The following is a 57,270-nucleotide window of genomic DNA, read 5'->3' on the forward strand; positions in this document are numbered from 1 at the left end:
CGCGGACAATCCAAATTTCTTCCGCTTTGTTCCGGTGGACAAGGGTAATGATATCCCTCATCATATCACCGTAGGGCTGTGAAATATCAGGGAAGACGCTTTTTAAAACAAGGGCGTTCTCAGGCTGAATATTCCCTGCCCGGCAGATGGTCTGTTCAAGCTGTTTCTCCATTCCGATAATCATCAGTATTTTTTTGTTTTCTTCCATGACATTTCACCTCATTCATTTATCGTGTTTGTCCAGTTCTTCCATTTTCCCTCCGGGTTAATAGATGCCAGGTGGATCCATCCGTTCTCCGCCTTTTGCCGGAAGCTGTGATCGCGGTCAAGGAGACGTTCGATAGCATCATCCGGTGCTTCGATCACGATCAGGAGTCTGAGAGGCGCATGATATATTTCGTCATCCGACCGCATGACGGACTGCCACGGGAGACCGGCCAAAAGATCGCTTGCATTTCCTTGCATGACGCCGAGGCCTGAAGTGACGGTTTGAGTTGCCTTATTTCCGCTTCCATAATAATGCGGTGCGACGGTTGACGCGTAATATTGCAGATTGATCCATTGGGCTACTGTTCCAGGCCCTGAAATGATGCCGCTGAGGATGGAGCCGTCCTCGTCATTCCGCCAGTCATAGCTGTGCAGAAAAGCTCTTCCTTCAAGATCAGCTTCGCGTGTAAGCCGGCGTGTGCCGATGATGAATGAAGCATTTCGGGCCAGCCCCCATTCTGGACGGATTTCGCTCCAATCTTCGGCGAAGCGCTCAACTTCATTCCGCGGATTTTGGTAGCCGAGCTGCGGCAGCTCTTCTAAGCGTTCGGCTCCGACAGTACGGCTCACATCAGGAAGCACCGAGTTGATGCGGTCGAACGCTTGTTGAGCTTTAGCCGGAAGCTCAGGTACATAGAGCCACTGCAGTTCATCCAATGTTGTAATGTGCTCTGCGGCGGCGAATACCGTATCTTCCGGAATAAAAATGCCGTCGGAGCGGAGCCTCTGTCTGACGCTCGGAAGGTTGCATAAAGCGGCTAGGACGCGTGCGTTAAAAGCGCCTGATGCGCCTCCGCAGGCGCCGCAGTCCAATGCCGATGCATAAGGGTTATTCGTGCTTCTGCTGGCGTGCCCGCAAATGACAACCAGCGGAGCGAACCGGTCGGTGATCCCCATCATCTTTAATGCCTGTCTGGCATAGGCGGCTTTTTCTTCATCCGTAAATCCGACCGGAATATCGGCATCAGATGTTTCCATACGATCAAGCGAGAGCTTTGCCTGAGGCTTTTTCAGCCATGTTTTCCGCGCATTCCGGAAAGTTTGCCCGGCTGTGCGGGGGACCAGGCTGCGCGCGGCCATTTGCAGGCTCAGCCATGGCCCGCTCACTTCGGGAAGGAGCATACCCGCCAATAGATTCTGTTTCATCTTTTTAAAGGCGGAGCTCAGCGAAGCTGCTGCTTTTTTATGTTCTTGATACGATTTAAAGCTTGATTCATCGGCCGTTTCATTTACTCGATGCTGAGGTTTAAGGATGACCGGCAGAGAGCTGTGAGTGTGCTTAGTGCCAAGTTCACACGTTTCGATTGCCAGATTGAAAAAGCCCGCTGTTCCATACGTTTCAAAAGGGCCTGACTTTTCCAATGCCCGTCGGAACGGCTCTGAACGGACATCAATACAAAATGCAAGCTGGGCCAGCGCCGCTTCACTTTTGGCGGCAGCGGCAGGTTTGTTTGCCGTGATGAGGTTCCTTACCTCAGCAGCGTATGATTGTTCCCATGCTTCCAGCCAGATGCGCCTGCGCGTTAGATCATCAAAGCGGCGGGCGAGTGTTAATCTTGCTTTTTGCTCTGCTGCTGAAAGTTTGAGCCATTCGTCAGGCGTCAGGCCGCCCCAATGCAGCCAGGCCGCAATCAAAGGAACGATCTGCATCTCTTTTTCAGGTTTTGGCTTAGACAGCGGCACATAAGGTTCAATAAGCATCCATTCCATTGAAAGCCGGATGGCCAAATACTCGAGAAGCAGCCCTTGTTCGTCCTGCGATTGCTGGGAACGCCAAAGCATCATCCCGGCCCATCCCGGAAGAGAGAGCAAATGAGCTTCAAGGTATGCCTGAACGTCTCCATCAGAAATATCAAGCGCTCGGAGTGCTCTTTTCATCGCGTCCCGAGGCTCCTCCGGCCACCCTTTCAGTCGTTGGCGTTCCGCTCGCGCCAGGGCGGGATCATGTTCAACAAGCTGCCGCCAAGCGCTGTAAAACCCTTTCTCGCGATGTGGAAGCCGCCATGCCGATTGTGATTCATCGAGAAACAGCTTGCACCATTTAATCACATGATGATCAAGAAGGTGAGCGGTTTTTTGTCCGGCAAAAACGCTGAGCGGTTTGATCAAGCGTGTTTTTTGATCATCGATTGTCCCGCGCGCCGCTTGTTTGGCAAGCTTTTCGACTTGCCGGGATCTCAAGAGCTTTTCAGGGATTTCATCCAGCTTGAGCGCGGCTTTGCAAAACGCTTCCGCTGTTTCCCTCTGCATGCCGGGCTGATGTGAATCGAGCCAATGCGTCAGCTTTTTTTCAAGAATGGCCTCATCGATTTCTCCCCTTTGTTTTGCGGAGCGGAAAATGGAGGACTTTGGGTATATATCAACCTGAAGCTGCTGTTTAAGCTGCCGGGCCGTCTGTTCAAATGTCTGTTCTTCAAGACCCATCCACGGATGGCGCGCGGCAAAGGTTTCAATCGGCCAAAGCGGCGCAATGACTCGTGCTGCTGATTGAACCGATTCATCAATATTAAAGTCCGCTGTCTGATGTTCATATTTGAAGATCAATTGTTTAGACAATGTGGGTGCTGCTTTCATGATTGACGACCTCCTTGAGTAAGATATTGGTCAAGATAATTCGGCCGTTCTTCGACCGATTCAAAATGAGGCTCACCCGTTTTTACAAGACGCAGATAAAGTGCGCCGGACCATGCAAACCGCTGCCGAACGATCAAGGCGCCGGCCGCAGTGCCAGCTAACAAAACGACTACCGTTAAAACGGCCGCCATGACGGGTGGTTGCGCCCCCTGTACAACAGCTTCCTTCAGGAGCCCGTGTAAACCGGAATGAATGATGGCAAACGCGAGTGAAGCCCCCGTTAAAATGAAAAGCCCGGCCATTCGTGTGACGCGACCGTCATTGGCTGTGACAAGCTGTCTCCAAGCAATGAACAATGCCCAGCCTAAAACAAGGGCGCTGATCAATTGATAGCCATCGTCCGCAGCTGAGACCCAGATTCCGATGACGACAGTAAGAGCAAAGGCGCCGCCTATCATGTCCCAGAAAAGAGCCGGTCTGCCCCGTTTAGAGGCGAACGATTCATAACGGCGCACCGCTGATCCGGCTTGCAGGAAAAGGGCGGCTTTGAACAGGCCGTGCAAAATGAGGTGAATAACAGCCGCAATATAGGCTCCTAATGCGCATTGGACGAGCATAAAACCCATCTGCGCGACCGTTGAAGCTGCGAGCTGCCGCTTGTAGTCCGTCTGGACGATCATCATGCCCGTTCCGAGCAAGACGGAAAAGACGGCGGGAACAAGCAGAATAAGCTGCAGACCATCACCGCTGAACATCGGTGCGAAACGGGTCAGCATGACGCCGCCTACATTTACGAGTCCGGCGTGCATGACCGCGGAAACGGGAGTCGGAGCGATTGCCGAATCGAGCAGCCAGCGATGAAACGGCCACTGTGCCGCAGGAATCATCACCGTTAAAATGATAAGGAGGCCAATCCCGGTTTTCTCCCATGAACTGAGCTGTACAAGGCTTTCCTCCGCTATGGCGGATGATAGCTGCCAGTGTCCTGTCGCGAGAGACAGCCAAAGAGCGGCTGCTGCTATCGCCAGCCAGCTGAGTGCAAAGATTCGGCCCGCATACAAAGCGGCATTTTTGGCCGGTTGCCACGCGCTGTTTAAGCCGATTAGCGCGGTCAAGCCGAAAAGCGTGATACCCCAGCATAAGAGGAGCCAGCGAAGATCATCGTTCAGCCAGGCGCATGAAGCGCCTCCTGTTGTAAGCGTCAGCAGCACAAAAAATTTACGGTAGGAGCGGTCGCCGAACAAATACCGGACAGAGTAGCGCTGGACGATGAAGCCGATTGTCAAGACAAACAAGGCGATCAGCCAAGCCAGCGAATCCAAGCGCCAAGGAGCTCCAACTTGCCCGGGATTTGCCGTTATCAATGCTGCCAGCGCGGCAAGCGGCGGCAGGGCGATGATCTTGGCGTGAATCCGTACATATGCCAATGGAACCTTTCGATTCAGGACGAGCAGTGCGCTGAACAAACAAAGCGCAAGCGACGCGAAAAATATTTTCAGCCAAAATAAAGAATCTAGCAGATCAAACATCCGGCATCCCTCCGTCGGGATGATGGAAAAGAACATACTGTTTCATGTCTTGCCTTCCTTTCTGAAAACGTAAAAAAAGCCGGTATATTCAGGATCGGCCCATTTCAGCCAATCTTTCTGAATAATACCGGCTTATCTTTAACTCATGTTCATGCTTTAAAGATCTTCCGTTTTTCTATGCCAATTTTTTTTGCAGGTCGTTTGCCAATTTAAATACCATGATCCGCTCGCCAGTGCGGGTGCTGATATCCGTGTGAAAGCTGATCGTCTCTTCACCGGTCAGCTCCTTCATTATGCGGCTCAGTTGTTCTATACCCGATTCCACCAAACCGGAGCGGGTTCTTTTAATTGACAGCAGGCCTTCTTTTGTACTGCAAAGTTCGTATTCGGCGGGTGTCAAAATACCGTTCAGGGAAATGATGACCATATTTCTGAGAATGTCTGTTTTAACAGACACGGAGCCGCGGCCCAAATAGTCTTTTTCCCATTGGGTTAAGGTTTTGCTGATCTCCGCCTCCAGAGACCCCTTTGTCACTTTCTGTTTTTTCAATGTTATATCCTCCTGAAAAACGGTATATTTCTTTTCCTTATACATGAGTATAGGGAAAATGAAATATACCGTCCTATCAAAATGTTAATGTCATACATGGTAAAGGGTGCTTTTTCACGCGACCATAGGGATTATAGCCGAATGCTAAAGCTCTTTTGCATGAGATTACAATTATTGATTTTACGGAATTACTTTTTAAATATCATATCTTTTAAGATTTATGATGTCAATACCGTTCTTTTATGGATAAAAAAGAGGAATACCGTCTTAGCAGACGAGCATTCCCTTGGCAACTGCATCGGCTTTTTCTTTGCCGTTCAGCAATTCGGCAAGCTTGAGGGCAAATGGAATCGTGGTCGCCGGGCCTCTGGAAGTAATGATGTTTCCATCTACGACAACATTTTCATTTGCAGTGACATCCGCTCCTGTTAAATGTTCTTCAACCCCAGGATAGCAGGTCGCTTTTTTCCCGCTGACAAGCCCCGTTTTTCCGAGCGTCATCGTTGCGGCGCAGATAGCGGCGACATATTTTCCTGCATCCGCCGCTTCTGTCAGCGTCTTGTGCAAAGCTTGGTGTTCCAGCATTTTTTTGCTGCCTACATTTCCGCCCGGAAGAATCAGCATATCCGCTTTTTGAAAATCAGCATCCTCAAACATGACGTCTGCCTCGACGACAATGTCATGCCCGCCTTTCACGCTGCGCGATGGATCAAGCGAGACGGTGACGGTCTCGACTTCAGCTCTCCGTAAAATATCAATCGTTGCTATCGCTTCGATTTCTTCAAATCCGCCGATTAAAAAAACATACGCTTTCTTCATGAAAAAAACCTCCTTCGTCTCTACCGTTCATTCTAACTGCGGCAAAGACATTTCCGCAACTGATGAAGTAGACAAATTGAGACACCCGTCTCGTTTTGTCTCTTGTTTTGGAAGGATGTTCGTCTGAAAAGAGCTTCATGTTCGCGTCGGAGAGCTGGCACGATTTTTGCATCATAACGTGTGAGTAAAAAAAAGACAGGAGGTTTTTTCATATGGAAGAGGCACTGACAAAGGAAAAGGCGGTATGGATGTATCAAAAAATGCTGGAAATCCGCTATTTCGAAGATCGGGTTCATCAGCTGTTTGCTAAAGGGATACTGCCGGGTTTTGTCCATCTTTACGCCGGGGAAGAAGCGGTCGCTGCGGGCGTCTGCGCCCATCTGAATGATGAAGACACCATCACGAGCACACATCGCGGCCATGGGCACTGCATTGCAAAAGGGTGCGACTTGAAAGGGATGATGGCCGAGATATACGGGAAATCTGCAGGACTTTGCAAAGGAAAAGGCGGATCGATGCATATCGCAGACTTTGACAAAGGGATGCTAGGCGCAAACGGAATCGTCGGCGGGGGATTTCCCTTGGCCTGCGGAGCTGCCCTCACTGCAAAGTATAAAAAGACTAAAAATGTAAGCGTTTGCTTTTTTGGCGACGGCGCCAACAACCAGGGGACGTTTCACGAAGGGATCAACCTTGCCGCCATCTGGAAGCTCCCTGTCATATTTGTCGCCGAAAACAACGGGTATGGCGAAGCGACGCCGTTTTCCTATGCGTCAAGCTGCGAGTCGATCGCAGATCGTGCGGCCGCCTACGGGATTCCGGGCATTCGCGTGGATGGAAAAGATGCAGCCGCGGTTTTCCAGGCTGCGGGCCGGGCGATAGAGCGTGCCAAAAACGGTGAAGGACCGACGCTTATTGAGTGTATGACATACCGGAACTACGGCCATTTTGAAGGAGATGCCCAGCGCTACAAAACAAATGACGAAAAAGCGGTGCATCAGGAAGAAAAAGATGCCATTGCCGTGTTCAAAAGCGAATTGCTGGCAAAAGGGCTGATGAGTGAAGAAGAGCAGTCACGGATTGAAAAAGAAGTTGAAGAAGCGGTCGAGCAAGCGGTCGCATTCAGCGAAAAAAGCGCTTATCCGGAAGAAACCGAACTGCTGACAGATGTATATGTATCCTATTAATTCATGAAGGGGGAAGGAAACATGACGAGGGAAATCAGCATGTCAGCCGCATTGAATGAAGCGATCAAACTTGCGATGAGAAAGGACGATCACGTCATTTTAATGGGGGAAGATGTCGCAGGAGGAGCGAATGTCGATCATCTGCAGGATGATGAAGCATGGGGCGGTGTACTTGGCGTCACGAAAGGGATTGTTCAGGAATTTGGACGGGAGCGCGTCCTTGATACGCCGATCAGTGAAGCGGGGTACATCGGCGCAGCCATGGCGGCGGCTTCAACAGGTTTAAGGCCGATCGCGGAATTGATGTTTAACGATTTTATCGGCACGTGTCTGGACCAGGTGCTGAACCAGGGAGCGAAGTTCCGCTACATGTTTGGCGGAAAAGCGGAAGTTCCGATTACGATCCGGACGACCCACGGCGCCGGCTTTAGGGCAGCCGCCCAGCATTCGCAAAGCTTGTATGCCCTATTTACAAGCATTCCCGGCTTGAAAGTGATTGTGCCGTCGACCCCGTACGATGCGAAAGGCTTATTGCTCGCTGCGATTGAGGATCAGGACCCGGTTATCTTTTTTGAAGACAAAACGCTGTACAACATGACAGGCTATGTGCCGGAAGAATATTACACGCTTCCGATCGGAAAAGCCGATATCAAGCGGGAAGGCGCTGATGTAACGATTGTCGCAGTCGGCAAACAGGTTCATACGGCGCTTCAAGCGGCGGAACAGCTCTCACTGCAGGGAATCGAAGCCGAAGTCCTTGATCCGAGGAGTCTTTCACCGCTTGATGAGGAGGCCGTCCTTGCATCTGTTGAAAAAACAAACAGACTTGTGATCGTCGATGAAGCCAATCCGAGATGCAGCATCGCCGCGGATATCGCATCATTGGCGGCAGATAAAGGATTTGATTCGCTTGATGCACCGGTTAAAAAGGTAACGGCTCCACATACGCCGGTTCCATTTTCACCGCCTCTTGAAGACCTGTATTTGCCGACGCCGGAAAAAGTGGTGAACACCGTGCTGGAGATGCTCGGAGAAATCTCAACACATACGGTATAAAGATTGGAAAGGAGAGGAGAACATGGCTGTCGAGGTTGTCATGCCGAAATTGGGAATGGCGATGAAAGAAGGTACGGTTTCCGTCTGGAATAAAAAAGTCGGTGAAGCCGTTGAAAAAGGAGAAAGCATTGCCAGCATCAATTCCGAAAAAATCGAAATGGAAATCGAATCTCCGGCAAACGGAACCGTGTTGGACATCAAAGTGTCCGAAGGAGAGGGAGTGCCGCCGGGAACGGTCATCTGCCAGATCGGGAATGAAAACGAACAAACGCCGGAAAGTCAAACAAAACAGCCGGATTCCCCGAAAGAACGGATTAAAATTTCTCCGGCTGCACGCAAAATCGCGCAAAGCGCAAATATAGACATCAAAACGCTGAAAGGCACGGGGCCCGGAGGGAGAATTACGAAAGCGGATGTGCTGCAGGCGCTTCCCGACAGGCCGAACAAGCAGGCGGATAAGGCTGAAGATCGCCCGCCGGCAAGCCCGATGAGGAAAACGATTGCCGCAAGAATGACGGAAAGCCTGCAAAACAGCGCCCAGCTGACAATTACGATGAAGGCGGACATCACGAAATTAACAGCCCTGCAAAAACAGCTTAATGAAACAGCTCAATCCAGGTATGATACAAAGCTGACGATCACTGATTTTGCCGCCAGGGCAGCTGTTTTTTCGCTTTTGGATCATCCGGCTATGAACAGCGTTTATCAAGACGGAAGGCTTGCGACCTTTGAGCATGTTCATTTAGGAGTGGCGGCCGCTTTGGACGAAGGCCTGGCCGTTCCCGTCATCCGTCATGCCGAGCGGCTCCCGCTGATCGAACTGGCCAAGAAAATCAAATGGTACGCCAAAAAAGCGCGGGAAGGTAGGCTTCTGCACGACGAAATAGAAGGATCGACATTTACGATTACAAATCTCGGCGCATATGGTGTCGAGCACTTTACGCCGATCTTAAATCCGCCAGAAACCGGGATACTTGGAATCGGCCAAATGTATTCGGCCCCCGTCTATCAAGACGGAGAACTGACAAAGGGCGCCATTCTGCCGCTCAGTCTGACTTTTGATCACCGCGCGCTTGATGGTGCGCCTGCTGCAGCATTCCTTTCAGATGTAAAAAAATATTTGGAAGATCCTGCATCGATTCTTTTATAGAGAGAAGGTGGATAGACTGTGACACTCGCGATTATAGGAGGGGGACCTGCGGGTTACGTGGCGGCAATAACAGCCGCCAAGAATAGCAGAGAAGTCATCCTGATTGAAGATGGCCCCCTTGGAGGGACGTGTTTAAATGAAGGGTGCATACCGACAAAAGCGCTTCTTGAGAGCGCCGATATGTTCGAGAAAGTAAAGTCCGCCGGTGCATTCGGCATCGGGCTGGCAGGCGAAAGCCCGACGGTTCAGTGGGAGGCCGTCCAGAGCCGTAAGAGAGAGATTATTCAGCGGCTCGCCGGGGGTATTAAATATTTGATGAATAAAAACAAAATCAAGGTGCTGCAAGGAAAAGCATCGTTCTTGTCGGAACACGACATACTTGTTGAAAAGGACGGAAAGCAGGAGGTCATCAATGCCGGGCATGTGATTATAGCGGCAGGAGCGGAACCTGCCGCACTGCCTTTAGCGTCTTTTGACGGGAGCTGGATCATCGACAGCGGAGATGCCATGTCATTGCCATCCATTCCTGAAACAATTTTTATTATCGGAGGAGGAATCATCGGTTGTGAATTTGCCAGTATATACAGCAGGTTGGGAGCAAACGTAGTGATAGCCGAGCAAGCGGAACAGATTTTGCCTGAGGAAGATCCGGATATTGCCGCCTTTCTGCACACAAGTCTCGAAGAGTCCGGCGTCCGTGTTTTCACATCTGTACAAGTGGAGCGTCTTGATCCTGCCCGGCAGCGCGTCTTTCTGAAAAATGGCGATGACAGCTTTAATATTCAAGCGGATCGATGTCTGGTCGCCGTCGGCCGAAAACCGAGAACTGCTGATCTGAAGCTTGAGCATATCGGAGTCCGATATGACAGGAAAGGGATTCAAGTCAACCAGCATATGCAGACAAACATTCCGCATATTTATGCGTGCGGGGATATCACAGGCGGAGTTCAGCTGGCGCATGCCGCCTTTCACGAAGGAATCGTCGCCGCATCCCATGCCTCGGGCAAAGACATGAAGGTCAACAGTGAAATCATTCCGCGTTGCATCTATACCTCGCCTGAGATCGCAAGCGTCGGCTTAAATGAAAAAAAGGCGAGGGAGCGCTACGGGGATGTTCGTATCGGTGAGTTTCCGTTTTCTTCAAACGGAAAAGCACTTATTTTAAATGAGGCTGCCGGAAAGGTCAAAATCATCACAGAGCCGGAGTATCAGGAAATTGTCGGGGTTTCGATCGTGGGTCCGGGAGCAACCGAACTGATCGGCCAGGCAGCCGTGATGATGCACGCTGAGCTGACGGCAGACGCAATGGAGCACTTCATCGCGGCCCATCCGACTCTTTCGGAAACGATTCACGAAGCTTTGCTGCAAGTCGCAGGCCAGGCGGTTCATTGCTGAATAATGGAAAACTTCGCACAGCAGGTAAGTGCGGAGTTTTTTTTATCGATATTGAAAGCGCTTTTATAATATAATGAGGAAAAAGCATTAGGAGAGGATGGAATGAATCCGACGCCCTGCTATTTAAATACGTGGAAACGTTTTGTTCAGGAGGGGCTCCTTGACCAGGCCCGCTTGAACAAAAGAGTCATGGAATCATGGTACCGCTGCAAAAGCCGAAATGTAAATCCGTATTTAGATAAAGGACAGTCAATTTTAAAAAAGGATTTATTCAACGCTCAAAAAAAGAAACATTCGTTATTCCTCGATATCGCCCTGCCTTATTTACACAATATCAGCCGTGAATTAAAAGAGTCGGAAATGATGGCGCTCTTGATCGATGCCGACGGGTACGTATTGAGTTTGGCCGGATGCCTGAGGACGCTTGAAGAGGCGAAAAAAATCAATTTTGTTGAGGGTGTGCGCTGGACGGAAACAGAAGTCGGCACGAACGCCATCGGAACCGCACTTGAAATCGGCGAAGCTGTCACCATTCACGGGACCGAGCATTTTTCGGTGGCATCCCATCATTGGAGCTGTTCTGCTGCACCGATTCGCGATGAAGACGGCACCGTTATGGGTTTGATTGATATTTCCTGTCTCACGGATAGAAGGCATCCCTTTATGCTTGGGATGGCTGCTACTGCCGCACACGCCATCGAGCGCGAGGTCAGCGTACACACGAAAAAAAACGAAGCCGAGCTCATCAGCCATTGTCTTGAAAAAATCGATTCGGATCAGCCGTTTATTGTCTGCAATGAAAAAGACAAAATCGTAGCTGCGAGCAGACCGGTGCGGGAACGTTTTTCCGACTGGAGGAGAATGGATGTTAATGATCTGTATGAGCGCGGGTTTGCCGGCGTGCACAAGCAGACGATTTTCTCCGCAAAAGACGGGAGGCCCCTCGGAAAGTCGATGGCACTGGCTGAAGTCTCCCGCAAAAAAACAGCTCCATCACTCGCATCCGGTTTCATCTATCCAGGAGAAACAGGAACAAGCCGGGCGTTTCAGCAGGCGCTTAACGACATGAGGCTTGCGGCTCAGACTGATGCGAATGTATACATATGGGGGGAGACAGGCTCCGGAAAGGAACTTGCCGCAAGGGCCATTCATCAGGCAAGCGCCCGGAGAAACGGGCCTTTTATCGCCGTCAACTGCGGCGCCATTCCTGAAAGCCTGATGGAGAGCGAATTGTTCGGCTATGCCGAAGGTGCATTTACAGGAGCAAAGCGCCGCGGTTCAAAAGGGAAGTTTGAACAGGCTCACCGCGGTACGATTTTTCTCGATGAAATCGGTGAGATCCCTTATCAGATGCAAGTGGCGCTCTTAAGGATCATCGAAGAGCGGAAGGTCACTCCGATCGGCGGAACCCGTGAAGTTCCCCTCGACATCAGAATCATCACAGCAACACACCGTGATCTGAAAGATCTTCTCCAAAAAGGAAAGATACGTGAAGATCTGTATTACCGCCTTCATGTTTATCCGGTAAAAGTACCGCCGCTCAGAGAGCGCAAAGAGGACATACCTGATTTGTTCCGCCACTATCAGAAGCAACACGGGTGGAAGGCCGATTTTCCGCCGATTTTTTTCAATCGGCTTCAAGAATATCACTGGCCGGGAAACGTCCGTGAGCTCTTTAATACGTTTGAAAGGCTCAGGGTTTTATTTCCGGACGGCGGGCTGATCGCCCCGTCCCAATACAGCGCGGTGCTGGACGGACTCCATTGGAAAAGCGGCGCGCCTTCTGAAGAAGACCGGCTCACATTCAGAGAACGTGTTCAAAAACAAACGATGATGGAAGCTTTGCAAAAAACGAAAGGAAATGTGTCCGAAGCGGCTAAGCAGGCCGGAATTCCAAGAAGCACATTTTACAAGCGGCTTCGAAAGTATAACCTTTAACCTCTCGGCGCCCAAAGCATGACGCTGACACCGGCTAAACAGATCACGGCCCCGGCCCAATCATAGAGGTCGGGGGTTTTTTTGTCCACCAGCCAACCCCAAAGCACAGCCAGAATAATAAATACGCCCCCGTACGCGGCATAGACGCGCCCGAACGATGGAAACGCCTGAAAAGCCGGGATTATGCCGTAAATGATTAAAGTCAGCCCTCCGGCTACCCCGTACCACAGCGGTTTGGCTTCCCTCAGCCACAGCCATACGAGATAGCCCCCGCCGATTTCAGCCAAGCCCGCCAGCAAAAATAAACCGATTGCGATCAGCATCAACAACACACTCCAATTCAGTGAATTGCCTTTATTCTACACGACATAAAACGGCCGGGAAAGTTCCCGTTTTTCGGGAAAATAAACAGAACGCGAGTATAGGAACTGTCTTTCCCGAACCTGTTGGAACGGCTCCTTCAGCATGATATAAGTAAATTGTAAACGCTTATAAGGGGGCTTTAAAAATGGATAAAACGTATTCGATTGTCATTGCAGGCGGAGGAAGCACATTTACCCCGGGGATTGTATTGATGCTCTTGGACAATTTGGATGATTTCCCGATCCGACAGCTGAAATTGTATGACAATGATGGGGAGCGGCAAGACAAGATAGCCGGCGCCTGTGAAGTGTTGGTTCGAGAAAGGGCTCCGCACATTCAATTTTTAGCGACAACCGATCCGGAAGAGGCGTTTTCCGATGTTGATTTTGTCATGGCTCATATCAGAGTGGGCAAATATGCGATGCGCGAGCTCGATGAAAAGATCCCTCTGAAATACGGAGTCGTCGGCCAGGAGACGTGCGGACCCGGAGGGATTGCGTACGGAATGAGGTCGATTGGCGGCGTCCTTGAGCTCATTGATTATATGGAAACTTATTCACCTGATGCGTGGATGCTGAACTATTCAAACCCGGCTGCAATCGTTGCCGAAGCGACGAGAAGGCTGCGGCCGACATCAAAAGTGCTGAACATTTGCGATATGCCGATCGGTATCGAAGACAGGATGGCTCAAATTCTCGGGCTGTCATCACGAAAAGAGATGGTCGTCCGTTATTACGGTCTTAATCATTTTGGCTGGTGGACATCAATTTGTGATAAAAACGGCAATGATCTGATGCCGGCGATCAAGGAGCACGTCGGGAAGTTCGGCTATATTCCTGAACACGAACATGAAAAGGCTGAGGCCAGCTGGAACGACACGTTCAAAAAAGCGAGGGAAGTATATGAACTCGATCCTGAGACGCTTCCAAATACGTATTTGCAATATTATTTTTATCCCGATGACATGGTGAAAAAATCAAACCCTGAATTCACGCGGGCGAACGAAGTAATGGAAGGGCGGGAAAAATTCATTTTCGGCGAGTGTGAAAAAATCGCAAAAGCCCAATCCAGCGCCGGCAGCAAAATCAAAATTGATGATCATGCTTCATATATTGTCGACCTTGCGCGCGCCCTTGCTTTTAATACCGGTGAACGGATGCTGTTAATTGTTGAAAATAACGGAGCGATCCAAAACTTCGATTCATCGGCGATGGTTGAGGTGCCTTGCATTGTCGGCAAAAACGGTCCGGAGCCGATCACAATCGGCAAGATACCGCAGTTCCAAAAAGGGCTGATGGAACAGCAGGTGTCTGTTGAAAAGCTTGTCGTTGAAGCCTGGATTGAAAAATCGTATCAAAAGCTTTGGCAGGCTCTGATTTTGTCGCGCACCGTGCCGAATGCAAGAACAGCCAAACTGATTCTCGATGATCTGATTGAAGCGAACAAAGCATATTGGCCGGAGCTCTCCGCGGAACATCTTCAGCCGTCGCTTTAAGGATAAAAGCGCCTGGGCTCCTGAGCCATACCGGCCAGCCCAGGCATATCTCCCATTTATTCTCGTATTTTATATAATAGAGACAGAGAATAAATGGGGTGAAAATGATGCAGTTGGAAGAATTAATGAACAAGCATTATAAAAAATTGAACGAAAACGACTTTCATGTTTTGAAATATATTTTGAACCATCAAGACACTTGCTACAAGCTGGGCATCAACGAATTAGCAAAGAAATGCAACGTATCCCGCACATCGATTTTAAGGCTTTCTCAAAAATTGGATTTCAGCGGGTACAGTGAGTTCAGGGTGTTTCTGAAATGGGAGGCCGAGAAACGGGAAGAAGAGCGGGAAGATTGCCGTTCCTTTGAATGCCTCATGAGGGATATGGAAGCAAGCATGAAGTATTTGAAAAATACGGATTTGCGCAAGATGTGTCAGCTCATTGACGAAGCAGACCGCATTTTTGTCTATGGTTCAGGTACCGCTCAGACCACGTGCGCTTATGAGCTGCAGCGAATGTTTGTTTCTCAGCACCGTTATTTGACGGTGATCAAAGATCAAATCGATTTCGACCTCATGTTTCCTGATTTTAGCCCGGCCGATCTGATCATCATCATTTCGCTGTCAGGAGAAACCCCGTCGCTGATTCCGCAGGCACAGTCTCTGTCGGCAAAAGGCATTCCTTTTATCTCTTTGACTAATTTGAAAAATAATCTGCTCGCCCAGCTCACGCCTTACAATCTCTATGCGCCGAGCCAGACGGTGACGGTTTATCCAAAAACGGAGCTGACAGCTTTTGCGCCCTTTTTTCTCGTTGGGGAAGCGCTGTTTCGCAGCTATGTCGACTATGCTGAAGAAAAGAAAAATCAGGAATAACAGGGGGGATTCGCATTGATGCAAAAAGTACAGCGATTCGGAAGCGCCATGTTTGTGCCGGTTTTGCTATTTGCCTTTGCCGGGATCGTCGTGGGCCTCAGCACATTATTTAAAAATGAGCAGCTGATGGGAGCGCTTGCCCGTCAGGACACCTTTTGGTATCAATTCTGGTATATCCTTGAAGAAGGCGGCTGGACTGTCTTCAGGCAAATGCCGCTGCTGTTTGCGGTCGGAATTCCGATCGCACTGGCGAAAAAAGCGCAGGCGAGGGCATGTTTGGAAGCGCTTACTACCTATCTGACCTTCAATTATTTTGTCAGCGCCATTTTGACAGTATGGGGCGATTTTTTCGGTGTTGATATGACACAGGAAGCCGGAGGAACAAGCGGACTTGCGGAAATCGCCGGCATCAAAACCCTTGATACGAACATTATCGGGGCGATTCTGATTTCATCGATTGTCGTTTATATCCACAATCGCTACTTTGATAAGAAGCTGCCCGATTTTTTAGGAATATTTCAAGGCTCTTCATTTGTCGTTATCATTTCATTTGCGATCATGCTTCCGGTAGCGCTTGCGACCGCGTGGATTTGGCCGATGGTGCAGGGCGGCATTGCGTCGCTGCAAAGCTTCCTTGTCGCCTCAGGAGCATTCGGTGTATGGGTTTACACATTTTTGGAAAGAATTTTGATCCCTACAGGCCTGCATCACTTCATCTACACGCCATTTGTTTTCGGCCCGGCCGTAGTTGAAGGCGGAATTGTCACCTATTGGGCGCAGCATCTCAGCGAGTTCTCGGCAAGCTCTGAGCCGTTGAAAGAGCTCTTTCCTCAAGGCGGATTCGCGCTCCACGGAAACTCTAAAATCTTCGGAATTCTGGGGATTGCGCTCGCGATCTATGTAACAGCCAAAAAAGAAAAGAAGAAAATCGTTGCCGGTCTGCTGATTCCGATCACGCTGACAGCGGTGATTGCGGGGATCACGGAGCCGATCGAATTTACGTTTTTGTTCATTTCGCCGCTGCTGTTTTTCGTACACAGTCTCTTGGCCGCGACGATGGCAACCTTGATGTATGCTGCAGGGGTTGTCGGAAATATGGGCGGCGGTTTAATCGAGATTTTAACGCTCAACTGGATCCCTCTGTTTCATCAGCATGGCAGCACTTATATTTTTCAAATTTTGATCGGCTTGTCTTTCACCGCCATTTACTTCTTCGTATTCAGGTTCTTGATTGTAAAATTGGATATCGCCACACCGGGGCGTGAAAAAGACCAGCAGCAGGAGACCAAATTTTATTCGAAAAAAGAATACAAGGCGAAAAAAGAGTCCGAAAAAGAGGTTTCTGCTGCGCAGGAAATGGATGAAACCGATCAGGCGGTTCTTTGCATCAAAGCGCTCGGCGGAAAAGAAAACATAGCTGAAGTGACGAATTGTGCGACAAGACTGAGAGTCAGCGTGTATGATGAATCGAAAGTGGAGCCGGACAGTACGTTTAAGTCCTTTGGCGTTCACGGTGTCGTCAGAAACGGGAAAGCCTTGCAAATTATCATCGGTCTTTCGGTTCCGCAAGTCCGTGAAAGGGTTGAGAAGCTGCTGGATCAATCATAATTGTGCCGGGGAAAATAGCATCTCCTGAAACGACAAATGCAAGTTGCGGAGACTTGCATGTACGATTGGGGGATGCTCTTTTGATGCAGAGACAAGCTAACGCTTCACAGGTTATCCGCATTAGCTCGCTGCATGCCAATTCCCGTTTATTATCTTTTTTTGCAGTTCAGCACGTAAATTTCATTCTTCAGCTGTTCAGATGTTTTAATGACGACTTTTTCGCTGCCCTGAAAATCCAATATGCCGTCGTATCTTTCGATGACTTCGTCAATATGTTTGAAGTGGCGGACATGGGCGCGAGAATCATAGTTAGGCACAGAAATCACCATATCGCTCCCTTGAGGAAGACTTGATAAAAACGCCTTGTCTTTCTCGATATGCTCTAACACTTCCAGCAAAACAAAAACATTGTATTTTTGCAGCATCCGGACGATCGCCTCGTCATATACATTCCCTTCGATGAAAGTAAACGAGGGATTATACCTTTTGGCTTCTTCAAGCATTCCTTTGGAAAAATCGATGCCTAAATATTTTCTGTATCCTTTGTCATATAAAAGCTTTGCGAATCTCCCTGTGCCGCAGCCAATATCAACAATCGTTTCATCTTTGGATTCCGGCAATAGACGTGCAGCTTCTTCATACACCTTTTTCCAAGGACTTTTTTCAAGCGGAATCAGATGTCGGTCAATAAATTGATCATAAAACTCAGCGGGCATTTCCGTTCCCATGTTTTTCACCTCGAAATCTTTTAAATCATCAGTAATAGAAATATATGTCCGAAAAGAAAATGCGTGCGGGAACAATCCCGCCGGATAAGAAAAATGGATCCATTCATCACCGTTTCCGCTGCTCCAAAAAATCTATTATCGCGTCTGCTATTTCTTGTGCGCGCGCATGATAGGTATGCCGCGAATGAACGAGACGGTAGCCGTTGTCTGTGATACGCTGCCTTTCTTTTTCGTTTTGAAGATAGTATTTTGCTTTATCATAAAAGTCTTCAACTTCACAAGCAATGAAATGGGTGCCGTCTTTAAAACCAAGATCGTAAATATCTTGATTTGGTTCCGCCAGCAACAACGTTCTGCAGGCAGGAGCTTCAAAAAATTTCAACAACGGGTAGCGAAGGGTGCTTCCGCACGTGAAAAATATCTTGGCCCTGTTCAGTTCCTGGGCATACTTTTCATTCAAAAAAGCCTGCTTGATTTCTTCTTCATCAGTTATGACATTGCCGGGATGGGGGTGGTGAACAAACCCTTCTTCATGCTTCATGGTCTGCAGTACAGCTTCCCTAAAAAGGTATTTTCCTTTTGGGGGGTATCTTTTGTTTCCTTCATGCACGAGTCCCATGAGCAAATAGTCTATCGTTTTTTTCAACTTCCAGTCCTTGAATATTTCTGGATCAACTGCCCATGGAACCCATCTGAATTTTTCTTCATACTGGGGATATTCATTTAAAAAATGCTCTTTTGTCACTGAAAAAATTAAATCAATTTGGTTTTCTTCGAAATAGCTGCTTCTGATCTGTTGATTAAAATGAGAATCGATCACAAACGCGCCGGTGGGGATGTTTGTATCCTTGAGCCCCCTTATGTTTGGGGATAATGAGAAGCCGTAGGCAATGTCGTAGTGGAAAATGAAATCAGGGCGAAATTGGATTTTGTCCAAAATATCCGGAAGATAGCCGTCTGTATGCCAGTACATGACTTCGGCAAACTCCTCCAGAGATTTCATCATTTTATACTTTACTTCATGTTTGGGCATGGTCTTCCAAAACGTTTTAATCAGAACTAATATTTTCAAGCATCTCCGCATTTCTTTCTCCTCTCAGGAAGTAATCTTTCCCTATTTAATATATGAGGATTAAAAATTGATGTTCAGGCAAGCATGAAAAAGGCGGGGATCTGAAAAATATGCGGAATAAAACGGCAAAACAAAAAGGCGATGCACCTGAGATGCACGCCTTTTTTAATGATTTTCCCGTTCATTGGCGCCGTCCGGATCGATCCATTCCTGCGACCATTTTTCCATTCCTTTAAGGACCGATTCGAGCGCCTGTCCTTTTTCAGTCAGGGAGTATTCGATCCGTACCGGAGTTTCTGGATACACGTGCCGGTGGATGATGCCTTCGTGTTCGAGTTCTTTTAATCTTTCGGATAACAGCCTTCCGCTGATGGGAAGGGAAGATTCTATATGGCAAAACCGCTGCGGGCCGTTAAGAAGCTGGTGAATGATGAATCCATTCCAGCGCTGACTTATCATTTTCATTCCTTTTTCGAATTTCGGACATAAAGATGATAGGCTCATATTTCTCACCTCTCTAGGTCTATTATAACGGTATATCAATGAATGAGCAAAGCTCATAAAATGTCTTGACGTAAGTTTCTTATTTATATATACTAACTTACACAAAGTAAGTAACGAACGAAAAAAGGAGGACACTGCAGACTTCTTATGCGGATGATATGTTGATAGATGGATAAAGTTGGTGTACGTCATTGGTCTTTTAAATAAAAAATAAACTAGAGGAGAAAATAATGAACAACAAATACGAATTAGGTGCATTTATTTTACGTTTGGTTACCGGTCTTACATTTTTGCTTCACGGTCTTTCAAAATTTCAAGGCGGGATTGAAAATACTGTAGGATTTTTCAGCAGTGTCGGAATTCCGGGCTTTCTCGCCTATATCGTAGCGATTATCGAATTGGCCGGAGGGGCTTTAATGATTCTCGGGCTCGGTACGCGTGTGATTGGCCTTTTATTTGCGATTGTCATGCTGGGGGCCATTTTCACTGTTAAGCTATCCGCCGGATTCATGGGAACGGATGGAGGCGCAGGCTATGAATTTGATGTAGCGCTTCTTGCAATGTCTATATACTTGGGCTTGAGCGGAAGCCGCATGCTGTCTCTTGATGGTTTATTCCGTTCCAAAGGGCAGGAGAAACCAAGGAAAGAAGGAAAAACAGATGACGCAGCAAATCCACCCGGGCACTGAGCTCGGATATGTGAAGCTGAAGGTGAGCCGTCTTGAAAGATCGGTTTCTTTTTACAGGGATGTGATCGGTTTTCAAGTATTAAAACGTGACGGAAAAACGGCGGAGTTCACAGTTGACGGGAAAAATCCGCTTCTGATTATTGAGGAAATTCCAAATGCTGTTGTGCTGCCTGAAAGATCGGCAGCAGGCCTTTATCATTTTGCCATTTTGCTTCCAAATCGCAAGCAGCTCGGCATGGCTGTGAAGCATTTGCTCCGCTCCGGCATTGAACTCGGCCAGGGAGATCACCTTGTCAGCGAGGCGCTTTACTTGTCAGATCCTGATCAAAACGGAATTGAAATCTACCGGGACCGCCCGTGCGAGGGCTGGAAGCGTGATGAACAGGGGAACTACGTGATGGGTACGGAGCTGGTTGATGTCCAAGGTCTTCTTGAAGAAGCCGATGGTCACGAATGGCAAGGTCTTCCCCCTGAAACAAAAATCGGACACGTCCATTTTCACGTCAAGGATTTAAAGCTGGCGAAAGAATTTTACCACTCTGTGCTGGGATTTGATATTACAGGAGATTATCAACACATGTCAGCGCTTTTCGTCTCTGCCGGAGGCTACCATCACCATATCGGCTTAAACATCTGGGCCGGACAACATGCGCCATTTGCTCCACTTAATGCGGCAGGCATGGCATATTACACGGTTCTTCTCCCGAGTCAGGCGGAATTGGACTGCATCGTGAAAAAACTGAAAAGCTCAGGTTATGCCGTTGAGCATCAAGAAAACGCATGGTTTGTTAAAGACCCGGCTTCAGGCATTGATATCAGGTTGACTGCTTGAAAAGGCGAAACTTTAGTTTCGCCTTTTTTTTATGCCATTCAATCAAAGGACAACAATAGCAAAGAATGAGAATAAACAGACATTAATAACAAAGATTCAGGGGCGGCAGCTGTGCTAACATGAATTTGAAAAATTGGAAATGAAACAGGGGTGAAGGTTGATGGCAAAAAGCCTGACTGGCAAGGCGAAACATCCGCCTGTCTGGAATCCGAATGTTGACGGCGGGCGGTTTTGCAATCCCGTTCTTTTCATGGACTACTCAGATCCCGATGTCGTTCGGAAAGGCAGCGACTTTTTTATGGCGGCCTCGAGTTTTTCCTGTTTTCCCGGAATTCCCGTTTTGCACTCGACAGATTTGGTGAATTGGTCTTTGATCAGCCATGTGTTTGACGAGCTCCCCTTCGGCGAATACGAGGCCCCTGCTCACGGCAAAGGAGCATGGGCGCCGAGCATTCGGTACCATAACGGGGAATTCCTGGTGTATTTCGCTACGCCTGATGAGGGAATCTTTATGAGCAAAACATCAGATCCGTTTAAAGGATGGGAGCCTCTCATACACGTCAAAAAGACAAAGGGCTGGATTGATCCTTGTCCATTTTGGGATGACGACGGAAATGCCTATTTGATCCACGCCTATGCCAACAGCAGAATCGGAATCAAGAGCAAGCTGAATCTCTGCCGAATGAAAAAAGACGGAACGGCATTGGAAGACGATGGCGAGATCGTCTTTGACGGTACGCTGAACCACCCTACCATTGAAGGGCCGAAACTGTATAAAAAAGACGGCTATTATTATATCTTTGCCCCGGCTGGAGGGGTGAAGACAGGCTGGCAGACGGTTTTGCGGAGCAAGCAGATTTACGGTCCCTATGAAGATAAGGTTGTCCTCCACCAAGGAAATACAGCGATTAACGGTCCGCACCAGGGAGGCTGGATTGAGCTTGATTCCGAAGAATCATGGTTTATCCACTTTCAAGATCGCGGAGCATTCGGCAGAGTAGTGCACCTTCAACCTGTCCGCTGGATCGACGGCTGGCCGTTGATGGGCGAAGACATAGACGGCGACGGGATCGGCGAACCTGTTTTGCAATGGGAAAAGCCGAAGACAAACGCCAAAGAAGTGAAACAGCCCTTTGACCATGCCAATGATGATTTTTCTTCAGATCGCCTTGCGCTTCATTGGCAATGGGAAGCGAATCCGAAGCAAGACTGGTACTCTCTCAGCGCCAGTCCCGGCCGGCTTCGCTTGTACAGCCGCGGCATCCCGCATCCGTTCAAACTGAGCCGTCTGCCGAACCTTCTGATGCAGAAATTTTCGGGCCCAAGCTTTACAGCAACGGTCAAATTGTCGCTAAACGCCTTCTCGGACACTATGCTGGCCGGCTTGGCTGTAATGGGAAGGGAATACGCCTATCTCGGCTTTTCGAAATCGGAAAACGGCTATCGGCTTTCTGTATACAAAGGCCGTATGGAAGGTGAGCAGGAAGATGTCAAAACAGAAGAGCACGGTGTACAGGCGGAAACGGTCTATTTGCGCGTGACTGTTGATGAACAGGCGGTGTGCCGTTTCAGCTACAGCATGGATCAGCGTCATTTCACACAGATTGGGGATTCGTTTCAGGCTGTTCCCGGGCGATGGACGGGTGCCAAGGCAGGTGTATATTGCACGGATACCGGAGGAGCAGACGGACAGGACGGCTGGTGCGATATCAATTGGTTCAGGGTCGAACCGGCAGGAGGGGAATGTCATGAATGGTGAACACACATATACGAACCCGGTGTTGACCGGTTTTCACCCAGATCCTTCAATTATCAAAGTCGAGGAAGATTTTTACATGGTGAACTCAACGTTTCAGTATTTCCCGGCAATCGTTATTTCCCACTCTAAAGATTTAGTCCATTGGAAGATCATCGGCCACGGAATTACGGAGAATGACAGATTGGATCTGTCTGATATCAATGATTCACACGGCATTTGGGCGCCCGATATCTCGTATCATGACGGAACCTTCTACATTTTCGCGACACACAGGCTGAACGGACCGACCGTCATCAACGGACGAGAGCTGATCCGCAGGCAAATCATGATCAAGTCCAGCCGTCCTGAAGGCCCTTATTCAAAGCCCGTTTTCATTGATGAAGGAAGCGGCATCGATCCGTCTCACTTTGTTGATGACGACGGGAAACACTATATGCTGCTCAGTCCTGCTTGCACGCTCTTTCCTTTAAATGACGAGTGTACAGAAGTTTCCGGCGAGCCGGTTCAGATTTGGGAAGGGACCGGCAGAAGGGCGCCTGAAGGGCCGCATGTGCTGAAAAAAGACGGGTATTACTATGCGATATTGGCGGAAGGAGGCACCGGATATTCCCACTCGATCACGATAGCCCGCTCGACGCATTTGTACGGTCCTTATGAGCCCTGCCCGTATAACCCGATATTAACGCAGACAGACCCGGATGCTCCGATTCAAAGAGCGGGGCACGGCAAGCTCGTTGAAACCCAGAATGGAGAATGGTGGGCGGTGTATCTATGCGGGCGGCCCAATGAGGGAAACTATACAACGGTTGGCAGGGAGACCGCTTTGGATCCCGTCGAATGGAAGGATGACGGCTGGTTTGTCATCAACGGCTTGAACGGCCCGAGTCTGATCCAGCGCGCTCCCAACCTTCCTCCGGTCAAATGGGATGAAAAGACTTTCGACGATTTTGACGATGATACGCTCGGTCTTGACTGGCAGTTTGTCAGAAATCCCGACCATTCAGGCTGGTCTTTGACCGAAAGACCGGGATATCTCAGGCTATGGACAGGTGATTGGGATTTACACGACATCCGCGCAAAAAATACGGTCGTCAGAAGGGAAAAGCACCACCAATACAGCGCCGGCGTGAAACTCGACTTTTCACCTGCGGCGTCCGGCGAGCAAGCGGGGATCGTCTGCTACTACAGCACGCATAATTATTTGAAATGCTGTCTGACCTATGAAGAAGGATTAAAGATCAAGGTCATGGAAAATCGCTCCGGCTTCCAAAAAACGCTTGGGGAAAAACATGCCGAAGCCGGCCCGCTGTATTTAAAAGCCGTCATCAATAAGCAAAAGAGGGATTTTTACTACAGTTATGAAGGGAAGCATTGGCATCACGCAGGCGGTACTTATGATGCCCGTTTCTTAAGCGATGAGGGGTCGCGTGACGCAAAAGGACATACGGGAACGATGGTGGGGGTATTCGCCAATAATGGCGGAAGCGGCAGAAAGGCCGTCGCTGATTTTGACTGGTTCCGTTATACCGCATATTAAATGTCTCTGCTTTTTTTCCTGTATTGAAGCGGCGGGATGCCGACGATTTCTTTAAACACTTTATTAAAGTGGCTGATATGCTTAAAACCGGTATCCGCGGCGATGTCCAATATTTTCTCGTCTGTATCACGAAGCCGTTTTTTCGCTTCGCGGATTCTGATATGCCGGATATACTCCTGAAGATGAAAGCCGGTCACTTTTTTAAACACTCTGCTTAAATATGATGGGCTGATATAAAATTGTCCGGCCAGCCCGTTTAATGTCATCGTTTCTTGAAAGCTGCCATTGATATATGAAGCGATTTCCGAGATTTTTTCATCCATCGGGTGAAGCGGCCGTGTTTGATTGCGTCCGCCGCCCGCAAGGCTCCGGTAAATGGTAAAAAGCAGCTGAAACAATAGCGCCCTCACGACATCTTCGTGTCCTTCTTTTTTCAGCTTGCACTCCTTCTTCATCTCCATCAGCAGGTGTTCGACTGCCGCCTGTTCACGGAGGGAAAATGCGATGAAATTTTGATGTTCCGGAAACGGAAGCAGCCGATAATGGCTGCACTCAAGCAATGGTTCAATGAAATTGTGCGAGAAATTAATCAGGATGCGTTCGAACTCTTGAACTTCCGTGCTTGACGTTCGGTGGAGGTCGTGGGGGTTGATGATGATCATCGAGCCTTTTTCCGCGGTATAGACGCTTTGGTTAATAAAATACGTGCGTTCTCCGCTGAGCAGATAATACAGTTCATAGCCTTCATGAACATGCGGCGCGTTCATCTCGGTAAATCCTTTTCTCTGCATATATTGAATCGAAAAAGAATGCTCGGCTATGAAATATTTAGGATGGAGCATGTCGGGCATTCCTCCTTGAAAACGTTTTCTTATCAAGCGGGAGGGATCATATGAAAAAGTTATGTTGCCTGATCTTGATCTTGGTTTTTTCAGCGGGCTGCACGCAGCAAAAGGCGTCAACAGAAGAGGGCGGGGCGCTTGAAATCGATTGGCTCGTACCGCTCCACACGCCGCAGCCTCCGAAGGAGAAGGCGCTTGATATCATTGAAGACAAAACGAATACAAAGCTGAAGCTCATTTGGGTTCCGGATTCAACAAAAGAAGAGCGGATCAATACAACGCTTGCTGGCGGAAGCATGCCTAAAGTGATGACATTGCCTGATCTTGAAGATTCAGCGGTTGTCAGCGCGCTGCGTTCGGGAATGTTCTGGGAAATCGGTCCGTATTTAAAAGACTATCCGAATTTAAGAACGCTTGATAAAACCATTTTAAAAAATATCTCGGTTGATGGCAAAGTTTACGGGATTTATAGAGAAAGGCCGATGGCCAGACAGGGAGTCGTGATTCGGAAAGATTGGCTCGACAATCTCGGCTTGGAAATGCCGGAAACCGTTGATGACCTTTATAAAATAGCAAAAGCGTTCACAGAACAGGACCCCGATCAAAACGGAAAAGACAATACGATCGGTCTTGCCGACCGCAATGATCTCACCTTCGGAGCGTTTAAAACCTTGGCTTCGTACTTTGGCGCACCGAATGAATGGGGGACCGACGAAGACGGAAATCTGTTTCCTTATTTTAAGCATGAGGCCTATAAAGACACAATGGCATATATGAAAAAGTTTTATGAAGAAGGCCTGATGAACCGGGACTTCGCGGTGACAAGCAAAACGCAGCAGCAGGATTTAGTGATTCAGGGAAAAGCGGGAATCTACATCGGCGCAATGAGCGATGCCATGAACTTGCGTGATCAGGGACTCGCTTTGAATCCCGAATTTCAGCTTGAGATCGCAAACCGGATCAAAGGCCCCGACGGCAAGGAGCGCACATGGGCGCTCGGCGGTCATGGCGGGATGTTCGCCATTTCGAAATCAAGCGTCAAGACTGAAGAAGAGGTCAAAAAAATTCTCGCATTTTTTGACAGAATCGCTGAAGAAGACCTCAACAATTTAATGCTGTATGGAATAGAAGGCGTACACTATGAAAAGAAAGGCGACAGCGGCTATTTTCGAAAACAGGAATACTACCATCTGTGGGAAGCGGAAATTCAGCCGTTAAACCAGCTGATCGGCATCAATAAACAAGCTTTAAAAAGCGCTGAAGATCCACTGCGCGCCAAAAATGAAAAGCTTGAGGAGGACAACCGGGCAATCGCAGTCCAGAATCCGGCCGAACCGCTGTATTCCGCCGCACAGATGGACAGGGGAACAGAATTGAAGAAAATCATCGATGACGCCACATTCAAATTTATTCTCGGGGAAATCAATGAAAAAAGCTTTGACAAGGCAGTCGTAAAATGGGAGAAGCATGGCGGCGGAACGATTATGAAAGAGCTGAATGAAGATCTGAAAAAGGCAAACTAAACAGAAAAACCCTTTCCGTTTTTTCAAAAGGAAAGGGTTTTTCATCATATTTGCTCCAAGTTCATTTTCTTTAAATTCTGCAAAATAAACAATATAATTCCATCAAAGGACGAAAAGGAGGAAGCGATATGCAGACTGCCGTTATATATGCACACCCAAATCCAAACAGTTTCAACGGAGCCATTTTAAATCAAGTCATAAAGGCGCTTGAGGACGGTAAGCATTCTTATGACGTCATTGATTTGTATAGAGACCGGTTTGATCCCGTTCTTTTATTTGATGAAAAGAAGAGGCGCTCTGATATGAAGCGCGACCCGGAAACCGCCGAATATCGAAGAATTGTCAAAAACGCCGACCATCTGATTTTCATTTATCCGCTTTGGTGGGGCGGGATGCCGGCGATCATGAAAGGATTTATTGACCGCGTTTTTGTAGCCGGAGAAGCTTATACATATCAAGGAAAGCTGCCAAAAGGCCTGCTGAAGGCGCCTACGGCTTCGGTTTACTACACGGCTGACGCCCCATCATGGTATTTGCGGTTTTGGCGGCGGGATGCCGACTGGGTGACGGTTAAAGATGTGATGTTGAAGTTTTGCGGCGTACGGCGGGTAAGGCGACTGCTGTTTGCCGGTGTGAAAGACAGCTCCGACGGAAAACGAACGCAATGGCTTGACCGTGTCTACCGGTCTATAGCTCCTGCAGATCGGGGGATCAGCGAATGAAAAAGGATCTGAAATGGCTGGATTGGGCAAAGGAAATTCAAGCCATCGCCCAGGCGGGGCTTGCCTATACAAAAGATGACTTTGATCGTGAACGTTTTGAGCGGCTTCGCGAGTTGAGCTGTGAAATTATCGCCGATTATGCGGAAACCGATTTCTCAAAAGTGAAAGAGCTTTTTGCCGGAGAATCAGGCTATCAAACACCTAAAGTCGATGTGAGAGCCGTGATTTTTAAAGATCATAAGCTCCTCCTTGTCCAGGAAAAAGCAGACGGTAAATGGGCGCTGCCAGGCGGATGGGCAGACATCGGCTTTACGCCGAAAGAAATTGCGGTTAAAGAAACGCTTGAAGAGACAGGTTTGAAAGTCAAGGCGCACAAACTTTTGGCGGTCATGGATAAAAAGCGCCACAACCACCCTCCTTCCGCCTTCCACATCTATAAGCTGTTTATTGCCTGTCAAATTGTCGGAGGCAAGGCGGAAGCGGGGATGGAAACGCAAAACCTTGGTTTTTTCCCATTGGAGAATCTGCCTGAATTATCGGAAGCAAGGAATACGTATGAACAGATCGAATACCTTTTTGGAAAGCATGATGCAGTGTATTGCGACTAGGGGAGGAACAGACAATGGATCAGTTGAAATATCCGATCGGCACTTTTTCAAAACCGCTTGAAGCGGAAGAAAGGGAACGGAAAAAATGGATCGGGGATCTGAAGCAAGCGCCGCATCTCCTGAGTAGCGCGGTGGCGGGACTAAATGAAGAACAGCTTGATACGCCGTACCGGACCGGAGGCTGGACTGTCCGGCAAGTCGTTCACCATCTTGCCGACAGCCATATGAACGGCTATATTCGAAGCAAATTGGCACTGACTGAGGAGGCGCCTTTGATCCGCACGTTTGACGAACAGAATTGGGCCGGACTTACCGATGCCAGAACGCTCGATCCGGCTTTGTCGCTGGCGCTTTTGAACACGCTGCATCTGCGCTGGACCGCTTTTTTTGAATCTTTAACAGAAGCGGATTTTGAAAAAGCGTACATTTATCCTGACACAGGAGAGGAAATGAAGCTGTATCAAGCGCTCGCTCTCTATGTGTGGCACTCACACCACCATATTGCCCATATTACAGAGCTTCGAAAAAGAATGGGTTGGAACTGAAAAAACGCGCCGCTGCGCGTTTTTTGTTTACCGTTTGTTTTCAGGGGGGATGGTTAACACTAACATAACAGCAGAATCGTTGGTTTTTGCTTTTTCTAGCCGGTAAATTAAGGTAAGATATATGAGTTATCACTCAAACGTGATGGATTTATCCTGTGATTAGAGAGAAGTGGTTTTTCATGAAAAAAAATGCGCTGGCGATTTTAAGGATTGTAATTCCGGCGGCTGTTCTTTTGTTTGTCTTTTTTCAAGCGAAAAAAGAACTGGCCGGGCTGTCTTTTAAAGCAACATTTTTGATTATCGATCAAATTAATCGGGTTGACCTGTTTATCCTTGTTTTTCTCGGACTTGCCGCCATTTTGGCGATGACATTATACGATTTTGTTCTGGTTCGCTCCCTCGGAATGAAGGTTTCGAAATGGAAGACGATCAAGGTGTCCTGGATCGCCAACTCGCTTAACAATGTTCTCGGGTTCGGCGGATTGTCCGGTGCAGGATTGAGAACGATCCTTTACAAAGAGCATGTTGATGATGTGAAGAAGCTGATCAGGGGGATCGCATGGCTTGCGTCTTCGATTCTTCTCGGGCTGTCTGTCCTCTGCCTTCTCGTCCTTGCCGGGATTCTGCCTGCCGGAGATCTGTTTACAGAAAAAGCGTGGGTGCTGCTGGCTGTTACCGGTACGGCGATAATCGCTCCCGGTACGGCCATCATTTTAATGATCAAAAAGAGGAGAAGCGCAGGAGCCGAAAAAGGCATGCGGCTTTCGGTCTTCTTTTCTTATTTGGGTGCATCTGTGATCGAGTGGTTTGCCGCTGCAGCGGTTATGTATTATTCCCTTGTAACGATGGGGGTCGATTTAGATGCGAAAACCGTTCTCGGCGTTTTTACAATTGCATCTGTAGCCGGAATGATCAGTCTCGTTCCCGGCGGATTCGGTTCGTTCGACCTGCTTTTTTTGGTGGGGATGAGCAAGCTTGGGGTTGATCAGGAAATCACTCTGACGGCGATTGTGCTTTACAGGCTTGCCTATTCGTTTATCCCTTTTGTATTCGGCCTTATTTTTGCAGCAGCCGATTTGACTGGGAATACAATGAAGAAGCTCGAAGAAAAGCCGATTATTGCCCCGGCAATAGAAACGACCAATATTCTGTTGATTTTACACAGAGCGCTGTTATTCAGACTGCTGAACGGTTCGCTTTCAGTTATCGCGTTTTGCAGCGGAGCGATTGTGATCGCATCCGTGGCGCTGCCGATTGACAGGATTACATTGATACCGAATATTCCGAAGTACATGCTGGTGTTTTTTAACGGCTTGTCCCTCAGTTTCGGCTTGATTTTGCTGATCCTGCCGCTGGAGCTTTATCGGAGGACAAAGAGATCTTATTATATGACGCTGACCGCTTTGGTTCTTGCCTTTCTGTTCACGCTTTTTAAAGGTTTTAATATTAGCGCGGTCTTCATGATTCCTGTGGTATTTGTCCTGTTTGTTCTGCTGAGGGGGCAGTTTACAAGGGAGCGGGCTGTCTACACATTCGGGCAAATCGCATGGGGAGCTTTTATCTTTCTCTTTACTTTGCTGAATTACAATATTATTGCTTCAAACATTTGGGAGGCGCTCGGCCATATTCTCGTAAAAGATTATTTCATTCACAGTGAACGTCATGTCGACTTCGCGACGTTTTTTGCATTATTTTTCGTTCCGCTGTATTTCGTTGTTTTCATCTGGACGTTTAACAGGAAAACGAAAGAGGTCGGTGAAGCTCCTGATCCGGAGAAACTGGAGGCATTCTTAAAAGAAAAAGGCGGAAACGCTTTGAGTCATTTGGGCTTTTTAGGTGACAAGCGGTTTTTTTATTCAAGCGACGGGAATGCGCTGATTCAATTCGCCAAAGTCGGCCAGCGTCTCGTTGTGCTCGGCGACCCGTCCGGCCTGGAAGGCTCGTTTCCGCTCGTGATCAAAGAATTTCTTCATACGGCTGACCAAAAAGGGTATCTTGTCATTTTCTATCAGATCGAACGAGAAGACATGGGGCTCTATCATGATTTCGGATACCGTTTTTTCAAGCTTGGAGAAGAGGCGATTGTCGACCTTGACACCTTTACAATCACCGGAAAAAAGCGGGCCGGGTTAAGGGCGATTCACAACCGCTTTGAACGGGAAGGGTATACATTTCATGTCGAACAGCCGCCGTTTTCGGCAGAATTCCTCAACGAGTTGAGGCAGGTATCTGATGAATGGCTCGGCCGAAAAAAAGAAAAAGGCTTTTCGCTCGGGTTTTTTCATGAAGATTATTTGCAGAAAGCGCCGATTGCCGTTTTAAAAAGCGAAGAAGGTGAGATCGTCGCGTTTATGAATATCATGCCGATGTACCGCGAAGGGGAAATATCCATCGATCTGATGCGCTATTCGAAGAAAGCGCCGAAAGGAATCATGGATGCGCTGTTCATCTATTTATTTCAATGGGGAAAAGAACAGGGCTACACGGCCTTCAATATGGGAATGGCCCCTTTATCGAATGTAGGGACATCGTTTCAGTCATTCTGGACGGAGCGATTAGCCGCTGTGATTTTCAACAATGTCAGCTACATGTACAGTTTTAGCGGACTGCGGTCTTTTAAAGAAAAATATAAACCGGTTTGGCGGGGAAAATATTTAGCCTACCGGAAAAACCGATCTCTCCCGGTGACGATGATCCTTGTGACGAGGCTGATCGGAAGGAGAACGAAGTGAGGCCGTTTTTTAAAACGGTCTTTTTTAGATTGCCATTGTAAGAAGCAATGAAAGGCGGTATACTGCAAATGATTGGAAGGAAAGGATCGAACTCGACAAATGGGGGATCAAAATGAAGCAAATTGAAGTATTAAGATATGACGCATTTTCAAAGACGGCGGGTCTGGGAAACCCGGCGGGCATCGTGCTTGAAGCAGACGGATTGACCGATCGTGAAATGCAGAAGATCGCTGAACAGGCAGGCTATAACGAAACGTCTTTCCTGCTGCCGAGCGAGTCGGCCGACATAAGGATCCGCTACTTTACGCAGGGCCATGAAATGAATCTATGCGGACATGCGACTGTTGCTTCACTTTATGCGCTTCTGGAAAAAGGCGCGATCGAAGCCGGGGCGGAGTTGAAGGTCGAAACAAAAGCGGGTGTTCTTTCCGTGTATACCGCCTCTGACGGCAATCAGCGGTTTTTGGTGACGTTGGAGCAGGCGCCACCGAGTTTTCAGTCATTCACAGGAAGCAGAAGCCAACTGGCGGAAACGCTGGGAATCAGCGAAGCGGACTTTCATGAAGCATTGCCTGTTGTTTACGGCAGCACAGGGATATGGACATTGCTTGTGCCGGTGAGAGATTTGGCCGCAATCCGCAGGATGAAGCCCGTTCAAGCTGAATTCCCCAACATTTTAACCGAAATGCCGCGGGCGTCAGTCCACCCGTTTTGCCTGGAGACGATTCATCGGGATTGCCAGCTTCACGGCAGGCATTTTTCATCGCCTTATTCCGGAACGAGTGAAGATCCTGTCACAGGAACAGCATCAGGAGTGATGGGCGCTTATATGAAAACGTACGGAAAGGAATTCTGTGAAGAGGGCCGGACTGATTTTCTAATCGAACAGGGCCAGGAAATGGGAAAAGACGGAAAAGTGAAAATCGAAGTTGCGGAACAAAACGGCATCATGAAAGTGCGGATGACAGGAACCGCTGTATTTGCTGAAAAGCAGAGCTTCGAGGTGTAAAACAGATACCGCCTTTTTTTAACGAGTGATGATCATTGCAAACGCCAGCGGTAAACATTATAATCAACAATGATAATCATTTTCATTTGAGGGGGCGGCCACATGAACGACACGCTGGAAATTCAAAGTATTCGCGATTGTGTCAGAAATAGAAGAACGATTCGAAAGTTTAAACAGGATCCGGTGGCGAAAGAAGTGGTGCTGGAACTCTTGGAAGATGCGGTTTATGCGCCGAACCACAAGCTGACAGAACCGTGGCGGTTCATTTATATCGGGACGGAAAGCGGGAAAAAAAAGCATGCCGACAATTTAAAAGCGGCGTTTAAAGAGCTCAAGCCGAATATGCAGGAAGAACAAATCAATAAGTTCAGAGAGCATATTCTCAGCGTTCCGGCTTTTCTCTTCGTTATTATGAAAGAAGACGAAAACGAACGGGTCAGAAGAGATGATTTTGCAGCCGTCAGCTGTTTGATCCAGAATCTTCAGCTTCTCGCTTGGGAAAAAGGCATCGGCATGGTATGGAAGAGCGGGGAAGTTCTTTCTCATGAAACATTGCACAGGTTAATGGGGCTGAAGCGCGATGAGCGGGTAGCAGCTCTCTTGCAGATCGGATATCCTGCGGAAATTCCTGAAGCGAAGCACAGGACCCCGGCAGCACAGCTACTGACCGAATTAACTTAAAGAATGAGGCCCGGGAATCCCGGGCCTCGATTATTATTTTGACTGCCGCTTTTCCGCGCGCTTATCAGCCGCCTGCATGCGGGCTTGTGCTTCGCGGTCATCCTGATCGGCGAGTTCAGCAGAATATTCCTCGTATACTCCGTCAGCTTCTCTCTTATACTGATCAGGAACTTGAGGGAGCTTTTGCTTGTTTTTGTCACGGTTTTTGTGGATTGCATTTCTGCCCATATGATCACTCCTCATCAATAATCGGCCGGTCAAGCTTTATTGTTCGCTGATCAGGCTCCCGCTATGCATTACGATTTTTCCCTTGCGGCGCGCTCAGCCCTTTTAAATTCGCGCGAATATCTGACTTCCTGCGTCTTGTTCAGAGAGGATTTAAAATGCTCTCGTTTTTTCTTGTCAGCCATCTTTTCAAGCCTCCTCAAAACCTCAGTTATTCACAGGCTGTCCGTTTCAACGGCATTTATACAAGTTTTAAGCTTCTTTTAACCGGCGGTTTTCCTCTTCGAATGTTCTCATGCTGTACAGCGTGTACATATCTTTCGGAATTTCATACAGGTGAAATGTATCGCTGCCGGCCCAGTCAAGATCAGTCTTGACGGCATAGGGGAGCTTTTCCGCCGCTTTGAGGGAGCGCATATTTGTTTTTCTGATTTTCATAAAAACGGCTTCGATTTGCTTTTCATAAAAAAGCTCGCAAAAAAAAGCGTCTTTCGCCCGTTGATTCAAGCCTTTTCCATGATAAGGTTTGCCGAGCCATGTGCCAAGGAAGCCTTTTTGATCTTCGATTTCATACAAGCTGATGCAGCCGACCGGGTTTTCCCATTCATCAAGTATCGTTCGCGATATCAGCTTTCCCTGTTCTTCTTCTTCGATCATGTTTTTGACATGAAACATATACTCTTCAATCGTCTCCGCTTTATTTCTGACAAAAGGGAAGACATCCGGATGAATCATCAGTTCAAAAAGTGCATAGCAGTCGGTCAGTTCCCGTTTCTTCAGCATGGCAGCCCCTCCTTAGTTTGAGGGCGGCTTTTACAGCAGAACGGGACGCATAAATCCACCCTCGGAATTTTTTAATTTGCGGAAACAGTTGTCCGCGTATCTTGCACATCCATTAAAAAATTCGGGGTGGGAATCGAACCCACTAAAACCAGAGACCTGGTGGCGCACCATTTGCCTTCCCTGTATTGTATGCTGCTAAAAAGATACTTACATTTTACGCAGCTGGGAAAGGAAAAGCTACAAGGCTTTTGTTGGGAAAACAGCTTTTATGTCAAAAGGTGTTGCAGGGCATCTTCCAGTTCGGGATATATGAAATGATAGCCGTTCTGAAGCGCTTTTTTCGGGAGAACGCGCTGCCCTTTCAGCACGAGCATGCTCATTTCTCCGAGGATGCCTTTTATTACAAATTCGGGAACCGGAAGCCAGTGGGGGCGCTTTTCTACTTTCGCGACGGTTTGTCCGAAGGTTTCCATCTGAACGGGATTCGGTGCCGTGACATTGACAGGGCTGGACAGCTGAGGCTGCTCAATCGCTGATAATATCATGCCGACGACGTCTTCGATATGAATCCACGGCACTCATTGCTGCCCTGAGCCGACGCGTCCGCCTGCAAACAATTGATAGGGGAACACCATTTTTGGGAGCGCCCCTCCGTCTTTTCCAAGCACCATGCCAAAACGCATCCAGACGGTGCGGATGCCAAGCGTTTCAATTGGTTCGGCTGCTTTTTCCCACGAAGCTGTCGTTCTGCTTAAAAAATCCTCAGCTGAGACGGGAGATTCCTCTGTGAATGTCTGTTCAAGACTCGTTCCGTAAATGCCGACTGCGCTCGCCTGAATGAAGGTGTTCGGCTTCTTCCGAAGACTTTGTATGATGCGGGCCGACTCCTGCACGGAGCGGAGGCGGCTTGCCGCGATTTCCGCCTTCGTTTTTTCATTCCAACGGCCGAAAAGTGATTTTCCGGCTAAATTGATCCAAACATCGATATCGGTCAGCTCTGTTTCAGGGCGGGTGCCGTTTTTTTGCCAGAGAACGTAAGAAGTGTTTTTTTGTTCGGTTTCAGCCGGTTTTCTTGTTAAAATATAGACGTGATGTCCCCGGGCGGTTAAGGCGTTTGTCAAATGCCTGCCGATAAAACCCGTCCCGCCGGAAATCGCAATCTTCATCATGATTCCTCCCTTTCATGATCATTAACCTTATTGTAAAAGAAGAAAACAAAAGAAGGGAGTTATTTATGCCATATATTACAAAGATTTCTGCCCAGAAAAACAATGAAGAGCGGGTCAATATTTTTCTGGATGAAAAGTATGCGTTCAGCGTCGACCTGGACGTGCTCGTCAAGTTTGACCTGCGAAAAGGCAAAGAGCTTGATGAGCTTGATATCATTGAGATTCAGTACGGAGACGACGTTAAAAAAGGGTTCAAAAAAGCGCTCGATTATTTGTCATACCGGATGCGCTCGACAAAGGAAGTCAAAGACCATCTCAAGAAAAAAGACGTCGCAGACTCCGCGATCACAGAAATCCTGCATATGCTTAAAGGTTATAAATATTTGGACGACCGCGAATTTGCGGCTGCATATGTCAGCACCCACAGAAAAACGAGCGGCAAAGGCCCCGATGTCCTATTCAGAGAGCTTAAATTGAAAGGGATCGATGATGAACTGATTCAGGAAGCGCTCAGTTCGTTTTCGTTTTCCGATCAGGTCGAGGCCGCGGTCAAGCATGCGGAAAAAGTGCTGAAAAAAGAAAAAAAGCTGTCCTCCAAAGAGACGAAACAGGCCATCGAACAGCACCTTGTCAGAAAGGGGTTCTCCTTCGATGTCATCTCGGCCGCGCTTCAGGAAACGGATTACGAAAACGACGACAGCGCTGAAAGGGAAGCGCTTGAGAAGCAAGGGGAAAAAGCGATGAAGAGGTGCGGTTATGACGGATCATACGAAACGAAAATGAAGGTCAAACAGCATCTGTTCAGAAAAGGCTTTTCAATCGACATGATTGATCAATTTTTAGATGAAAAGGGATGAGAATATGGAGAAAAGATACAGTGAAATGACTGCACACGAACTGCACCAGGAAATCGCGGGTCTGACCGAAAAGGCAAGAAAAGCGGAACAAATGGGGATTGTGAATGAACTGGCCGTCCACGAACGAAAAATCGCGATGGCGAAAGCTTACCTTCTTGATCCGGCCGATTTTAAAGCCGGCAACGTATACGAAATCGAAGATGGGGGCGACGATTTCCATATCCGCTATATAAACGGCGTGTTCGCCTGGGGATACCGTCTTTCGTCACCTGATCATGAAGAGGCTCTGCCGATTTCTTTATTAAAAGAAAAGGGCTAAGCCAAAAGCTTAAACCCTTTTCGCAAATGTTATCTTGTCCGGATGCGCGTGTTGCGCTGGAGAATGATGAGGTCCTGGGTCTGCTGCGTTTCTCCGTTTACCTGCGCGCGCGCATGCTTTGTGTTTGCCCATGGCTGCGGATAGTTTTGCGTTTTCATCTGGTTAAAATCGTTTGTATACGGTTTGCGATTTGCACACAAAAGAAATCACTCCATCCCAGAAAAGTTTAGCGTTTGCCGGAAGCCCTCATTCTTTCTTGCGGATGAGTATTTGTGCTTCCGTCAGGGCGCTTTGAAGCAAAATCATCTTTGGCCCGGGGCTCGCCTTCAAATTTATTGTTGTTCATGTTCGGAAAGCCTCTTGATTTATTTCGCATCTCTTTTAGGCTCCTCCAATCAAGTCCATAATGTTTGCGTCTTCGGTTCGGAAGACGTAAGGTTAGTATATGAAAAGGACGACGTTTTCAAAAAGAAAGTTTTTTCCTTAGGGAAAGGGGGAAAAGCCAAGTGGAAGAGTACTTTGAAAAGCTGACAAATGCGCTTCTTGAAAAAAATCATATGCTGAGTTACGCACAAGCCAGAACATGGGTTGAACTGCTGTGGGGGGATTTCGAGGCGACATTTGCAAAGGCCGGCCACCCGTACAGAGGAAAAGAGCTGACAGAGCGTGTCGTCAAAGAGTGGATTGAGCACTATGGCAGCAAGTTGCATTTATTTCAAAATGATAAGCCTTCTTACAAGGATCTGTTCTCCGGAGGCCGCGGGCTGCTTCATTAAGCATTTCTTTCGAAAAGAATGATTGGCGTGAAAGCGATTGTCATTGGTTCCGGATTGCCGGTGCCAGCGCCGCATATCAAAAGGAGCCCGGATGGCGCATGAAGGGCGTGAAGGCAAGGCGAGGCCGGAGCGGGAGCCGTCTGTCCGTTGAAGCGAAGACTGGTGTAAGCTTGCCTGATCAATGACCATTACATTGTGTCATTCGCCGATTCCCGGGTTGTCGGGAGGAGCCGCAAGAGGAGCGGGGTCACGGTTTCGACTGCAGCATAACGGCGTGAAGTCATGAAAAAAGCTCTGTCTGCAGCGTTCGGTCTTCCATCATGGAACAGTCGGAGAAATCAAATCCGGTTTTCACCCGATGACAAAGGGCATATTAAGGGGAAGGATTTGATGCGGCGGCGGGCTTTGACCTCCGGTTTGACAAGCGGTCCTTACGAGGTTTTCCCTGCGGCTTCTTTGGCTTTTGGTGAAGAGCAGGGGTTTAATTTGGAAAAATATGATTCAATGCGAAAAATGTCGTAAAATGGGAAAACCATTAGGCTATCGTGTTTGATTCTAAAGCGATATCATTTTTTTACCACTTGTTCATAGATGTCTGATATAATGACAAAATAATCTTGTAGAAAATAGTACAGCGTGCCCACAGTTTTCCTTTTGTTGTGTGGGAAGCGGCTAGATGCAAGTATCCTGCCAAACGGATGCCGGATGCAATTTTATTATGTCCAAAAGAGGTGCCTTTAAGTGAAGAGAGGATTCGTTTCAATCATTATTCCTTCATACAATGAAGCAAGCAATATTAAATTGATTTATGAATCGTTGAGGAACGAATTTCAATCCATTGATTATGATTATGAAATTTATTACATAAATGATGGAAGCACTGATCAAACATTGGAGGAAATTAAAAAGCTAGCCGAAAAAAGCGAGCGTGTGAAATATATTTCGTTTTCACGGAATTTCGGCAAGGAGGCAGCCATCCTTGCCGGTTTTCAGCATGCCCGCGGCGATGCCGTTGTGGTGATGGATGCGGATTTGCAGCACCCGACATACCTCCTGCACGATTTTATTAAAGGGTATGAGGAAGGCTATGATCAAGTGGTCGCCCAGCGCAACAGAAAGGGAGACAACCCTGTGCGCTCCTACTTGTCGTCCCTTTATTACCGCTTTATCAATAATGCCGTGGAAGTCGATTTAAGGGACGGCGTCGGCGATTTTCGTCTTTTAAGCAGAAAAGCCGTCAATGCGATGCTGAAGCTGAGCGAAGGCAACAGGTTCTCAAAAGGGCTGTTTTGCTGGATCGGTTTTGACCAAAAGATTGTTTATTACGAGAACGTCGAAAGGAAAAACGGAAAGTCCAAGTGGTCGTTCCGCCACTTGTTGAACTATGGAATCGACGGGGTTGTGTCGTTCAACAACAGACCGCTGAGAATTTGTTTTTACGCCGGTATTTTTATCCTTTTTCTATCGCTTATTTATATCGCTGCGACATTCATCAGAATCTTAAAATACGGTGTGATCGTTCCCGGCTATTTTACGATTATTTCCGCCGTCCTGTTTCTCGGCGGCATCCAGCTTCTCAGCCTCGGAATCATCGGCGAATACATCGGGCGCATTTATTATGAGACGAAAAAGCGGCCTCATTACTTAATACAGGAGGCAAACATCGCTCATGGAGAAACTCATGAAAATCGTGAATCCTGAATTTATTCGCTTCGCCGTCGTCGGTGCAGTGAATACTTTGAATTACTATGCGGTGTATTTGCTGCTGCATGTTTTGCTTCAGTTGAATTATATGGTTTCTCATATTGCCGCTTTTTTCGTCAGTCTTGTGATTTCTTTTTTCTTGAACTGCTATTTTACATTTAAAATCAAGCCGACGCTGGCAAAGTTTTTGCAATTTCCGCTGACACAGCTGTTTAATTTGACGGTATCTTCTTTGTTCGTCTACACGTTTGTGAATTTTTTCAAGATGAACAGTGAGGCAGCTCCGCTTGCCTCCATGTTTTTAACCGTTCCTCTGACATTTTTAGTGACAGGGAAGATTTTGAAAAAAGACAGGGGAAGAGTATGAAGAAAACAGTTTTTTTATTTGTGATCGCAAGCGTTGCAGTTTCCTTGGCCGCCCATTCCTTTTTTCTGTATGAATGGGCGCATGACCGCTACATGACTGGGAACGGCGACGGACTTGCACAAATGATTATTTTTAAGTCGTTTCTTTTTGAACAATACAAACAAGGGAACTTCTTTTATTCGTATTCTTTCGGTCTCGGAGGCGGGATCTACAGCCAGCTTGGCTATTATTTCACGACGTCTTTTGTCTTCATCGCTTCATCCGCAGCCATTTTTCTGATGCAGCTTTTGCATTTGGCCGGGGATGCGGACCCTTTGTTCTGGGCGCAGGCCTCTGTATTCATCAGTGTCATTAAGCTAAGCCTGATCATTTTAGCGGCAGCGTATGCGTTAAACGGCATGGTGAAAAACAAGCTTGCCGCCTTTACAGGTGCGGTCTTGTACGGTACGTCGGTCATCTATTTCAGGCACACGGTGTTCTGGGAATTTTTCAGTGACGCCATGCTGTGGCTGCCGCTGCTTGTCGCCGGAGCCGAGAAAGTTATCAGGGAAAAGCGGACAGGACTGTTTATTACGGCTTGTTCTTTAACGCTGATCAATAACTTTTATTTTGCCTATATCAACTTGATTTTCATTGCGATCTATATTATCTTCCGCTGGCTGATCCGGCTAGACCCGGAAAAGGAAGCGCCGAGGTGGAAGCAATTCGGGATGTTCGCCGCTTCATGCCTGATTTCTTTCGGAATCAGCGCGGTTTCCTTTGTGCCTGCAGTTTACGGATTTTTAAACAATTTACGGCCGCCGTATGAACAGGCTGTCGCTGTATACGATCTGACGGACAACATTCTGTTTTCCAGCCGCATTGTCTTGCTGCCGGCTGTCTTTATGCTGTTCTTGTTCGCGTTTTCGTTCTATAAAAATAAAACGTTCAGGCTGTTTGCCTCAATCAGTGTGCTGCTTGTGCTTTTGCACTACAGCCCGCTTGCGGCAAGCGCGTTCAACGGCTTCTCCGCTCCGCAGAACCGCTTTGAATACCTGCTCGCTTTTACGATCGGGGGAGCGGCGGCCGCAGGAATGACCGAACTGAAAAACATCAGGCGGAAAGAGATGATATGGTCCATCCTGCTCGCCCTTCTGGTTTATATCGCGGTCATTTGGCGAAAAGACGTGGATTTATCACTGATGCAAAATTGGAGCATGCTTGTGCTTCTGTTCCTGACAATCGCCATCTTTACGGCGGCGGGGTTTCAATATAAGAAATCGCAGCTTTTTTTGCAAGCCTGCATTTTATTATCGTCCGTTCTCGTGGCGAACACGTATCAGAAATATGTTCTGTCTGAGTCAAGCGGCATTAAAGACGTCACAAAAAGCTATTTGACCAGCAATGAGTACAATGGCGAAGAACAGCGCCGCCTCTTAAACAACATTCGAAAAGACGATGACGGTGACCCGTATACAAGAATCGACTGGATGAACGGCGTGCGCAACAATACTCCGCTGATGCAGGATTTTAACGGCTTCAGCGCCTACTCAAGCATTCTCAATCGCGATCTTCTCCTGTTTTATTGGGAAGACCTGCAAATCGATATGGGAAGGGAAAGCGTCAGCCGCTACGCATCGATGGGCGACCGGGCCAACTTGTACAGCTTGCTGTACGGCAAGTATTACATGACGGAAAAAGAGAATGCCGCCAATGTTCCGTACGGGTTTATCAAAACGGATGAATCAGAGCACTACGCGGTCTATAAAAACAAATACACCATGCCGTTTATCCGGACCGCGCGGACAGTATTTACGGAAAAAGATTTAGCGGATGCGCCTGTTTTAGCGCGGGAGCATGCGATGCTTGAAGGAATCGTGCTTGAGAATGGCGATGATGGAAAAGTGCAGCCGCCGGACGTTCCTGATTTGATGAAGCAGACGAAGCTGAAAACCGAAGGGGCGAGCTATCATAACGGCGTCCTCGACGTCACCGCCGAAAATGGCGGCATCGATCTAATTCCCGAAGGCGGGCTCCCGAAAGAAGGCGACTATTATGTCGGATTTTATTTAAAAAGCCTTGCAAAAGACCAATTCTTTAACTTGCGGGTCAATGATTATGTAACATCAAGAAAATCGAACGAGTCGATTTACAAAACAGGTGTTTACGATTTAACGATCAGGGTCCCGAAAACAGATAAAATTTCAATCAGGCTGCCAAAAGGGAAATATCAATTGGACCATTTGAGCCTGCACCAGGAAGACTATCAATTGCTGAAAAAAGCGGCCGCCCAAAAAGCGCCGGCCGCCGACTTGGACTGGCGGAACAATCAAGTGTCCATCAGCTTTGACAATCAAAATGGAGACCGCTACATGGTCCTGCCGGTTCCGTACGAAAAAGGCTGGGAAGTCACTGTAAACGGAAAACCGCAAACCGTCCATAAGGCAAATTACGCGTTTATCGGATTTTCAATAGAAAAAGGGAAAAACGACATCCGGCTCGTTTATTACCCGCCGTACTTCAAAGCTGCCTTGGCCGTGACAGTCATCAGCCTCATCATCGGAATCTGGTACGGCAGAAGGAGAAAAAAGCTTGGCTCTTAAACAGAGCCAAGCTTTAATTTTTTCTGAAGTTTTTCCTCGCTGAAAATCCATCCCGTATAGGAGGTGATTAATTCGAGCGTGTCTCTGTCGATGTGCGCGATCGCCACGAAAGGGTAGTGTCCTTTGCTGCGGTATCGCAGATCGATAAAGCGGACTTCGTAGTGATCCTTATACGTATCGATCTCCCATTTGTAAACCGGTGAGAATGAAAGAAACGCCGAAATGTTCTTATCCTGTTTCGCCGCTTTCATCACGTTCGTATCCGGCACAGGCACCCTGTTGAAGGTGTCGACGATGACGACGTTTCCGTCCATGCTTCGTCCGACGTAAAAAGCCGATTTTGCTTTGACGGCAATTCGCCACTGCCTGAATTTCATCGTAGGCGAAATAATGATTTCTTCAATATCTTCGATTTTTTCACGGAGCTCATGCTTGATGTTCCTCTGCATGAAATACCTCACCAGATAATAACCGGCCAAGACGATGTAAAGAGCCAAAAATGTATAGCCCTGATGAGCGCCTGCCAGCCAAAAGGCGATGGCTATGAGATGGCTGACGAAAATAAACGGATCAAATGTATTAATCAAGCCGAGCGCTACCCATTTCCTTGAAAAAGGTCTGATCGCCTGTGTTCCGTATGCATTAAAAATATCCACGAACACATGAAGCGCGACCGCGGCAAAGGTCCAAAGCCACAGGTGAAGCAGATTGGCTTCGGGATAAAAGAGCATGAGAATGCCCGGAATCATCAGCGACCAGGCGAGAACAGCGGGGATGGAATGGGTGAATCCCCTGTGGTGCCTAATATAAACAGCGTTGTTTTTCAATTTCAAAACGGTATCGATATCCGGAGCCTGAGATCCGGCGATTGTCGCAATCATCACGGCTTGAGCCATTGATGGGTCCATTCCGACAACTGGATCAAGCGTCGCAATGCCTCCGAGTGCAACGCCCATGACAACATGTGTGCCAGTATCCATTGGTGACCTCCCCTAATGGTGCTAGAAAATCATTTTATTTTCCAAAAACAGAACGAACGAACGACGGACCTTGCCTGAAATATTTAACGCTTTTGCTTTCTTCACTTTTAATGTAACATGTTATCGTATATGCATATAGTTTACAACAAAAAGCCGAAGTAACAAAAGATCGGTATGCAAATGTGACGTGCACAGGCAAGGAGAAGTTTCATGATGGATCTGCAAAAGAAATTACAGCAAAAAAACATCAAACAATTTCAAGAAGATTTAATTTCTTGGTATGAGCAAGAAAAACGGGATCTGCCATGGCGCTCAGACAGCGACCCTTATAAGGTATGGGTGTCAGAAGTGATGCTTCAGCAGACGAGAGTGGATACGGTGATTCCTTACTTCAACAACTTTATCGAAAAATTCCCGACCGTTGAAGCGCTCGCTGAAGCCGACGAAGAAAAAGTGCTTAAAGCCTGGGAAGGACTGGGATACTATTCAAGAGTTCGGAACTTGCAGAGCGCTGTCAGGGAAGTCCACGAACGATACGGAGGAGTGGTTCCTCCTTCAAAAGAGGAATTCGGCAGCTTAAAAGGTGTCGGCCCTTATACAAGAGGCGCGGTGCTAAGCATCGCCTACAATCAGCCGGTACCCGCGGTGGACGGAAATGTCATGCGGGTCATGTCACGGATTCTTTCCGTATGGGATGATATCGCAAAGCCTAAAACCAAAACCCTGTTTGAAAAAATTGTCGAAGCGTTTATTTCTGAAGAAAAACCGTCCGAATTTAACCAGGGGCTGATGGAGCTTGGCGCTGTCATCTGTACGCCGAAATCGCCATCCTGCCTTCTCTGTCCCGTCCGAGAACACTGTTCCGCTTTTGCAGAAGGCTGTGAAAAAGAGCTTCCGGTTAAAAGCAAAAAGAAAAAACCCTCGGTAAAAACTCTTGCAGCCGTTGTCCTGACTGATGAAGAAGGATACATCTATATCCATAAAAGACCGGCATCAGGCCTTTTGGCAAACCTTTGGGAATTCCCGAACACAGAAACGCAGAAAGGGCTGAAGCACGAGCGCGAGCAGCTTGCGGCTTTTTTGAAAGAAGCAGCCGGAATAGAGGCCGAAATCGGTCCGCTTGAAGGAATCGTAGAACACGTGTTTACACACCTTGTCTGGAACATTTCTGTCTTTTTCGGGAAAACGCTCGATCAACCGGATGATTCATACTTTAAAAAGGTCACGAAAGAAGAGCTCGCTGAATATGCCTTCCCGGTTTCGCATCAGAAAATATGGAATATGTATATGAAATAGGCAGCTTGACTGTGCATGCTGCCCGTTAGTCGTACTGGATGGTGGTGCCGTGCGTATAATCGGCTTCCTGGCGGCGCAGTCCGCCTCTTGCTTGAATTTCTTTCACAACCTCCAGGTATTCGGCATGCCCTTCTTCATTAAGGAATGGCATGATTTGCTGGAAGGCGCGGTGAAAATAGAGAAGCTCCGCATCTTTCCACTCGTTTTTCGGCGTGTGGTCGAGCTCGCTCATATCGCGTCCTACGTACATAAGGCGAATGCCTCCTTTTTGATCGTGTTATGAGCTATTTTTTATCAGATTTTTAATCACTATACTAGGAGATGAATGACAAATGGAACAAAGAAAATGTGCCCTTATTACAGGAAGCAGCCGCGGCGTCGGCAAAGCAGCCGCCCTGAGGCTTGCCGAAAACGGCTACAATATCGTCATCAACTATGCAAGAAGCAAAAAAGCGGCCCTTGAGACGGCTGAAGAAATCGAAAAGCTCGGTGTCAAAGCATTGGTCGTCAAGGCGAATGTCGGGCAGCCGGCGAAAATAAAAGATATGTTTCAGCAAATCGAGGAAGCCTTCGGCAGACTGGACGTGTTCGTCAACAATGCTGCATCCGGCGTATTACGCCCCGTCATGGAGCTTGAGGAAAGCCATTGGGACTGGACGATGAACATCAATGCGAAAGCTCTGCTATTCTGCGCGCAGGAAGCGGCAAAGCTGATGGAGAAAACGGGAGGCGGCCACATTGTGAGCATCAGTTCGCTCGGTTCGATCCGTTATTTGGAAAACTATACGACAGTCGGCGTTTCAAAAGCTGCGCTTGAATCATTGACAAGATATCTCGCTGTTGAGCTTGCGGCGAAAAACATCATCGTCAATGCGGTTTCCGGAGGCGCGATCGATACAGACGCCCTGAAGCACTTCCCGAACCGCGAAGAACTTTTGGAAGATGCCCGGCAAAATACGCCTGCCGGCCGCATGGTTGAGATTAGCGACATGGTCGATGCGGTGGAATTTTTAACGTCAGGGAAAGCGGATATGATCCGCGGACAGACGATCATTATTGACGGCGGCCGTTCACTGCTCGTGTAAATTTTTCGCGTTCAATGAATAGGATATCATCCTCCTGCACAATCTAATGGTCGTGGAGGTGATATACAATGGCTAACCAACAATCCAAAACAAACGCACAAAAAGTAAGACAACAAAACCAAGCTTCTGCACAAGGTGGTCAGTTCGGCACTGAATTTGCCAGCGAAACTGACGCGCAGCAAGTAAGACAAAATAACCAACAAGCTGAGCAAAAAAAACAGCAAAACAGCTAATCACTGAAACAGGAAAAAGCACTTCACCATCGGATGAGGTGCTTTTTTCTTTTCGTTTTTTGATCCGACAAAACATCCGAATCTTAGCCACAATCAGTCAAAGGACATCCGGCATGTATAGAGAAATGTTAGTTAGGCAATAAATGGAGTAGAGCATAGAATGGAGGATCCCGAATGCCGGAATTTGAAAACTTGGTTCAGGGGCAGATGGAGATTATGGATAAGCTGCTGTATCTGCAAGCGGAGATTGAAAGATGCCAGAAAATTGAAAAAGAATTGGCTGCCCTTGAAAAGAAAGCCCAGCTTTTATCGATCCGGGAAGATATATCCCAGAAGCGGAAAGATCTTGCTCAAATTCAGGATTTATTCCAAAAGCAGACGGAGCAGGTGATTCAGGCTTATCAAAGAATCGAAGCATGAGCCTCTCTTTATCGTTTTTAGAAAAGAGCCATTCCTGTTCGGGAGTGGCTGTTTTATTTTCATTTTTTATTTTCAAACGTTATAATAAATAAAAGAACTGTCGGACAGGCGATGTGACACACTGACTTGTAAGGCTTTTGCAAAGAAAGTAGGGGAGAAAAACATGGGCTTTCCCAAGGAAGGAGAAACCATTCAAATTCATAGCTATAAGCACAATGGACAGATTCATCGGATTTGGAATGAAACAACGATTTTAAAAGCAACGGAATTGTGCATCATCGGCGCCAATGACCGGACAATGGTCACAGAATCTGACGGCCGGACATGGGTGACGCGAGAGCCCGCAATTTGTTATTTCCATGCAAAGCAGTGGTTTAACGTCATCGGCATGCTTCGCGAAGACGGGATTTATTACTATTGCAACATCAGCTCGCCGTTTGCTTTGGACGATGAAGCCATCAAATACATCGACTATGATTTAGACGTGAAAGTCTTTCCGGATATGACGTATCATATTCTTGATGAAGATGAGTACGCGGATCATAAAAAGGCGATGAATTATCCGAAGGAAATCGACGGCATTTTAAGGTACCACTTAAATACGTTGCTGCATTGGATACACCAAAGAAAAGGCCCGTTTGCATCTGAATTTATTGATATTTGGTATGAACGGTATTTGCATTATACAAAATAAACCTGAAAAACCTGTTGAGACCAACAGGTTTTTTGCGGTGTACTCACACATCAAGATATAGAGGGGGGAAGACGTGTGGGGGTAATCAGAAGGTACATGGAATTTGTGAAGCCGTATAAATGGAAAATCGTTTTGACGGTTTTAATCGGTATTATTAAATTTTCTATTCCGCTGGTCATCCCGCTTCTGCTGAAATACGTCGTGGACGACATCATCCAGGGGAGCGGAACCACTGAAGAAAAAACATCCACATTATTCATGGTAATGGCGGTTATGTTCGCCATTTTTTTGGTGCTTCGGCCGCCTGTCGAATACTATCGGCAATATTTCGCACAGTGGACGGCAAGCAAGGTGCTTTATGATATCAGGGACAAGCTGTTTGCACACATTCAAAAGCTGAGCCTCAGGTATTATGCAAACACCCGCGCAGGAGAAATCATTTCAAGGGTCATCAACGATGTGGAGCAGACAAAGGAATTTGTCATCATCGGGTTGATGAACGTATGGCTTGACGTGATGACGATTTTTATCGCCATCGCCATCATGCTGACGATGGATGTGAAGCTGACGCTTATTTCGATCGTGCTGTTTCCGCTTTACGGACTGTCTGTTAAATTCTTCTACGGCAGGCTCAGAAAGCTGACGAGAGAACGTTCCCAGGCGCTGGCCGAGGTACAGGGACACCTTCATGAAAGGGTTCAGGGGATGCCTGTCATCAGGAGTTTTGCGATCGAGGATTATGAACAGAAGCAATTTGATCACGAGAACGCGAATTTTCTCGGCAAAGCAATCCGCCATACGGCCTGGAATGCCAAAACGTTTGCCGTCGTCAATACGGTTACAGACCTCGCTCCGCTGATCATCATTACGGTTGCGGGTTACCATGTGATTCACGGGTCCCTTACTGTAGGAACGATGGTGGCGTTTTTCGGATATATTGAACGCCTCTACAACCCGCTGCGCCGCCTGATCAATTCATCGACAACATTGACGCAGTCGATCGCATCGATGGACAGGCTGTTTGAATTTATTGATGAACCGTATGAATTAAAAGATAAACCCAATGCTGTAAAAGCAGAGCGGTTAAAAGGAATTGTTGAATTCAAAAATGTTTCCTTCCAATACGAAAAGTCGGAAGAAATGATTCTGCAGAATCTTTCTCTGAAAGCCGAACGGGGCGAAACGGTCGCACTCGTCGGGATGAGCGGAGGCGGAAAATCAACGCTCGTCAGCCTCATTCCGAGATTCTACGATGTCTCAGCCGGAAGCCTGGAGATCGACGGCATCGATGTGCGCGATTACCAGGCGCAGAGCCTTAGAAACCAAATCGGCATGGTGCTTCAGGATACATTTTTATTCAGCGAATCGGTACGTGAAAACATATCGATCGGAAATCCCGAAGCTTCGATGGAAGACATCATTGAAGCGGCAAAAGCCGCGAATGCCCACGATTTTATTATGGAACTGCCGCAAGGCTATGATACAAAGGTCGGAGAAAGGGGCGTCAAGCTGTCCGGAGGCCAAAAACAGCGGATATCAATCGCCAGGGTGTTCCTGAAGAATCCGCCTCTCTTAATTTTGGATGAAGCGACATCAGCGCTTGACCTTGAAAGCGAGCACTATATCCAGGAAGCGATGGAAAAGCTCGCGAAAGACCGGACGACCTTTATCGTTGCCCACAGATTGTCGACGATTACCCACGCTGACAAAATCGTCGTCATCGAAAACGGACGTGTCGCGGAAGTCGGCACACATGATGAATTAATGAGCCGTGACGGCCACTATAAGCATTTATTCACCATTCAAAAATTAAACTAAAACCGCCAAAAGCCTGACTTTCGTTTGAAGCCGAACGATTGTCAGGCTTTTTCTTTCCCTGCAAATTTCGTACATATTTCCTATCTCGTCTAAATACAATTTAAAAAATACAAGCTCCGGAGGTGTATAAGTGACAAAAGAAAAATTGCTTGAAGTATCGGATTTGTCGATTTCGTTTCACCAGAAAAAGTCTGAAACCCCGATTGTGCAAGGCATTTCTTTCGATCTCCATCCCGGAGAAATCATGGGAGTCGTCGGAGAGTCCGGCTGCGGCAAGAGCGTCACCTCTTTGGCTTTAATGGGGCTGAACGCAAACACCCGAACGACGGGCCGGATCAAGTTTCAAAACAAAGATCTTCTCATGCAGTCTGAAAAAGAATGGAGACAGATGCGCGGCAATGACATCGCAATGGTTTTTCAAGAGCCGATGACCTCCCTCAACCCCCTTTTCACAATTGGCGATCAATTAACAGAAGCGCTCTCCAGCCATACCAATATTCATAAAAAAGAAGCAAGAAGAAAAGCCGTTCAAATGCTGGAAACCGTCGGCCTGCCGAGGGCGGACCAGCTGATGAAGCAGTATCCCCACGAACTGTCGGGAGGCATGAGGCAGCGGGTCATGATCGCAATGGCATTAATTTGCGAACCGAAGCTGCTGATCGCCGATGAACCGACAACAGCTCTCGACGTCACCATCCAGGCCCAGATTCTGTCCCTGCTGAAAAAGCTCAATGCCGAATTTAACACAGCCATTCTCCTCATTACCCACGACCTTGGCGTCGTTCACAATACATGTGAACGCGTGATGATCATGTATGCCGGCCGGATCGTTGAAGAGGGCGGTGTCACCGCTGTTTTTAACAGTCCGAAACACCCTTATACAAAAGGCTTGTTCGCCTCTATTCCGGCATTCACAGACAAATCCGAGCGGCTGTCTTCGATTGAGGGGCAGGTGCCGAAGCCGGGATCGATTAAAAAAGGCTGTATGTTTGCGCCGCGATGCCCCCATAAACATGAACGCTGCATTGAAGAAGCGCCCGGATTGAACAAGCTGAAGGATGATCATGCTGTAAGCTGCTTTCTCTATGAAGAGGAAGGTGTTTTCACATGAATCGCGAACTGCTGAGCGTTCAAGAGCTGAAAACGTATTACCGCGTGTCCCGTAAGAAAATCGTGAAAGCGGTAGATGATGTTACACTGTCAGTTAAAAAAGGCGAAATCTTAGGGGTTGTCGGGGAATCCGGCTGCGGAAAATCGACCTTGGGAAAATCGATATTGCGGCTGACCGAACCGACTTCGGGAAAGGTGACTTTTCTCGGGCAGGAGATGACAGGCCTTGATGCAAAAGATCTTCGCAATATGAGAAGGCATATACAAATGATTTTTCAAGACCCGTACGCTTCGTTAAATCCGCGCATGAAAATAAAGGATATTTTGGAAGAACCGCTGATCGTTCATCAACTCGGAAAGAAGGCGGAAAGGAGAGAGGTCGTGCGCTCGATGCTTGAAATTGTCGGCCTTGATGCTTCATACGGCGACCGGTACGCACACCAATTCAGCGGCGGTCAGAGGCAAAGGATCGGCATTGCAAAAGCGCTGATCACTAAGCCAAAACTAATCATTGCCGATGAACCTGTCTCCGCGCTTGATGTATCCGTTCAGGCGCAGATCTTAAATCTGCTGAATGATTTGCAGGAGGCATTCGATTTAACGTTTCTGTTTATTTCTCATGATCTCGCAGTCGTTCGCTATATCAGCGACAGGGTGGCCGTGATGTATTTCGGAAAGATCGTCGAGATGGCGGACGCCGAATCGTTATTTAGAGAGCCGAAACACCCGTATACAGAAACGCTGTTAGCGGCAGTACCGGTCATCGGCAAAGGCGAAGCGGTTCATACGGCACCAGATATTGCCGCGCCCCGCATGAGTGAAAAGGGCTGTCCTTTTTACAGCAGATGCATGAAGCGGGCAGCGGTTTGTCTGGAAGCGGAGCCGCCTCTTGAAGAGACTGCGGACGGGCATTATGTCGCATGCCATTTTACCAATAAGGAGGCAGTACGATGAAAAAGAAAAGCTGGCTGATCTGTTTGGGAATGATTCTGTCTGTTTCCGCTTTTTTAATGGGATGCTCCGGTAACGAAAGCGGAAAAAACGACGGAGAGACGAACGGGGGAAAAGATACGCTGATCATCGGCAGAGGCGGTGATTCAACATCGCTTGATCCGATCACAACGACAGAAGGCGAAGCGTTTAAAGTGACGATCAATATGTTTGAGACCTTGCTGAATTACGGAGAACAAGACACTACGCTGAAGGAAGGCCTCGCGGTCAAATGGGACGCTTCAGATGACGGTTTGACCTACACACTGGAGCTGAGGCAAGGCGTGAAATTCCATGACGGAACGGATTTTAATGCAGAAGCCGTCAAATACAATTTTGAGCGGTGGATGAACGGGGATGAAGAAAAATTTCCTTACTACGGCATGTTCGGAGGCTATAAGAAAGATGAGGGGCATGTCATCAAAGATATAAAAGTGCTCGACGACCATAAGATTCAGTTCATTTTAAAACGCCCGCAAGCGCCGTTTTTAAAGAACCTTGCCATGACTTCATTCGGGATTGCGAGTCCTGCCGCCATCGAAAAATACGGCGAAAAATTCAGGGAGCACCCCGTCGGCACGGGCCCTTACAAATTTGTCGAATGGAAGCCGAACGACCGGATCGTTCTTGAAAAAAATGAAGACTATTGGGATCAAGGCAAACCGAAATTGCAGAAGATCATTTTCAGAGCCATTCCTGAAAACTCAGCCCGCTTAAATGCGTTGAAGACGGGCGAAATCGACCTAATGGACGGCGTCAATCCGTCTGATATCGAAAGCATCAAAGCAGACGCCAATCTGAAAACATTTGAAAGGCCTTCAATGAACGTCGGGTATCTCGGAATGACGACGACAAGAAAACCATTTGACAATAAGCTGGTCCGCCAGGCGCTGAATCATGCTGTTGATAAACAGGCGATTATCGATTCCTTCTACGGAGGCCTCGCCGAATCTGCCAAAAACCCGCTCCCTCCTTCACTTGAAGGATACAACGATCAGATAAAGGAATATCCGTATGATTTAAAAAAGGCAAAAGAACTCTTAAAAGAAGCCGGATTCCCGGACGGGTTTAAAATGAAGCTTTGGGCAATGCCTGTTCCGCGGCCATATATGCCGGACGGTATGAAAATAGCCGAAGTGATTCAATCAAGCTTCGAAAAAATCGGCGTCAAAGCGGAAATCGTCACTTACGACTGGGCGACGTATTTGGATAAGGTGAGCAAAGGGGAAGCTGACGCGTTTTTGATGGGCTGGACCGGAGACAATGGAGATCCGGACAACTTCATTTATACCCTGCTTGATAAAGATAATATCGGCGGTAACAACTATACGTACTTCAGCAATGACGAGCTTCATGACATCTTAATCGAAGCGCAGTCAGACCCTGACCAAAAGAAGAGAAATAAACTGTATCAAGATGCGCAGGAGCTCCTCCATGAAGAATCGCCTTGGATTCCGCTAGTCCATTCCACGCCGATTTTGGCCGGTTCAAAAGATATCGAAGGATATGCTCCGCATCCGACAGGGAGTGAAGTATTGTCCGGCGTAGAGTTTAAATAGGTGGTGACAGCCATTGCTTGCGTACTGTTTAAAACGGACGGGGATGCTGATCCCCGTTCTCATTGGCATGACACTGGTCGTTTTTTCGATCATCCGCTTTATTCCCGGCAACCCCGCCCAGGTTATTCTCGGCCAGAGGGCGACAAAGGAAGCGGTGCAGCAGCTGACCATCCAGCTCGGCCTTGATCAGCCGTGGTATGTGCAATACGCCAGATATATCGGGGATTTGCTGAAAGGGGATCTCGGGACATCAATCCGCACGGGAGCGGCGATTACGCAAGAAATAAAGCCGTATTTGTTCGCCACTCTCGAGCTTGCTTTTTTCGCGATGCTGATCGCAGTGTTTGTCGGTGTGAATGCCGGAATCATCAGCGCGTGGTTTAAGAATTCGGTATTCGACTATATTGCGATGCTGGTTGCTTTAATTGGCGTGTCGATGCCGATTTTTTGGCTTGGTCTGATGGGCCAGTGGTTCTTTTCGATCGAGCTCGGCTGGCTGCCGACAACGGGAAGGGAGAATGTCAGAAATCCGGTCGAAGCCTTTACTTACATTCATACACTGGACACCCTTTTACACGGAAGATTTGATCAGTTTGCAGAAACCATCCGCCATTTAATTCTGCCCGGAACCGCTCTTGCCACCATTCCCGCCGCGATCATTGCGAGAATTACAAGGGCCAGCATGATAGAGGTGCTGCAGTCCGATTATATCCGCACGGCAAAAGCAAAAGGCGTGCATATGTTTTTCGTTATCTATAAGCACGGTTTAAAAAATGCGTTCATTCCGGTGTTGACCGTCATCGGCCTGCAAACCGGACTTTTACTGGGCGGCGCGATTTTAACGGAGACGATTTTTGCCTGGCCCGGCATCGGCCGGTACATTTATGATGCGATCAGCTACCGCGACTACCCGGTTATCCAATCGGGCATTCTCGTGATCGCCTTCATCTTCGTCATGATTAACTTCATTGTTGATCTGCTGTACGCTGTCATCGATCCGAGAATTAAATATTAGGAGGCGGGAAATGTGGTTGTGCTTCAAAATGAACAGCAGAGGGAGGACGTGAAGGTGCGTTCGCCTTTGGCGGAACATATTCGGCGGTTCTTTGAGCATAAACTGGCTGCCGCCGGCACGATTTTAGTCGCGCTGTTTATCCTGCTGGCCATCTTCGCGCCGCTCATCGCACCCTATGGAATAAACGACCAGTCACTGTCAGACAGGCTTGCCGCTCCGTCTGCTGAACACCTTTTTGGAACGGACGATTTTGGCAGGGATATTTTTTCAAGGGTGCTGTACGGCGCGAGGCTGTCTTTATGGGTCGGCTTTTTCTCCTGTCTGGCATCGGCCTTGGCGGGGACGCTGTTAGGGCTGATCGCCGGTTTTTACGGCAGATGGGCTGATGCGTTGATTTCGCGGCTGTTTGATATCATGCTCGCGTTTCCCAGCATTCTGCTGGCGATCGCCATTGTGGCGATTCTCGGGCCTTCCCTTGAAAATGCCCTGATTGCCATCGCCATCATCAACGTTCCGACGTTTGGCAGGCTCGTTCGTTCAAAAGTGCTCAGCATCAGGCAGGAGGAATATGTCTTATCTGCGCGTGCTGTCGGGATGTCCAATATGAGGATGATGTTTAAACACATTCTTCCCAACAGCATGGCCCCGGTTATCGTTCAAGCGACACTGAATATTGGAACGGCGATTATAGAAGCGGCCGCGCTCGGATTTTTAGGGTTGGGGGCGCAGGCGCCGAACCCGGAGTGGGGAAAAATGCTTGCAGATGCCCGGCCTTATTTGGCGCAGGCCCCGTGGACATTATTTTTTCCGGGATTTGCGATCATGCTGACCGTGCTCGGCTTTAATCTGATGGGAGACGGCCTGCGCGACACCCTTGATCCGAAAATGAAGGAAGGAAAATAAAAAAACCGGTTAACGTATTCGTTAACCGGTTTACTCTTCCTCAACTTCAAGCTCACTGTCTTTTTTGTGGTACGTCTGAAAGCTTGTGAGCAAGGTTTCCAAATGTTCAAGCTGTTCTCGGTATTCTACGGTGCTCGCCATAATGGTCAGCATATTGTAGTCCAACAGTTCTTCTTTCAATTTGTCCTGGTTTTTCAGGAATGATTCGGTCAAGTGCTGTTTGTACACGTCTCCTTCTTCGTGAAGGTCGACGTGATCCTGCGTTTTAATCCTGCCGACGAATCTCATTAAAATTCGCTCGTGCCAATGGAGAAGATAATCAAGCTCTTCGACCAGCGTTTCTTGAAATTCTTCAGGCATATGACAAAACTCGTTTTCAAGCCGGTGCAGTTTTTTCAAAGCATCAAGCGCGCGGTTCGATGCAATGATCGCCTGTCTGAACAGCACGAGCTTTCGCTGTTTTACATATGTGGAACGTTTTAAATAGCTTCTTTCTTCTTTGTAAAGCAAGTAAAGGTGATCGACCTTCATCATTTTTTCTTTCAGCTTTTCAATGTCTTCTTTCAGCATGGAGTGTTCCGTTGTCTTCCGCGTCAACAATCTGATCCATTTAATGACTTCATCTGTATTTTCAACAACATGGCTGACGAGCTTCGTTTCATATTTAGGCGGCAGAAAAATCAGGTTGACCAGGAACGCAGACAATACACCCAAAATAACCGTTCCGGTTCTCACCAAGGCAAACCATAAAAAGTTGTCGCCGGAGCTCTCCAATATGGCAATAACGGTGACGAGAGCGATCGAAATTGTATTCTCGATCTTCAGCTTCAGGTTGATCGTAATGACGATTACCGCCGTCAATCCGATGATGATCGGACTGGGTTCGAAAATAAGTCCAAAAATAATGGCTGTGGCAGCTCCGATTATGTTCGCCTGCACTTGATCGACAATCGTCAAAAATGAACGATAGATCGAAGGCTGTATCGCGAAGATAGCCGCGATTCCCGCGAAGACAGGAGTCGGAAGGCCGAGCCAAGACGCGAGGTAAAGCGCAAGCGTAATGGCAATGCCTGTTTTGAAAATACGGGCACCAAGTTTCATTAGGCTGTACTTGCATCCCTTTCTATAATAAAATTCGTTCTTTACAGAAAATGAATTGTATTGAACATTCCCTCTCTGTTAATTTGCCAAACAATAAAGTAATATACAGCGATCTTCCGAAATATTCAACCCATTTTTAAGAAAAAACAAATCATTGACAAAAAAGAAAAACAAGCCGGCGGAAAGTGCCTGTTCACCGCGTTCTCAAAGTGCTCCGCATTTGATAAAAAAGAGAGCGGACCCGCTCTCTTTTTATATGCGTTGTTTCAATTGTTTAAATGAGTCATCCACGGCTTTAAGCGTCGCTTTAATGTCCTCTTCCGTGTGCGCGGTGGTGATAAACCATGCTTCATATTTTGAAGGCGCAAGATTGATTCCGCGCTCAAGCATCAGTTTGAAAAAGGCAGCGAACATTTCTCCGTCCGTATTTTCGGCTTGCTCATAGTTTTCGACTTTTTCGTTCGTGAAGTATACGGTGAGCGCGCCTTTTAGACGATTGACAGTGATATTGATGCCATGGGTCTCGGCATGTCCCAGGATACCTTCTTCAAGCATAGCGCCGAGGCGGTCAAGTTTTTCGTATGTGCCTTTTTCTTTCAGCACTTCAAGGCAGGCGATACCTGAGAGGATAGAAGCCGGATTACCCGCCATCGTGCCCGCTTGATAAGCAGGTCCGAGCGGTGCGACTTGTTCCATAATCTCTTTTTTGCCTCCGTATGCGCCGATTGGCAGGCCGCCGCCGATGATTTTGCCAAGCGCCGTTAAATCAGGTTTGACGCCAAGCAGATCCTGGGCGCCGCCGTACATAAAGCGGAAAGCGGTGATAACTTCATCATAGATGACGAGCGCCCCTGCGTTATGCGTCAGTTCATTGACCTGTTCGAGGAATCCGCTCTTCGGTTCAACGATCCCGAAGTTTCCGACAATCGGTTCAACGAGAACTGCCGCAATATCGTTCCCCCATTTATCGAGCGCTTCCTTATAGCTGTCGATATCATTGAAAGGAACGGTAATCACCTCGTTTGCGATGCTTTTTGGAACCCCGGCGGAATCAGGCGTGCCGAGCGTTGACGGACCTGAACCGGCCGCCACCAGCACAAGATCGGAATGGCCGTGGTAGCAGCCGGCGAACTTGATGATTTTCGTTCTGCCTGTATAGGCCCGGGCGACGCGAATCGTCGTCATCACGGCTTCCGTTCCTGAATTGACGAATCTCACTTTATCCAAGGCAGGAATCGCTTCTTTAAGCATCTTGGCAAATGTCACTTCATGCTTTGTCGGCGTGCCGTAAAGCACCCCGTTTTCAGCAGCTGTTTGAATCGCTTTCGTGATATGCGGGTGAGCGTGGCCCGTAATAATCGGTCCGTATGCGGCAAGATAGTCTATGTATTTGTTGCCGTCCACATCCCAAAAATAAGCGCCGCTTCCCCTTTCCATCGCGACGGGAGAACCGCCGCCGACCGCTTTGTAAGACCTTGAGGGGCTGTTGACGCCTCCGACTATATGTTGAAGAGCTTCTTCATGAAGCTTTTCAGATTGAGTATGCTGCATAATATCCTCCTCATTTCTGCACCTTTTATCTATTTCTATATTGTAACACGAGGCGGACAGAGCGCAAAAAAGAAGCCGCCGAACATTTGAACAAGCGGGCGCTGTTTTTTATAATGGGGGAAAGCAAGCGATTAAACATAACAGGAGGCAAAACAATGACTGTTGAAATTGGACAAAAGGTGCCTGATATTGAACTGCTGGGTGATCACGGAGAAAAAGTAAAGCTGTCGGATTTTGAAGGAAAGTATGTCGTGCTCTATTTTTACCCGAAAGATATGACGCCGGGATGCACAACGGAAGCGTGCGATTTCAGAGACCGACATGAAAGCTTTGCTGAACTTGATGCCGTCATCATCGGAGTCAGCCCTGACGACCAGACAAGACATGAAAAATTCAAGCAGAAACACGATCTGCCGTTTCTGCTGCTCGTCGATGATGAACACAAGCTCGCTGAAAGCTTTGACGTATGGAAGCTGAAGAAGAATTTCGGCAAGGAATACATGGGTGTTGAACGGTCGACATTCCTGATTGATAAAGAAGGCCGCCTTGTGAAAGAGTGGCGGAAAGTAAAGGTAAAAGACCATGTCGCAGAAGCGCTTCAAGCAGTAAAAGAAATCGCGGAAGCGTAAAGCTCTTGCGGGAGGCCGGACTGTATTTTAGTTTGGTCTCTTTTTACGCTCATATTCGTTTGTCTGACCGGACATGCTGATCATATCGGCCTTTTTCGCCTTAAAAATAGCTTTTTCACAGGGATTGGAATTGACAAAGATTCTGATCAGGAGTTACACTAATTATAAACGTTATAATGTAAGAATTTTTTTTAGAAGAGAGGTGCATGACGATGGCTGAACATAACCTGAAAGAAGCGTTGGAAGCGTTGAAGGAAACCGGGGTGCGAATTACTCCTCAACGTCATGCCATTCTGGAATTTCTCGTGAATTCTATGTCTCATCCAACTGCAGATGATATATATAAAGCTCTGGAAGGGAAATTTCCAAACATGAGCGTAGCAACGGTTTACAACAATTTGCGGGTTTTTAAGGAATCAGGGCTCGTTAAGGAATTAACGTACGGAGATTCCTCCAGCCGGTTTGACTTCGTGACATCCGAGCATTATCACGCAATTTGCGAACGCTGCGGG

The 57,270-nt window shown here is 47.8% G+C and carries 56 protein-coding genes and 2 pseudogenes (2 of these 58 only partly in view); 38 read left to right on the forward strand and 20 right to left on the reverse strand.

Going from position 1 to position 57,270, the window contains the following annotated elements:
- From CP943_RS04735 to CP943_RS04755, 5 genes are all read right to left on the reverse strand, one after another.
- Positions 1–208: the beginning of a carbonic anhydrase gene (locus CP943_RS04735; RefSeq protein ID WP_035339184.1), read on the reverse strand. Its footprint begins 299 nt before the window's first position; only the first 208 of its 507 coding nucleotides appear in the window; its start codon is at positions 206–208; its stop codon lies beyond the left edge, outside the window.
- A gap of 11 nt (positions 209–219) precedes the next feature.
- Complete coding sequence (locus CP943_RS04740) at positions 220–2,841, reverse strand: DUF2309 domain-containing protein (protein ID WP_105980815.1); 2,622 nt, start codon at positions 2,839–2,841, stop codon at positions 220–222.
- Positions 2,838–4,370 (reverse strand): NADH dehydrogenase subunit 5, encoded by a 1,533-nt coding sequence (locus tag CP943_RS04745; protein ID WP_105980816.1) that lies wholly within the window; start codon positions 4,368–4,370, stop codon positions 2,838–2,840. The genes CP943_RS04740 and CP943_RS04745 overlap by 4 nt, the downstream gene beginning before the upstream one ends.
- 175 nt (positions 4,371–4,545) lie before the next feature.
- Positions 4,546–4,920, reverse strand: coding sequence for a Na-translocating system protein MpsC family protein (locus CP943_RS04750; protein ID WP_016886253.1), 375 nt, complete (start codon positions 4,918–4,920; stop codon positions 4,546–4,548).
- Positions 4,921–5,187: 267 nt separating this feature from the next.
- Positions 5,188–5,739 carry a DJ-1 family glyoxalase III gene (locus tag CP943_RS04755; RefSeq protein ID WP_016886252.1) on the reverse strand — a complete coding sequence of 184 codons (552 nt, stop codon included), beginning with the start codon at positions 5,737–5,739 and terminating at the stop codon, positions 5,188–5,190.
- A 212-nt stretch (positions 5,740–5,951) separates the two neighbouring features.
- Here CP943_RS04755 and CP943_RS04760 point away from each other — a divergent pair, with 212 nt between their 5' ends.
- The 5 genes from CP943_RS04760 (at position 5,952) to CP943_RS04780 (ending at position 12,465) form a co-directional block, all read left to right on the forward strand.
- The gene (locus tag CP943_RS04760; RefSeq protein WP_016886251.1) at positions 5,952–6,926 is read left to right on the forward strand and encodes a thiamine pyrophosphate-dependent dehydrogenase E1 component subunit alpha; all 975 of its coding nucleotides are present in this window, start codon (positions 5,952–5,954) and stop codon (positions 6,924–6,926) included.
- A 21-nt stretch (positions 6,927–6,947) separates the two neighbouring features.
- Positions 6,948–7,982 carry an alpha-ketoacid dehydrogenase subunit beta gene (locus CP943_RS04765; RefSeq protein WP_035339180.1) on the forward strand — a complete coding sequence of 345 codons (1,035 nt, stop codon included), beginning with the start codon at positions 6,948–6,950 and terminating at the stop codon, positions 7,980–7,982.
- A 22-nt stretch (positions 7,983–8,004) separates the two neighbouring features.
- Complete coding sequence (locus CP943_RS04770) at positions 8,005–9,132, forward strand: dihydrolipoamide acetyltransferase family protein (RefSeq protein ID WP_079289350.1); 1,128 nt, start codon at positions 8,005–8,007, stop codon at positions 9,130–9,132.
- Positions 9,133–9,150: 18 nt separating this feature from the next.
- Positions 9,151–10,527: a dihydrolipoyl dehydrogenase gene (lpdA, locus tag CP943_RS04775; protein ID WP_105980817.1), complete on the forward strand. Its 1,377-nt coding sequence runs from the start codon at positions 9,151–9,153 to the stop codon at positions 10,525–10,527.
- Between the two features lie 102 nt (positions 10,528–10,629).
- On the forward strand, positions 10,630–12,465 hold the full coding sequence (locus CP943_RS04780) for a sigma-54-dependent Fis family transcriptional regulator (RefSeq protein ID WP_105980818.1): 1,836 nt from the start codon (positions 10,630–10,632) through the stop codon (positions 12,463–12,465).
- On the opposite strand, the gene CP943_RS04785 is transcribed toward CP943_RS04780, so the two are convergent.
- Entirely contained in the window at positions 12,462–12,791 is a 330-nt protein-coding gene (locus CP943_RS04785) for a YnfA family protein (RefSeq protein ID WP_161513128.1), read from the reverse strand. The genes CP943_RS04780 and CP943_RS04785 overlap by 4 nt on opposite strands.
- Positions 12,792–12,973: 182 nt before the next feature.
- Here CP943_RS04785 and glvA point away from each other — a divergent pair, with 182 nt between their 5' ends.
- From glvA to CP943_RS04800, 3 genes are all read left to right on the forward strand, one after another.
- Complete coding sequence (gene glvA / locus CP943_RS04790; RefSeq protein ID WP_020450600.1) at positions 12,974–14,323, forward strand: maltose-6'-phosphate glucosidase; 1,350 nt, start codon at positions 12,974–12,976, stop codon at positions 14,321–14,323.
- Between the two features lie 107 nt (positions 14,324–14,430).
- Complete coding sequence (locus CP943_RS04795; RefSeq protein WP_020450601.1) at positions 14,431–15,201, forward strand: MurR/RpiR family transcriptional regulator; 771 nt, start codon at positions 14,431–14,433, stop codon at positions 15,199–15,201.
- A gap of 15 nt (positions 15,202–15,216) precedes the next feature.
- Positions 15,217–16,809 (forward strand): alpha-glucoside-specific PTS transporter subunit IIBC, encoded by a 1,593-nt coding sequence (locus CP943_RS04800; protein WP_025810194.1) that lies wholly within the window; start codon positions 15,217–15,219, stop codon positions 16,807–16,809.
- A gap of 149 nt (positions 16,810–16,958) precedes the next feature.
- Here the strand turns inward: CP943_RS04800 and CP943_RS04805 are convergent, their stop codons facing one another.
- The 3 genes from CP943_RS04805 to CP943_RS04815 form a co-directional block, all read right to left on the reverse strand.
- Entirely contained in the window at positions 16,959–17,537 is a 579-nt protein-coding gene (locus tag CP943_RS04805; protein WP_026580631.1) for a class I SAM-dependent methyltransferase, read from the reverse strand.
- 106 nt (positions 17,538–17,643) lie between these two features.
- Positions 17,644–18,621, reverse strand: coding sequence for a glycosyltransferase family protein (locus CP943_RS04810; protein ID WP_023855896.1), 978 nt, complete (start codon positions 18,619–18,621; stop codon positions 17,644–17,646).
- A 153-nt stretch (positions 18,622–18,774) separates the two neighbouring features.
- A complete protein-coding gene (locus CP943_RS04815) occupies positions 18,775–19,113 on the reverse strand; it encodes a winged helix-turn-helix transcriptional regulator (protein WP_020450605.1) in 339 nt (112 codons plus the stop codon).
- 230 nt (positions 19,114–19,343) lie between these two features.
- Between CP943_RS04815 and CP943_RS04820 the strand changes: the two genes are divergently transcribed.
- The 4 genes from CP943_RS04820 to CP943_RS04835 all read left to right on the forward strand — a co-directional run bounded on the left by CP943_RS04820 (position 19,344) and on the right by CP943_RS04835 (position 23,930).
- On the forward strand, positions 19,344–19,802 hold the full coding sequence (locus CP943_RS04820) for a DoxX family protein (RefSeq protein WP_048350624.1): 459 nt from the start codon (positions 19,344–19,346) through the stop codon (positions 19,800–19,802).
- Positions 19,774–20,634: a VOC family protein gene (locus CP943_RS04825; RefSeq protein WP_105980819.1), complete on the forward strand. Its 861-nt coding sequence runs from the start codon at positions 19,774–19,776 to the stop codon at positions 20,632–20,634. Before CP943_RS04820 ends, CP943_RS04825 begins: the two co-directional genes overlap by 29 nt.
- Positions 20,635–20,794: 160 nt before the next feature.
- The gene (locus CP943_RS04830; RefSeq protein WP_105980820.1) at positions 20,795–22,393 is read left to right on the forward strand and encodes a glycoside hydrolase family 43 protein; all 1,599 of its coding nucleotides are present in this window, start codon (positions 20,795–20,797) and stop codon (positions 22,391–22,393) included.
- Complete coding sequence (locus CP943_RS04835; protein WP_105980821.1) at positions 22,383–23,930, forward strand: glycoside hydrolase family 43 protein; 1,548 nt, start codon at positions 22,383–22,385, stop codon at positions 23,928–23,930. The genes CP943_RS04830 and CP943_RS04835 overlap by 11 nt, the downstream gene beginning before the upstream one ends.
- Here the strand turns inward: CP943_RS04835 and CP943_RS04840 are convergent.
- Positions 23,927–24,772: a helix-turn-helix transcriptional regulator gene (locus tag CP943_RS04840; RefSeq protein WP_020450610.1), complete on the reverse strand. Its 846-nt coding sequence runs from the start codon at positions 24,770–24,772 to the stop codon at positions 23,927–23,929. The two genes, CP943_RS04835 and CP943_RS04840, sit on opposite strands and share 4 nt — an antisense overlap.
- Before the next feature lie 50 nt (positions 24,773–24,822).
- Here CP943_RS04840 and CP943_RS04845 point away from each other — a divergent pair, with 50 nt between their 5' ends.
- From CP943_RS04845 to CP943_RS04875, 7 genes are all read left to right on the forward strand, one after another.
- Positions 24,823–26,295: an extracellular solute-binding protein gene (locus tag CP943_RS04845; RefSeq protein WP_105980822.1), complete on the forward strand. Its 1,473-nt coding sequence runs from the start codon at positions 24,823–24,825 to the stop codon at positions 26,293–26,295.
- A gap of 128 nt (positions 26,296–26,423) precedes the next feature.
- Entirely contained in the window at positions 26,424–27,017 is a 594-nt protein-coding gene (locus CP943_RS04850) for an NAD(P)H-dependent oxidoreductase (RefSeq protein ID WP_026580626.1), read from the forward strand.
- Positions 27,014–27,625 (forward strand): NUDIX hydrolase, encoded by a 612-nt coding sequence (locus CP943_RS04855; RefSeq protein ID WP_048350617.1) that lies wholly within the window; start codon positions 27,014–27,016, stop codon positions 27,623–27,625. Before CP943_RS04850 ends, CP943_RS04855 begins: the two co-directional genes overlap by 4 nt.
- Before the next feature lie 14 nt (positions 27,626–27,639).
- Positions 27,640–28,170 (forward strand): YfiT family bacillithiol transferase, encoded by a 531-nt coding sequence (locus CP943_RS04860; RefSeq protein ID WP_020450614.1) that lies wholly within the window; start codon positions 27,640–27,642, stop codon positions 28,168–28,170.
- A 179-nt stretch (positions 28,171–28,349) separates the two neighbouring features.
- Positions 28,350–30,902 carry a bifunctional lysylphosphatidylglycerol flippase/synthetase MprF gene (gene mprF, locus CP943_RS04865; protein WP_023856445.1) on the forward strand — a complete coding sequence of 851 codons (2,553 nt, stop codon included), beginning with the start codon at positions 28,350–28,352 and terminating at the stop codon, positions 30,900–30,902.
- 112 nt (positions 30,903–31,014) lie between these two features.
- Positions 31,015–31,911 (forward strand): PhzF family phenazine biosynthesis isomerase, encoded by an 897-nt coding sequence (locus tag CP943_RS04870; protein ID WP_105980823.1) that lies wholly within the window; start codon positions 31,015–31,017, stop codon positions 31,909–31,911.
- A 102-nt stretch (positions 31,912–32,013) separates the two neighbouring features.
- On the forward strand, positions 32,014–32,592 hold the full coding sequence (locus CP943_RS04875) for a nitroreductase family protein (protein WP_023856444.1): 579 nt from the start codon (positions 32,014–32,016) through the stop codon (positions 32,590–32,592).
- Between the two features lie 33 nt (positions 32,593–32,625).
- Here the strand turns inward: CP943_RS04875 and CP943_RS04880 are convergent, their stop codons facing one another.
- The 4 genes and pseudogenes from CP943_RS04880 to CP943_RS04895 all read right to left on the reverse strand — a co-directional run bounded on the left by CP943_RS04880 (position 32,626) and on the right by CP943_RS04895 (position 34,766).
- Positions 32,626–32,820, reverse strand: a complete 195-nt coding sequence (locus tag CP943_RS04880) for a YfhD family protein (protein ID WP_020450618.1) — start codon at positions 32,818–32,820, stop codon at positions 32,626–32,628.
- 68 nt (positions 32,821–32,888) lie between these two features.
- Positions 32,889–33,002 (reverse strand): YfhE family protein, encoded by a 114-nt coding sequence (locus CP943_RS04885; RefSeq protein WP_023856002.1) that lies wholly within the window; start codon positions 33,000–33,002, stop codon positions 32,889–32,891.
- A 67-nt stretch (positions 33,003–33,069) separates the two neighbouring features.
- Positions 33,070–33,600 carry a GNAT family N-acetyltransferase gene (locus CP943_RS04890; protein ID WP_020450619.1) on the reverse strand — a complete coding sequence of 177 codons (531 nt, stop codon included), beginning with the start codon at positions 33,598–33,600 and terminating at the stop codon, positions 33,070–33,072.
- Positions 33,601–33,866: 266 nt separating this feature from the next.
- Positions 33,867–34,766 (reverse strand): annotated as a pseudogene (locus tag CP943_RS04895) (TIGR01777 family oxidoreductase).
- Between the two features lie 68 nt (positions 34,767–34,834).
- Here CP943_RS04895 and recX point away from each other — a divergent pair.
- Positions 34,835–35,626, forward strand: a complete 792-nt coding sequence (gene recX, locus CP943_RS04900; protein ID WP_020450621.1) for a recombination regulator RecX — start codon at positions 34,835–34,837, stop codon at positions 35,624–35,626.
- Between the two features lie 4 nt (positions 35,627–35,630).
- On the forward strand, positions 35,631–35,945 hold the full coding sequence (locus CP943_RS04905; RefSeq protein WP_025810180.1) for a YfhH family protein: 315 nt from the start codon (positions 35,631–35,633) through the stop codon (positions 35,943–35,945).
- Positions 35,946–35,974: 29 nt separating this feature from the next.
- On the opposite strand, the gene CP943_RS04910 is transcribed toward CP943_RS04905, so the two are convergent.
- Positions 35,975–36,103: a YpzG family protein gene (locus CP943_RS04910; RefSeq protein WP_369878957.1), complete on the reverse strand. Its 129-nt coding sequence runs from the start codon at positions 36,101–36,103 to the stop codon at positions 35,975–35,977.
- Positions 36,104–36,171: 68 nt separating this feature from the next.
- Positions 36,172–36,321 carry a small, acid-soluble spore protein K gene (locus CP943_RS04915; protein ID WP_003179924.1) on the reverse strand — a complete coding sequence of 50 codons (150 nt, stop codon included), beginning with the start codon at positions 36,319–36,321 and terminating at the stop codon, positions 36,172–36,174.
- Positions 36,322–36,451: 130 nt separating this feature from the next.
- Here CP943_RS04915 and CP943_RS04920 point away from each other — a divergent pair, with 130 nt between their 5' ends.
- The 4 genes from CP943_RS04920 to CP943_RS04935 all read left to right on the forward strand — a co-directional run bounded on the left by CP943_RS04920 (position 36,452) and on the right by CP943_RS04935 (position 41,374).
- Entirely contained in the window at positions 36,452–36,721 is a 270-nt protein-coding gene (locus CP943_RS04920; RefSeq protein ID WP_020450622.1) for a YfhJ family protein, read from the forward strand.
- A gap of 741 nt (positions 36,722–37,462) precedes the next feature.
- Positions 37,463–38,422, forward strand: a complete 960-nt coding sequence (locus CP943_RS04925; protein WP_020450623.1) for a glycosyltransferase family 2 protein — start codon at positions 37,463–37,465, stop codon at positions 38,420–38,422.
- A complete protein-coding gene (locus tag CP943_RS04930) occupies positions 38,391–38,792 on the forward strand; it encodes a GtrA family protein (RefSeq protein WP_020450624.1) in 402 nt (133 codons plus the stop codon). The genes CP943_RS04925 and CP943_RS04930 overlap by 32 nt, the downstream gene beginning before the upstream one ends.
- The gene (locus tag CP943_RS04935; protein WP_105980824.1) at positions 38,789–41,374 is read left to right on the forward strand and encodes a YfhO family protein; all 2,586 of its coding nucleotides are present in this window, start codon (positions 38,789–38,791) and stop codon (positions 41,372–41,374) included. The genes CP943_RS04930 and CP943_RS04935 overlap by 4 nt, the downstream gene beginning before the upstream one ends.
- Here CP943_RS04935 and CP943_RS04940 read toward each other — a convergent pair.
- Positions 41,371–42,354 (reverse strand): metal-dependent hydrolase, encoded by a 984-nt coding sequence (locus CP943_RS04940; RefSeq protein ID WP_023855996.1) that lies wholly within the window; start codon positions 42,352–42,354, stop codon positions 41,371–41,373. The genes CP943_RS04935 and CP943_RS04940 overlap by 4 nt on opposite strands.
- A 210-nt stretch (positions 42,355–42,564) precedes the next feature.
- On the opposite strand from CP943_RS04940, the gene mutY reads away from it, so the two are divergent.
- Complete coding sequence (gene mutY / locus CP943_RS04945; protein WP_025810173.1) at positions 42,565–43,650, forward strand: A/G-specific adenine glycosylase; 1,086 nt, start codon at positions 42,565–42,567, stop codon at positions 43,648–43,650.
- 25 nt (positions 43,651–43,675) lie between these two features.
- Here the strand turns inward: mutY and CP943_RS04950 are convergent, their stop codons facing one another.
- Positions 43,676–43,900, reverse strand: a complete 225-nt coding sequence (locus tag CP943_RS04950) for a hypothetical protein (RefSeq protein ID WP_020450628.1) — start codon at positions 43,898–43,900, stop codon at positions 43,676–43,678.
- Positions 43,901–43,982: 82 nt separating this feature from the next.
- On the opposite strand from CP943_RS04950, the gene fabL reads away from it, so the two are divergent.
- From fabL to CP943_RS05000, 10 genes and pseudogenes are all read left to right on the forward strand, one after another.
- Complete coding sequence (fabL, locus tag CP943_RS04955) at positions 43,983–44,735, forward strand: enoyl-[acyl-carrier-protein] reductase FabL (RefSeq protein ID WP_020450629.1); 753 nt, start codon at positions 43,983–43,985, stop codon at positions 44,733–44,735.
- Positions 44,736–44,818: 83 nt separating this feature from the next.
- Positions 44,819–44,968: pseudogene (locus CP943_RS04960) on the forward strand (gamma-type small acid-soluble spore protein); the annotation flags it as partial.
- A gap of 174 nt (positions 44,969–45,142) precedes the next feature.
- A complete protein-coding gene (locus tag CP943_RS04965) occupies positions 45,143–45,388 on the forward strand; it encodes a YgaB family protein (RefSeq protein ID WP_003179940.1) in 246 nt (81 codons plus the stop codon).
- A gap of 163 nt (positions 45,389–45,551) precedes the next feature.
- Positions 45,552–46,082, forward strand: a complete 531-nt coding sequence (ntdP, locus tag CP943_RS04970) for a nucleoside tri-diphosphate phosphatase (protein WP_003179942.1) — start codon at positions 45,552–45,554, stop codon at positions 46,080–46,082.
- 75 nt (positions 46,083–46,157) lie between these two features.
- A complete protein-coding gene (locus tag CP943_RS04975) occupies positions 46,158–47,900 on the forward strand; it encodes an ABC transporter ATP-binding protein (protein ID WP_020450630.1) in 1,743 nt (580 codons plus the stop codon).
- A gap of 130 nt (positions 47,901–48,030) precedes the next feature.
- Positions 48,031–49,011, forward strand: a complete 981-nt coding sequence (locus tag CP943_RS04980; RefSeq protein WP_026580619.1) for an ABC transporter ATP-binding protein — start codon at positions 48,031–48,033, stop codon at positions 49,009–49,011.
- On the forward strand, positions 49,008–49,964 hold the full coding sequence (locus CP943_RS04985; protein ID WP_039073330.1) for an ABC transporter ATP-binding protein: 957 nt from the start codon (positions 49,008–49,010) through the stop codon (positions 49,962–49,964). The genes CP943_RS04980 and CP943_RS04985 overlap by 4 nt, the downstream gene beginning before the upstream one ends.
- On the forward strand, positions 49,961–51,559 hold the full coding sequence (locus CP943_RS04990; protein WP_026580617.1) for an ABC transporter substrate-binding protein: 1,599 nt from the start codon (positions 49,961–49,963) through the stop codon (positions 51,557–51,559). The genes CP943_RS04985 and CP943_RS04990 overlap by 4 nt, the downstream gene beginning before the upstream one ends.
- A gap of 13 nt (positions 51,560–51,572) precedes the next feature.
- Entirely contained in the window at positions 51,573–52,574 is a 1,002-nt protein-coding gene (locus CP943_RS04995) for an ABC transporter permease (RefSeq protein WP_020450634.1), read from the forward strand.
- A 12-nt stretch (positions 52,575–52,586) separates the two neighbouring features.
- The gene (locus CP943_RS05000) at positions 52,587–53,477 is read left to right on the forward strand and encodes an ABC transporter permease (RefSeq protein ID WP_020450635.1); all 891 of its coding nucleotides are present in this window, start codon (positions 52,587–52,589) and stop codon (positions 53,475–53,477) included.
- Positions 53,478–53,507: 30 nt separating this feature from the next.
- On the opposite strand, the gene CP943_RS05005 is transcribed toward CP943_RS05000, so the two are convergent.
- Positions 53,508–54,578: an FUSC family protein gene (locus CP943_RS05005; protein ID WP_020450637.1), complete on the reverse strand. Its 1,071-nt coding sequence runs from the start codon at positions 54,576–54,578 to the stop codon at positions 53,508–53,510.
- A gap of 252 nt (positions 54,579–54,830) precedes the next feature.
- A complete protein-coding gene (locus tag CP943_RS05010) occupies positions 54,831–56,129 on the reverse strand; it encodes a glutamate-1-semialdehyde 2,1-aminomutase (RefSeq protein ID WP_020450638.1) in 1,299 nt (432 codons plus the stop codon).
- A 155-nt stretch (positions 56,130–56,284) separates the two neighbouring features.
- Between CP943_RS05010 and bcp the strand changes: the two genes are divergently transcribed.
- Positions 56,285–56,758: a thioredoxin-dependent thiol peroxidase gene (gene bcp / locus CP943_RS05015; protein ID WP_023855987.1), complete on the forward strand. Its 474-nt coding sequence runs from the start codon at positions 56,285–56,287 to the stop codon at positions 56,756–56,758.
- A 212-nt stretch (positions 56,759–56,970) separates the two neighbouring features.
- A protein-coding gene (gene perR, locus CP943_RS05020) for a peroxide-responsive transcriptional repressor PerR (RefSeq protein WP_003179961.1) crosses the window boundary here: on the forward strand, positions 56,971–57,270 show its 5' portion. Its footprint extends 138 nt past the window's final position; 300 of the gene's 438 nt are visible here — the first part of the coding sequence; its start codon is at positions 56,971–56,973; the stop codon falls past the right edge of the window.

The sequence above is a fragment of the Bacillus paralicheniformis genome (assembly GCF_002993925.1).
GTDB classification, from domain to species: domain Bacteria; phylum Bacillota; class Bacilli; order Bacillales; family Bacillaceae; genus Bacillus; species Bacillus paralicheniformis.

Excerpts from the sequence above, each read along its gene's own strand:
- mprF (WP_023856445.1), top strand. The coding sequence starts at position 28,350 with ATGAAAAAAAATGCGCTGGCGATTTTAAGGATTGTAATTCCGGCGGCT.
- CP943_RS04885 (WP_023856002.1), bottom strand. The coding sequence starts at position 33,002 with ATGGCTGACAAGAAAAAACGAGAGCATTTTAAATCCTCTCTGAACAAG.
- bcp (WP_023855987.1), top strand. The coding sequence starts at position 56,285 with ATGACTGTTGAAATTGGACAAAAGGTGCCTGATATTGAACTGCTGGGT.
- CP943_RS04780 (WP_105980818.1), top strand. The coding sequence starts at position 10,630 with ATGAATCCGACGCCCTGCTATTTAAATACGTGGAAACGTTTTGTTCAG.
- CP943_RS04820 (WP_048350624.1), top strand. The coding sequence starts at position 19,344 with ATGAACAACAAATACGAATTAGGTGCATTTATTTTACGTTTGGTTACC.
- CP943_RS04905 (WP_025810180.1), top strand. The coding sequence starts at position 35,631 with ATGGAGAAAAGATACAGTGAAATGACTGCACACGAACTGCACCAGGAA.
- CP943_RS04990 (WP_026580617.1), top strand. The coding sequence starts at position 49,961 with ATGAAAAAGAAAAGCTGGCTGATCTGTTTGGGAATGATTCTGTCTGTT.
- CP943_RS04870 (WP_105980823.1), top strand. The coding sequence starts at position 31,015 with ATGAAGCAAATTGAAGTATTAAGATATGACGCATTTTCAAAGACGGCG.
- CP943_RS04840 (WP_020450610.1), bottom strand. The coding sequence starts at position 24,772 with ATGCTCCATCCTAAATATTTCATAGCCGAGCATTCTTTTTCGATTCAA.
- CP943_RS04860 (WP_020450614.1), top strand. The coding sequence starts at position 27,640 with ATGGATCAGTTGAAATATCCGATCGGCACTTTTTCAAAACCGCTTGAA.
- CP943_RS04880 (WP_020450618.1), bottom strand. The coding sequence starts at position 32,820 with ATGGGCAGAAATGCAATCCACAAAAACCGTGACAAAAACAAGCAAAAG.
- fabL (WP_020450629.1), top strand. The coding sequence starts at position 43,983 with ATGGAACAAAGAAAATGTGCCCTTATTACAGGAAGCAGCCGCGGCGTC.
- CP943_RS04745 (WP_105980816.1), bottom strand. The coding sequence starts at position 4,370 with ATGTTTGATCTGCTAGATTCTTTATTTTGGCTGAAAATATTTTTCGCG.
- ntdP (WP_003179942.1), top strand. The coding sequence starts at position 45,552 with ATGGGCTTTCCCAAGGAAGGAGAAACCATTCAAATTCATAGCTATAAG.
- glvA (WP_020450600.1), top strand. The coding sequence starts at position 12,974 with ATGGATAAAACGTATTCGATTGTCATTGCAGGCGGAGGAAGCACATTT.
- CP943_RS04755 (WP_016886252.1), bottom strand. The coding sequence starts at position 5,739 with ATGAAGAAAGCGTATGTTTTTTTAATCGGCGGATTTGAAGAAATCGAA.
- CP943_RS04825 (WP_105980819.1), top strand. The coding sequence starts at position 19,774 with ATGACGCAGCAAATCCACCCGGGCACTGAGCTCGGATATGTGAAGCTG.
- CP943_RS04875 (WP_023856444.1), top strand. The coding sequence starts at position 32,014 with ATGAACGACACGCTGGAAATTCAAAGTATTCGCGATTGTGTCAGAAAT.
- CP943_RS04815 (WP_020450605.1), bottom strand. The coding sequence starts at position 19,113 with ATGAGCCTATCATCTTTATGTCCGAAATTCGAAAAAGGAATGAAAATG.
- CP943_RS04890 (WP_020450619.1), bottom strand. The coding sequence starts at position 33,600 with ATGCTGAAGAAACGGGAACTGACCGACTGCTATGCACTTTTTGAACTG.
- CP943_RS04930 (WP_020450624.1), top strand. The coding sequence starts at position 38,391 with ATGGAGAAACTCATGAAAATCGTGAATCCTGAATTTATTCGCTTCGCC.
- CP943_RS05010 (WP_020450638.1), bottom strand. The coding sequence starts at position 56,129 with ATGCAGCATACTCAATCTGAAAAGCTTCATGAAGAAGCTCTTCAACAT.
- CP943_RS04805 (WP_026580631.1), bottom strand. The coding sequence starts at position 17,537 with ATGGGAACGGAAATGCCCGCTGAGTTTTATGATCAATTTATTGACCGA.
- CP943_RS04965 (WP_003179940.1), top strand. The coding sequence starts at position 45,143 with ATGCCGGAATTTGAAAACTTGGTTCAGGGGCAGATGGAGATTATGGAT.
- CP943_RS04950 (WP_020450628.1), bottom strand. The coding sequence starts at position 43,900 with ATGTACGTAGGACGCGATATGAGCGAGCTCGACCACACGCCGAAAAAC.
- CP943_RS04810 (WP_023855896.1), bottom strand. The coding sequence starts at position 18,621 with ATGCGGAGATGCTTGAAAATATTAGTTCTGATTAAAACGTTTTGGAAG.
- CP943_RS04770 (WP_079289350.1), top strand. The coding sequence starts at position 8,005 with ATGGCTGTCGAGGTTGTCATGCCGAAATTGGGAATGGCGATGAAAGAA.
- CP943_RS04835 (WP_105980821.1), top strand. The coding sequence starts at position 22,383 with ATGAATGGTGAACACACATATACGAACCCGGTGTTGACCGGTTTTCAC.
- CP943_RS04740 (WP_105980815.1), bottom strand. The coding sequence starts at position 2,841 with ATGAAAGCAGCACCCACATTGTCTAAACAATTGATCTTCAAATATGAA.
- CP943_RS04910 (WP_369878957.1), bottom strand. The coding sequence starts at position 36,103 with ATGAAAACGCAAAACTATCCGCAGCCATGGGCAAACACAAAGCATGCG.
- CP943_RS04795 (WP_020450601.1), top strand. The coding sequence starts at position 14,431 with ATGCAGTTGGAAGAATTAATGAACAAGCATTATAAAAAATTGAACGAA.
- mutY (WP_025810173.1), top strand. The coding sequence starts at position 42,565 with ATGATGGATCTGCAAAAGAAATTACAGCAAAAAAACATCAAACAATTT.
- CP943_RS04855 (WP_048350617.1), top strand. The coding sequence starts at position 27,014 with ATGAAAAAGGATCTGAAATGGCTGGATTGGGCAAAGGAAATTCAAGCC.
- CP943_RS04985 (WP_039073330.1), top strand. The coding sequence starts at position 49,008 with ATGAATCGCGAACTGCTGAGCGTTCAAGAGCTGAAAACGTATTACCGC.
- CP943_RS04915 (WP_003179924.1), bottom strand. The coding sequence starts at position 36,321 with ATGCGAAATAAATCAAGAGGCTTTCCGAACATGAACAACAATAAATTT.
- CP943_RS04935 (WP_105980824.1), top strand. The coding sequence starts at position 38,789 with ATGAAGAAAACAGTTTTTTTATTTGTGATCGCAAGCGTTGCAGTTTCC.
- CP943_RS04845 (WP_105980822.1), top strand. The coding sequence starts at position 24,823 with ATGAAAAAGTTATGTTGCCTGATCTTGATCTTGGTTTTTTCAGCGGGC.
- CP943_RS04765 (WP_035339180.1), top strand. The coding sequence starts at position 6,948 with ATGACGAGGGAAATCAGCATGTCAGCCGCATTGAATGAAGCGATCAAA.
- CP943_RS04940 (WP_023855996.1), bottom strand. The coding sequence starts at position 42,354 with ATGGATACTGGCACACATGTTGTCATGGGCGTTGCACTCGGAGGCATT.
- CP943_RS04830 (WP_105980820.1), top strand. The coding sequence starts at position 20,795 with ATGGCAAAAAGCCTGACTGGCAAGGCGAAACATCCGCCTGTCTGGAAT.
- recX (WP_020450621.1), top strand. The coding sequence starts at position 34,835 with ATGCCATATATTACAAAGATTTCTGCCCAGAAAAACAATGAAGAGCGG.
- CP943_RS05005 (WP_020450637.1), bottom strand. The coding sequence starts at position 54,578 with ATGAAACTTGGTGCCCGTATTTTCAAAACAGGCATTGCCATTACGCTT.
- CP943_RS04850 (WP_026580626.1), top strand. The coding sequence starts at position 26,424 with ATGCAGACTGCCGTTATATATGCACACCCAAATCCAAACAGTTTCAAC.
- CP943_RS04760 (WP_016886251.1), top strand. The coding sequence starts at position 5,952 with ATGGAAGAGGCACTGACAAAGGAAAAGGCGGTATGGATGTATCAAAAA.